The sequence below is a fragment of the Nocardia callitridis genome, assembly GCF_039543305.1.
Classification (GTDB): Bacteria; Actinomycetota; Actinomycetes; order Mycobacteriales; family Mycobacteriaceae; genus Nocardia; species Nocardia callitridis.
Window position 1 is genome coordinate 1 of the sequence record NZ_BAABJM010000006.1, and the last position, 56,000, is coordinate 56,000.

The window sequence follows — 56,000 nt, forward strand, 5'->3', positions numbered from 1 at the left end:
ACCCGGAAGCTAAGCCTGCCAGCGCCGATGGTACTGCACTCGACAGGGTGTGGGAGAGTAGGACACCGCCGGAACAATTTTCACGAATGCCCCCCGACTTCGGTCGGGGGGCATTCGTCGTTTCCCGGGTCCAATACTGCCGGTGCGTGGTTCGCAGGATTTTCTCAGGGAATCGACACCTGCCGTCCAGCCGCGATCCGGATAATGGAGCCAGACGGTCAGAACACTCGATGCCGGAAATCCGATCCGGTGTGTGCTGGAGTGTTCGACGACGGAGGTGTGCACGGCTGTGACGACGACGCGGGTCGAACCCGCAGCGCCCGCCGACCAGGGCGCGGCCCGCAGGCTGGGCCTGCGGCGGCTCCGAGTGCCCGCGACCGCGGGGTATCTGAGTGCTCTTGTCGTCGTGTCCACTGTGTTCTCCGTTCTGAGCGATTCCGCTCAGTCGAAGGTCGTGCTGCACGCAAGCACCAATCTGCACAATCTGCTCGACGGCCGGGTCTCGACCTTGCTCGCTAGTGCACTGGTGATCGGCGATGTCGCCGGTTCGTGGGTGCTCATTCCGTTGTTGGCCTGTCTGCTCGCGCTCGCCGAATTGCGGTTCGGCGCACTGCATCTGGTCCGCGTGTTCCTGGCAGGTCATATCGGCGCGACACTGGTGGTGGCCGGTGGGCTCTGGGTTTCGGTGGAGGCCGGGTGGCTGCCGACGAGCATTCGGTGGGCCGAGGATGTCGGGATCAGCTACGGCGCGATGGCGTTGGTCGGCGCCCTGGTGGCCACGGTGCCGCCGCGATGGCGGTGGGCGTGGTCGGGCTCGTGGCTTCTGGTCAGCGGTGGTGGCGTACTGCTGGGGCAGAGCTTCACCAACGTGGGGCACCTCGTCTCGTTCTGTATCGGATCGATCGTGGGGTACTGCATGATCCGCGCCGGTGCTGGCACACCGAGGCGACTGACGAAGGTCGAGTGGGGGTTGCTGGCCGTGAGCGTGCTGCTCGCGGTGATCTTGCTGATGGGCTGACGTCGGCGACGTGGGTGCCCTGCCCTACAGTGCTTGGGGTGCGCCTAGTGATTGCTCGCTGTCAGGTCGACTACGTGGGGCGACTCACGGCCCATCTCGCGATGGCTCGCCGCCTGCTATTGATGAAAGCGGATGGCTCGGTGCTCGTGCATTCCGACGGCGGCTCCTACAAGCCGCTGAACTGGATGAGCCCGCCGTGCTGGCTCGAGGAGCGCGATAGTGACCTCCCCGAAGGGGCGAAAGCCCTGTGGGTGGTGACCAACAAGGCCGGTGAGGAACTGCGCATCACCCTCGAGGAGATCGAGCACGACTCCTCGCACGAGCTCGGTGTTGACCCCGGGCTGGTGAAAGATGGTGTGGAAGCGCATCTCCAGGAGCTGTTGGCCGAGCATGTGCATACCCTCGGCGCGGGTTACTCGTTGATCCGACGGGAGTACATGACCGCCATCGGTCCCGTGGACCTGTTGTGCCGCGACGAGACGGGTGCCACCGTCGCGGTCGAGATCAAGCGCCGCGGCGGCGTCGACGGCGTCGAACAACTGACCCGCTACCTCGAATTGCTCAACCGCGACCCATTGCTCTCCCCGGTGGCAGGAGTGTTCGCCGCCCAACAGATCAAGCCGCAGGCCCGCACGCTCGCGGAAGACCGTGGAATCCGTTGCCTGGTCCTGGATTACGACGCCCTGCGCGGCACGGAGAGCAGCGAATTCCGGCTGTTCTGAGCAACACCATTGCTCGTAGTTGCGCGATCAGCGCCGGGTGCAGGTCTAGCGATTGTGCGGAGTCGTTGTCCTGCGCTACTCGGAGCGCTGCGCAGCCGACGGCCCCAGGCTGATCGACGGGCGCCGCCGTCGGTGATGGCGGGGCCGACCACGGCGGTTCATGGGGCTGCTGTGCGCAGTTCGGCACCCTCTCTCGGCGTTGGAGCGCGGCGTTCGGCGCCGATCGGCCCTTGTCTCGCAGCCAGTGCGGGCACGAGCGGCGCCGACCACGGCGATTTGTGCGGCTGCTGCGTGCACGTTGCGCCCTCGCACGTCGTTGGTGAGCGGGACGGTCGGGTGCTGATCGGCTCGTCACGAGGCGACCGCGGGTGTGCTCGACGTTCGCGTGACTCCTAAAGTGGGGGTATGCCTCGGCGGAAACCGCGTGCGGACCGTAGCAGGGCGGCGCGGTTCGGTGCCGCCCCGATCAGCGATGTCTTCGGGCGCACGGAGTCAGGACCCGGTGGTGACGAGATGTATACGGTCCGCACCATCCCCGGCAGCCGCGCGACCAAGACCTATCGTTGTCCGGGCTGCGACCACGAGATCGCTCCCGGAGTCGCCCACGTAGTCGCGTGGGAGACCTACGGCGGCGAGGACGACCGCCGACACTGGCACCGAGGCTGCTGGAACGGCCGACACACACGGGGCATCACACGCCGCTGGTCGTGAGGCGCGGTCCGAATGTGGCGCGGGTGCGAGTCGGCTATTCGATCGCCACAACGGTCTCGACCGCCAGCAGCCCGGTTCCGAGAGGCCCGCGGCCGCCAGTGCAGTGGTGTCGCGGAGTGGCCTGATCGCCGATCGATGCGCACGCTGGTGCTGGTCCGTGGATGTGTTGTCGGTTGCGCGGGCGGACCGTTTGCGTTGATCGTGAACCGCGGAGTCCTGCAAGGAGTTTGCCTGCGCCTGGCGGTCGGTTGAAAGTGATTGTGGCGAGCGGGTGACTAGGAGGGTCGTAGCGTCGGTCGGTGTGCCCGACTGGTGCCGACCCCGTGGGATGTGTTGTCCGGTTCTGCGGGCGGGTTGTTGGCGTTGATCGTGAACTGCGGAGTCCCGCAGTGAGTTTGTCGTGGGTGGCGGTCAGTTGAAGGTGGTTGCGGTTGCCGCTGGTTGTGCGAGTCGTGGCGATGGGCGGTGTCTGCTGGTGGCCGAGCACGCGGGGTCGGCTGTTCGGTTGTTTGGGTTGGACCGTTGGCGTTGATCGTGAACTGCGGAGTCCCGCAGTGAGTTTGTCGTGCGTGGCGGTCAGTTGAAGGCGATTGCGATTGCGATTGCCGGTGATTGTCGGGTTGTAGCGTCGGTCGGTGTGCCCTACTGGTGCCGACCCCGTGGGATGTGTTGTCCGGTCCGGCTCGCTGGGCCGTTGGCATTGAGTGTGAACGACGGAGTCTCGCAAGGAGATTGCCTGTGCCGGTCGAGTAGACGGGCGGGTATTGGAAGCCCTCGACGCGTTTCGTGCTGTGTGGGGGCCAGATTTTCGGCCTTCCACAGTTGCTGGATGCATTGGCGTAGTCGCTTGCGAGGGCGGCCGACGGGGCGGTGGTAGTCACACGCGCATCATCCGCTACGTCCTGCGGATCTATGTCGTCTCGCCGGTCGAGAGTCGTTGCGGGAGGTGACTGTCGGGGCGAGGGCTTTGGTCGGTTCCGTGTCCGGGACGAGCGGCTTGAAAAGCGCTGTGCTGTCCGGAGACTGCTGCGCTGCCCGGAAATTTAGGAAGGCCGCCCCATGTGGGGCGGCCTTCGGTCCGATATGTGATTGGGGGTACTACGGTGTCGCCGGGCGCCCGTCGTCAGCTGACGTCGGCGTTCTCACGCTCTTCGTCCACTGCTTCTTCTTCGTCGTCCGCCTGCGCGACCTCTTGCTGGATCGCCTTGGTCCGCGAACCGGAGACCTGCTTGGTCTCGTTGCCGCCGATCGACTTGCGCTGCTGCTCGGGAACGCCGTCCAGCAGTTCGCTTTCGCGGTTGACGGCGGCGAGCATGGCGGGAACGGAGTCGAGCTGTCCGCGAATTCCCAGCAACTGGGCTAGCACGCGGCCGCGCAGCACGCGCATCTCCTCGGCCAGTTCCTTCGCGTGCGCGATCTTGCGATCGGAGGTCTGGGTGGCGGAGGTGATGAGACGGTTGGACTCGTCGGTCGCGTCCTTGATCCGCTGTGCGGCCTCGGCGCGGCTGGTGGCCTCCAGTTCTTCCATCGCACGCGTGAGCTTGGTGCGACGGTCGGCCATGGTGGCCTCGAAGTCCTGCTGGGTAGCCTTGCGCTTGGCGTCGGCTTCCTTACCGAGACGGTCGGCCTCGGCCTGGGCGGCCTCGATGATCTTGGTGGACTCGGTACGCGCGTTAGCGAGAGTCTGCTCGAACTCGATCTCGAGCGCCTCGCGCTTCTCCTTCGTCTCCGCGAGCAGCGACTCGTACTTGCCACGCATCTCGGTGGCCTGCTGCTCCGCGATCGACACCATCTCCGCGGCCTCGGCCTGTGCGAGCGCGCGAACCTCGGAGGCTTCGTCGGAAGCGAGCCGCAGCATCCTGGAGATGCGGTCGGACATGCCTTCGGCGGTGGTCGGCGGCACCGAGAGACGGTCGACCTCCTTGCGGAGTTCATCGATCTCGTCGCGTGCGTCTTCCAGTTGACTCGCGAGGTTACGGGCTTGTGCCGCAGCAGCATCCCGGTCGGTAGCGGTGACCCTTAGTTCGGCATCGAAGCGGTCGAAGTAGTTGCGTACCTCGTCTTGCGCATAACCTTTGCGCACAACAGTGAAGGGCAGTGCAACGAAGCGATTGCGATCGGACTCAGGTGACGACATGGCCAACAAACTACAGCCTACGGCGAGCTGATGGAGACTCGACCGGGAATGTAATGGGAACGAGTTTTGTCGCTCCGATCTTGATACTAGTGCGTAACTTCGACACTCGGCTGGACCAACTCGATCAGCACACCGCCAGCATCCTTCGGATGGATGAAATTGATGCGGGAATCGGCGGTTCCGGGCCGAGGAGCCTCGTACAGCAAACGCACACCCTTGGCGCGAAGGTGGCCCGAGACCGCCTCCAGATCGGTGACGCGGTAGGCCAACTGCTGGAGGCCGGGGCCGTTGCGATCGATGAACTTGGCGATGGTCGAACTCTCGTCGATCGGCGCGAGCAATTGCAGTGCCGTCGCGCGATCGGGAGCGGCGGGCAGCGAGAGCATGGCCTCGTGCACGCCTTGCGCGTCGTTCACTTCACGATGGGTCTCGACCATGCCGAGATGCTCGCTGTACCAGGCGACCGCGGCGTCGAGATCGGGGACGGCGATCCCCACGTGGTCGACGGCGGTGACGTAGTCCGCGGGGATGAGTTCTGACGGTTCGGTGGGGGCGCTCACACCATCGACGGTAGCGCGCCTGACGAAACTCGGCGCGGGCGTACCCGTTACCCTCGGGTAGGAATTCCTGCGTTTTCAGATGCAGCAAGATGAATGCGAGGCTCGTTGTGACCACTTCCGTGATCGTCTCCGGTGCGCGTACCCCTGTCGGTCGGTTGCTCGGCGGACTGAAGGATTTCAGCGGGTCCGACCTCGGCGGCTTCGCTATCAAGGCCGCGCTCGAGCGTGGCGGTGTCGCACCAGAGAAGGTCGACTACGTGATCATGGGACAGGTGCTCACCGCCGGTGCCGGTCAGATCCCCGCGCGTCAGGCCGCGGTCGCCGGTGGCATCCCGATGGATGTGCCCGCGATCACAGTGAACAAGGTCTGCCTTTCGGGGATCAACGCGATCGCGTTGGCGGATCAGCTGATTCGGGCAGGCGAGTACGAGGTAGTTGTCGCCGGTGGCCAGGAGTCGATGACCAACGCGCCGCACCTGCTCGAAAAGAGCCGCAGCGGTTACAAATACGGCGATGTGGCGCTGCGTGACTCGATGGCCTTCGACGGGCTCTACGACATCTTCACCGATCAGCCGATGGGTGCGCTGACCGAACAGCGCAACGACAGCGAGCCGATCAGCAGGGCCGAGCAGGACGAGTTCGCCGCCGCCTCGCATCAGCGCGCGGAGCAGGCATGGAAGAACGGTTTGTTCGACGAGGAAGTGGTGCCGGTCGAGGTGCCGCAACGCAAGGGCGACCCGCAGTTGGTCGCGGTGGACGAGGGGATCCGTGGCGACACCACGGCCGAGTCGCTGAGCAAACTGCGTCCCGCGTTCCGCAAGGACGGCACCATCACCGCGGGCACCGCGTCGCAGATTTCCGATGGCGCGGCGGCGGTCGTGGTGATGAGCAAGACCAAGGCCGAGGAGCTCGGCTCGAGCTGGATCGCCGAGATCGGCGCGGCGGGTGTGGTGTCGGGTCCCGACTCGTCGTTGCAGGATCAGCCAGCCAATGCGATCGCGAAAGCCTGTGCGCGTGAGGGTATCTCGCCGTCGGACCTGGATCTTGTCGAGATCAACGAGGCGTTCGCCGCGGTGGGCATCGCCTCGACCAAGAAGCTGGGGATCGATCCCGCGAAGGTGAACGTCAACGGTGGCGCGATCGCGATCGGGCATCCGCTCGGCATGTCCGGGGCGCGCATCCTGCTGCACCTGGCATTCGAGCTCAAGCGGCGCGGCGGCGGGATCGGTGCCGCGGCGCTGTGCGGTGGCGGTGGTCAAGGCGACGCGCTGATCGTTCGCGTCTAGCGGCGCTCCCTGGTCGGTGTCGGTGATCGTTACCGGCGGCGGTGTCGCTGGTTGGGGGCGTGGCGGTCGTAGTTCGGGCGGGCTGGGCGTCGTCGAGTGGTGTGCCCTGGTCGGTGTCGATGGTCGTCACCTGACCGCGGTGTCTCCGGTCGTTAGCGTGCCGGTCGTGATTCGGGCGGGCTGGACGCGTCTAGTGGTGTGCGCCCTGGGAGTGTTGATGGCCGTTACTCGACCGCGGTGTCGCCGGTCGTGAGCGTGGCGGTCGTGGTTCGGGCGGGCCGGACGCCGTCTAGCGGCGCCCCGGTCGGTGTCGATGATCGGTACCGACCGCGGTATCGCTGGTTGGGGGCTTGGCGATCATGATTTGGACGAACCGGACAGTGGTGTGACCCGTCCGACTACGACAGCGCGTAGTGAATCCGGCACAATGGGGCGCATGGGCAATGTCTTCGACCTGAGCACCGTGGCCAAGCGGTTTCGCTTCATCGCGGTGCTCGAGGCGATCTCCTGGTTTCTGCTGATCGTCGGCATGGTGTTCAAGCGCCTCCCCGAGCCGGTGCTGTGGCCGGTCAAGGTGTTCGGGATGACGCACGGCATCATCTTCGTGCTGTTCGTCATCGGCGCGCTGCTCGCCGCGCGCGAGCTGCGGTGGAACGCCAAGACGACGGCGTTGGCGTTGGTGTCGAGCATTCCGCCGTTCTGCACGGTGGTGTTCGAGATCTGGGCGCTGCGCACCGGCAAGCTCGGTGAGCTGAGCGAGGCCACCGGGGCGGATTCTTCGGACTCCGGAGCCCCGGCGCCCGCGACGCCGTGACAAACTGGAAGACGTGACTCGACCAGCCGCTCGCCGTCCTTCGCCCGCTGCCGCCGCCGCTATGTCAGGGGCGGTCGATTTGTCCAGCCTCAAGCAGCCGCCCGCGGGTGCGGGCGCCGCGTCTGCGGGCGGGGCCTACGAGGTCGGCGAAGCCGATTTCGAAACGAAGGTCCTGCGCCGCTCCGCGCAGGTGCCGGTGGTCGTCGCGCTGTATTCGCAGCGCAGCCCCGGCAGCGTCGAACTGGTTCGACTGCTGGAGCGCTTGGTCGGCGAGAGCGGCGGCGCGTGGGATCTGGCCACCGTCGAGGCCGAGCCGAATATGCGGATCGCGCAGGCGTTCGGAGTGCAGGGCATCCCGACCGTCGTCGCGGTCGCGGGCGGTCAGCCGTTGGCGGATTTCCAAGGCGCACAACCGGAAGCGCAGGTGACGCAGTGGTTGAGCGCCGTCGTCGACGCGGTGGCCGGGAAACTTCCCGGCGCCGAAGGGGCGGAGGAGGGCGAACAACCCGAACCCGAGGACCCGAGATTCACGGCCGCCGAGAACGCGCTCGACCAGGGCGATTTGCCCGGTGCCGAAGCAGCGTACGCGGCGATCATCGAGGCCGAGCCCGGCAACGAGGAAGCCAAGTCGGCATTGCGGCAGGTGCGTTTCATGGGTAGGGCGCAGACGATCCCGGAATCGGCGGTGCAGACCGCCGACGCCGAGCCCGACAATGTGGACGCCGCCTTCGACGCCGCGGACCTGGAATTGCTGCAACAGCGTCCCGAGGCCGCCTTCGACCGGCTGATCGGCTTGATCAAGCGCACCTCGGGCGAGGAACGCACCAGGGCGCGCACCCGGCTGCTGGAACTGTTCGAGTTGTTCGACAAGACCGAGGCTTTCGTGGTGGCGGCACGACGCAAGCTCGCCGCGGCGCTGTACTGAGCTGACGGACGCTGGCGCACCGCTCGATCGGAGTTCCAGCGCACCGTCGGAGCGAGTGGCAAGCATTCGCGAACTGCCTCCATCAACAAAGCCGCCGCCCGATCCTCGTAGGCGACGTGCTCACGACCCAGGCCATGCACCACATCACCGCTGTGAACGGCGGTCGCCAGATTGCCGAGGGTGAAGGCCGCCATCGGCACTATCAGCAGCAGCTTGCGCGCCGACCCGCGCACTCGAGGCGGCGATCACGGGCGCACCGATCGCATACGTCGACACCGCGCACCCTGCGCTGGGTTCGGAGACCGACCAACATCGGCCTGGTTGACGGCGTTGAATATCGGTTTCGCCGGGTCGGCGAGACATTCCGCTGGAAGGGTGCGAGCCCGGCGACGACCGAGGTCGCGGGTTCGGTGGGCACGGCCGACGAGCAGCCGCGTCCCTCGGTCATTCTTCCGGCGTCAACCAGACCGCGCTGTTGGGTGCCAGCGCGACCGTGGCCGACGCGGCGCGTTCGTGCCACGGCAGCGCCTCGGCCTCGACCGCACCCATGTTCCCGACGCCGGAGCCGCCGTATTCGGCGGCATCGGTATTGAGGATCTCGCGCCAGCGACCGGTCGTCGGCAGGCCGACCCGATAATCGCCCAGCAGTGTGCCGGAGAAGTTGAACAGGCACGCCACCACCGAGCCGTCGGAACCGTAGCGCAGGAACGACAGCACATTATTCGCGCTGTCGTTCGCCTCGATCCAGGAGTACCCGCCCGGGGCGGTGTCCTGGCTCCACAACGCGGGATGCGCGCGGTAGACCGTGTTGAGATCGCGGATCTCGGTGCTGATGCCGCGGTGCAGCGGATTGTCCAGTTCACGCCAGTCCAGGCCGCGTTCGTGCGACCACTCCCTGGACTGGCCGAAATCCTGGCCCATGAACAACAGTTGCTTGCCGGGATGCGCCCACATGTAGGCCAGCAGTGCGCGTACCCCACCGGCTTTCGCGAAATCGTCGCCGGGCATTCGTGACCACAGCGTGCCCTTGCCGTGCACCACTTCGTCGTGGCTGATCGGCAGCAGATAGTTCTCGCTCCACGCGTACATCAGCGAGAAGGTGATCTCGTTGTGGTGCCAGCGGCGGTGGATCGGGTCGCGTGCGAGGAAGTCGAGGGTGTCGTGCATCCACCCCATGTTCCATTTCATGGTGAAGCCGAGGCCGCCGACATCGGTGCCTCGGGTGACGCCCGGCCAAGTGGTCGACTCCTCGGCGATCGTCACCACGCCGGGGTGCTCGCGGTGCACGGTGGCGTTGAGTTCCCGCAAAAAGGCGACGGCTTCGAGGTTTTCGCGACCGCCGTGCACATTGGGTTCCCACTCGCCTTCCCGGCGTGAGTAATCCAGGTACAGCATCGAGGCGACCGCGTCGACGCGCAGGCCGTCGATGTGGAACTCCTCGACCCAATAGCGCGCGTTGGCGACCAGGAAGTTGCGCACCTCGTTCCTGCCGAAGTCGAAAACGAAGGTGCCCCAGTCGAGTTGCTCGCCGCGGCGCGGGTCGGGGTGCTCGTAGAGCGGGGTGCCGTCGAAGCGGGCCAGCGCCCATTCGTCGCGCGGGAAGTGCGCGGGCACCCAGTCCAACAGCACGCCGATGCCCGCGGCGTGCATGCGGTCGACGAAGGCGCGGAAGTCGTCGGGGGAGCCGAAGCGCGCGGTGGGGGCGTAATACGAGGTGACCTGGTAACCCCACGATCCGCCGAAGGGATGTTCGGCGACCGGTAGGAGTTCGATGTGGGTGAATCCGGCCGCACGCACGTATTCGGCGAGCTGGTCGGCGATTTCGCGGTACGCGAGGCCCGACCGCCACGAATCGAGATGCACCTCGTAGACGCTCATCGGTGCCTGCGTGGGATCGGTGTTCGCGCGACGTTCCAGCCATTGCCCGTCGCGCCAGTGGTGGGCGCTGTGGGCGACGATCGAGGCGGTGGCGGGTGGGACCTCCGTGGCGAAGGCCAACGGGTCGGCATGGTCGACGGTCCTGCCGTCGGCGCAGTGCACGCGGTACTTGTACTTGGTGCCGGGGGCAACGCCGGGGACGAAAACCTCCCATACCCCCGACGACCCGAGCGCACGCATCGGCGCGGCCGCGCCGCTCCAGTTGTCGAAGTCGCCGAAGACGGTGACTCCTCTGGCGCCAGGCGCCCACACCGCGAACGAGGTACCGAAGACGTCGCCGTCGAGGGTGGTGTAGTGGCGGGGGTGCGCGCCGAGCACTTCCCACAGTCGTTGGTGGGTGCCCTCGCCGATCAGGTGGAGGTCGAATTCGCCGACGGTGGGCAGGAAGTGGTAGCCGTCGGCGCCGATCACGGTCTGCCCGCCGGGATAGGTGGTGACGATCCGGTAGTCCATCACCTCGGGGTAGGGCAGTGTCGCGGCGAAGATGCCGTGCCCCAACGACTTCAACGGATGCTCGGTGTCGCCGACTTTGGCGAACACCGATTCCGCGTAGGGGCGTAGCACCCGCACGGTGGTGCCGTCGGATGCCGGATGCGCACCGAGGACGGTATGCGGGTCGGTATGTGTTCCCGCGGCGAGCAACAGTAGGTCTCGGCGATTCACCGCAGGGTCCTGCGGTAGGCGAGTTCGGTGCGTGTCGGTTGGGCGACGGGAGGCAGGGTGAGAACGTGTGCGACCGCGTGTGCGGGGTCGAGGCGAACGTAATTCGTTTGGCTCCAGTGGTATTGCTCGCCGGTGATCTCGTCACGCACCACCGGATGGTCGTGCCATTGCCTGCCGATGGCGGGCAGGTCGAGCGAGAGCATGCCCCATTCGGTGGCGAACGGGTTGAGGTTGACCACCATGAGTACCGCGTCGCCGCTGGCCGGATCGATCTTCGAATACGCGAGCATGGCGTCGTTGTCGATGTGGTGGAAGTGCAGGCAGCGCAGCTGACGGAGGGCGGGGTGCGCGCGCCGGATCTCGTTGAGCCGAGTGATCCACGGCGCCAACGATTCACCACGTGCCAGCGCTTCGTCGTAGCGGCGCGGCCGCAGCTCGTACTTCTCCGAGTGCAGGTATTCCTCGCTGCCCGCTCGCACGGCTTCGTGTTCGAACAATTCGAAGCCGGAGTACACCCCCCATGTCGGTGCCAGTGTGGCGGCGAGCACCGCGCGGATCGCGAACATGCCTGGCCCGCCGTGTTGCAAGCTCTCGTGCAGGATGTCCGGGGTGTTGACGAACAGGTTCGGCCGCGCCTCGTCGGCCTTGGCGGCGAGCTCGTTGCCGAAGTCGGTGAGTTCCCACTTCGTCACCCGCCAGGTGAAATACGTGTAGGACTGGCTGAATCCGCGGCGTGCGAGGCCGTAGAGGCGGGCGGGGACGGTGAAGGCCTCCGACAACATGATCACGTCCGGGTCGGTGTTGCGCACCGTGGTGATCAACCACTCCCAGAAGTCCGCGGGTTTGGTGTGTGGGTTGTCCACTCGGAAGATCTTGACACCCAAGCTGATCCAGTGCCGCACCACGCGCAGCACCTCCGCGTAGAGACCGTCGGGGTCGTTGTCGAAGTCGATCGGGTAGATGTCCTGATACTTCTTCGGCGGGTTCTCCGCGAAGGCGATGGTGCCGTCGGGCAGGGTGGTGAACCATTCGGGATGGTCGATGACCCACGGGTGGTCCGGCGCGCATTGCAGGGCCAGATCGATGGCGACTTCCAGTCCGTGTTCGGCTGCGGCGGAAACGAATTCGGCGAAATCAGCTTCGTTGCCGAGCTGTGGATGGATCGCGTCGTGGCCGCCATCGGCGGAGCCGATCGCCCACGGCGAGCCGACATCGTCGCCGGTGGCGACGAGCGCGTTGTCACGGCCCTTGCGGTTGACCGTGCCGATCGGGTGGATCGGTGGCAGGTACACCACGTCGAACCCCATGTCGGCGATCCTCGGCAATTCCTTGGTCGCGGTGGCGAAGGTGCCGTGCGCCGGTTTGCCTTCGGCGTCCCATCCGCCGGTGGAGCGGGGAAAGAACTCGTACCAGGAGCCGTAGAGCGCGCGGGGGCGTTCCACGACCACGGTGTGCTGCCTGCCCCTGGTGAGCAGGTCGCGCAACGGTGCGGCGCGCAGGATCTCGGCGATCTCGTCGGTGAACGCGGGCGCCACGCGTGCGGGTAGTTGTCCGTCGGCCCGCAGGGCGGCCGCTGCGGCGCGCAGTCGCTCGAACTGCTTCTTCGGTACCGCCTGTGCGGCGCGTTCGAGCAGGCGCGCACCGTGTTCCAGGTCGTTGGCCAGGTCGGCGGCCGACTGTCCGACGGCGAGTTTGGCCTCGACCGCCGAGCGCCACGTCGCGACCGGGTCGCTCCATCCTTCGATGCGGAAGGTCCATGTGCCCGGCGTGTGCGGGGTGAAGGTCGCGTTGAAGACGTCCGGCTCGTAATCCGGGGACATCCGGATCCGCGTCGGCCGCGCGGCACCGGGCGCGCGGACCGCCAGTGTCGCCGCGACCGCGTCGTGGCCTTCCCGCCAGACCACGGCACGCACCGGGAACACCTCACCGACGACGGCCTTGGCGGGTCGACCGCCTGCGAGGCACGGTGCGGTGTCATCGATAGCGATGCGGCCGGTCACGCGACCAACCTACCGGGCGGGACGGGTGTTCATGAGATCAGCGCGTGCGCCGCTCAGGTTTCGCTGGTCAGGTTTGACCCGGACGTGCGCGGGCATGTCCACCGCGAGTTGTCCTGCCGGATCGCACAGGAAGGAATGCGCCGATGGATGAGTGGAACAGCGATGATCGGACCAGCATCGCGACGGAGGACGAGTTGAACATCGCCACCGCGCGCGCCGACGGCACGATGCGCCCACCCGTCGTCGTCTGGGGTGTTGTCGACGGCGGCGACGTGTACATTCGGTCGGTCAACGGCGTCGACGGACGGTGGTACCGGGGGACCGGCGACCGGATGCAGGGACACCTGAGCACCGACGACGTCGACCGCGACGTGGAATTCGTGACCGTCGATGCCACCGGCTCACCCCAACTGACCCGCCGCATCGACGCCGCCTACCGCGAGAAGTACCACCGCTACGCGGGATCGATCGTCGACAGCATCACCAGCCCTACCGCCTCGGCGGCAACCCTGCGCGTGCTGCCCGCTTCCTGAACGAATTCATAAACGTGCGGCGAAGTCTTCCTGGTCGATGCCCGCTTGCCGCAAAACAGCCGCCAAGGTGCCACGTTTCAGCGGTTTGTGCAGCGGAATGGTGACACCGAGTCCGGTGTCACCATTGCGCAGAATGGCGTGGCTTCCCTTCGTTCGGACGTGCGCGAATCCGATCTGTTCGAGGACTTTGATTGCCTGCGCTCCGGTGACGACCGGAAGGCGGGTCATGCAACGTTCACTTGCACCGGCGCCGTCACGGGGTGCGCCGATAGTGCGGCGAACTCTTCTTCTGTCGCGTCCTCGAGGTAGAGCTCGGCGGCTTCGCGGACATTGGCCAGCGCCTCTTCCACCGTTTCGCCCTGGCTGATAGCGCCGGGAAGTTCGGCGATTTGCGCTACGAATCCACCATCCGGGTCTGGCGTAAGCACAGCCGTGAGGTAGTGAGTGTCTGCCACGCAACAAGATTACCTTCTCCTCGCGCGTCTCCTGGGCGGATGCGGTTGCCCTACTCGATCTACGAAATCGAGCGAAGGCTGCCGAAACATCCTCGTAACGCCAGGTCAGGGTAGGAAAGCGTGGGTGAGGGTGAGCGCGGCGGGTTGGGTGTGGCCCGTGTAGTTTCTTAGCGATGAAGGCTCTGCGTCGATTTACCGTTCGCGCCCACCTGCCGCAGCGGTTGACGGCGCTGGCGGAGTTGGCGACCAATCTGCGGTGGTCGTGGCATCCGCCGACGCAGGATCTGTTCGCGGAGTTGGATCCCGCGTTGTGGGCGTCGGTGGGCAACGACCCGGTGCGGATGTTGGGGGAGGTGTCCGCGCGGCGGTTGGACGAGGCGGCGGCGGACTCGGGCTATGCCGGTCGAGTGGATGCGGGCGCGGCGAACCTGCGGGACTATCTCGCGGCGCCGGGGTGGTTTCAGCGCGCGCAGGAGGGCGTGCGGGCGATCGCGTACTTCTCCATGGAATTCGGAGTCACCGAGGTGCTGCCGAACTATTCGGGTGGGCTCGGCATCCTCGCCGGTGATCACCTCAAGGCGGCATCGGATCTCGGCCTGCCGCTGATCGGGGTGGGCTTGTTGTATCGCTCCGGCTATTTCCGGCAGTCGTTGACGGCCGACGGGTGGCAGGCCGAGCACTATCCGGCCTTGGACCCGCAGGGTCTTCCGCTGCGCCTGCTCACCGCCGACGGGTCGCCGGTGCTCATCCATGTGGCCATGCCCGATCGCAGAGTGCTGCGGGCACGCGTGTGGATCGCGCAGGTGGGGCGGGTGCCCTTGCTGCTGTTGGACTCCGATATCGCGGAGAACGACCCCGAGTTGCGAGCGATCACCGACCGGCTCTATGGCGGCGATCAGGAGCATCGGATTCGGCAGGAAATCTTGGCTGGCATCGGCGGTGTGCGCGCGGTGCGGGCCTATACGCACGCGGCCCGACTGCCCGATCCCGATGTTTTCCACATGAACGAGGGACACGCCGGGTTCCTCGGTGTCGAGCGGATTCGCGAATTCGTCGCGACGGGAGTGGATTTCGATACCGCGCTGGCGGCGGTGCGCGCGGGCACGGTGTTCACCACGCACACGCCGGTGCCAGCGGGTATCGACCGATTCCCCATGCCGATGGTGCGTCGGTACTTCGGCGGATCGGCAGGTGAGTCCGAATCTTCGTTGTTACCGGGGCTTTCCGTCGACCGAATCGCCGCGTTGGGCCGTGAGTCCGACCCCGAGGTGTTCAACATGGCGCATATGGGTCTGCGCTTGGCGCAGCGGGCCAACGGGGTGTCGAAGCTGCACGGTGAGGTCAGCCGCTCGATGTTCGCCGCACTGTGGCCGGGCTTCGATTCCACCGAGGTGCCGATCGGTTCGGTCACCAACGGCGTGCACGCGCCGACCTGGGCCGCGCGCGAATGGTTCGACAAGGCACGCGAATTGGTCGGCCCCGAACTCGTGGAGGAGGCGCGGGGCTGGGAACGGCTGCGCGAGGTGGACCTCGGTGAACTGTGGTCGGTACGCAATACCCTGCGCGCCACGCTTGTCGCGGAGATCCGGCGGCGACTGCGAGTGTCCTGGTTACAGCGCGGCGCCGCCGAAGCCGAACTCGGTTGGATCGACGACGTTTTCGATCCGAACGTATTGACCATCGGGTTCGCCCGACGCGTCCCCACCTACAAGCGACTTACCCTGATGTTGCGCGACCCGCAACGCCTGCGTGCCGCACTGCTGGACCCGAGGCAGCCGATCCAGTTGGTCGTCGCGGGCAAGAGCCATCCCGCCGACGAGGACGGGAAGGCACTCATTCAGCAGGTCGTGCGTTTCGCCGACGACCCCGAGGTTCGTCACCGCATCGTCTTCCTTCCCGACTACGACATGTCGATGGCCCGCTACCTGTACTGGGGTTGCGATGTGTGGCTGAACAACCCGCTGCGTCCACTGGAAGCCTGCGGCACCTCCGGCATGAAGTCCGCGCTCAACGGCGGACTCAATCTCTCGATCCGGGACGGGTGGTGGGACGAGATGTTCGACGGCGAAAACGGCTGGGCCATCCCGACCGCCGACGGCGTGCGCGAAGAGCACCGGCGCGACGACCTGGAGGCCAACGCGCTCTACGAACTCGTCGAACGGACCGTGGCACCGCGCTTCTACGACCGCGACGCGAACGGGATGCCGGTGCGTTGGGTGGAAATGGTTCGGCACACCTTGCAGACCCTCGGCCCGAAGGTGTTGGCCTCGCGGATGGTTCGCGATTACGCGGTCGAGTACTACGCACCCGCCGCGCGTGCGTTGCACCGTGCGCTCGACGACGAGTTCGGCGGCGCCGAGGAAGTCGCCGCGTTCCGGCGCAAGGTGGAAGCGGCGTGGCCGTCGGTCCGGGTGGTGCAGGTCGACAGCGCCGGGTTGCCCGATACCCCGGTGATCGGCGCGAAGCTGGCGCTGACCGCGTGGGTCGAACTCGGCGGCCTTGCCGCGACCGACGTTGTCGTGCAGGCGGTCCTCGGACGGGTGTCACCCGAGGACGATCTGTCCGATGTCGTCATCTTCGCGATGACGCCCGGTGGTCGCGAAGGCTCGGACGCGGGAACGCAGGCGTTCACCGTCGAGACCCCGGTTCCGTTGTCGGGCGCCGTCGGATACACCGTGCGCGTGCTCCCGCACCACGCCCTGCTCGCGGGCGACGGCGAATTCGGCCTGGTGGCCGCACCGAGCGCCTGATCCCAGTGCGCGCCCAGTTCCCTCTCACGACTGGAGATCAAATCAATGGCCGTTCTCACCAGCGCTCGTCGCCGCCTCGACGGGTATTTCGGTATCGGGTCGAACGGTTCGACCACCAAACGTGAGTTGATGGCGGGCACGATCACCTTCCTCGCGATGTCGTATGTCTTGGCGGTGAACCCTTCGGTCCTCGGTGACGAAGGCGCGTTGGGCGACAAGGGCATCCCGATGCAGGCGGTGTTCACCGCGACGGCGGTGGCCGCGGTGTTCGGCACCTTGGTGATGGGGTTGTGGGCGAAGTATCCGATCGCGCTGGCGCCGGGCATGGGGTTGAACGCGTTCTTCGCGTACTCGGTGGTGCTCGGCATGGGGATTCCGTGGCAGACGGCGCTGTCGGGAACGTTGCTGTCCGGGGTGATCTTCCTGATTTTGGCGGTCACCAAGATTCGCGAACGCATCCTCAACGCGATCCCGATGCAGATGAAGCTCGCGGTGGGGGCCGGAATCGGCCTGTTCGTGGCGTTTCTCGGCTTGAAGAACGCGGGCATCGTTGTCAACAGCGACGCCACACTGGTGACACTCGGCGACTTCACCGAGGGGACAACGTTGCTCGCGCTGTTCGGGCTGTTGGTCACCGTGGTGTTCGTGGTGCTCGGCTGGCACGGCGCGGTGCTCTACGGCATCGTGCTCACCGCGTTGGTGGGGATTGTCAGCGGGCTTGTCGACCTGCCCAGCGGGATCTTCTCGGCGCCGAGGGGGCTGGAGCACACCTTCGGTCAGGCGATCATTCATCTGCCGGACGCGTTCACCGGGCAGATGGCGATCGTGATTCTGACGATGCTGTTCGTCGACTTCTTCGATGCGTCCGGCACCCTGATCGGCGTCGCGAACCAGGCGGGTTTGCTGGACAAGGACGGCAAGTTGCCGCGTGCGGCGAGTGCGCTGGCGGCGGACTCGGTGGGCACGATGGCAGGCGCGGTGATCGGCACGTCCACCACCACGGCGTATGTGGAATCGACGACCGGTGTTTCGGCGGGCGGGCGGACCGGGCTCACCGCCGTCACGACGGCGGGCTGGTTTCTGGTGGCGATGTTCTGTTATCCGATCTTCGCGGTGGTCGCGGGTTCCGGTGAGGTGACCGCGCCCGCGCTGATCGTGGTCGGTGTGCTGATGGCGCGCTCGCTCGGTGATATCGAGTGGCAGCGGATGGAATTCGCGGTACCCGCGTTCATCACCGTGGTGATGATGCCGTTGACCTACTCGATCGCGAACGGTCTCGCCATGGGCATGCTGTTCTATCCCGTGGTGATGGTGGCCCGGGGTCGGATCAAGGAGGTGCATCCGGTGATGTGGGTGCTGCTCGTGGCGTTCCTCGGGTACTTCTTCTTCCTCGCGGAATGAGGGATCTTTACGCAACATCAGTGTGACGAAATTCCTATCGTTCGGGCATGCGAAATGCGCTCACGGCAGTAATAGTTGATGAGTTAACGAAATTGCTGTCCGAGAACGCAGGAAACGAGGACCCGGATGACCACCAAGACTGTGGCGGAGCAGGCCGCACCAGCGCGCGATATCAGCGAGTTCGCGCTCGTGTCGACCGCGCCGAGCATCGGCCTGCTGTTGGTACGGGTCGTCGCGGGCCTGCTATTCGCTTCGCACGGCACGCAAAAGCTGTTCGGTTGGTTCGGCGGCGTGGGCTGGCACACCACGGCGGACAACTTCAGCGCGACGGGCTACAACCCCGGCGTGGTCTTCGGCACGCTGGCCGGAGTGAGCGAACTGGTCGGCGGTGTACTGCTCGCGTTGGGGCTGTTCACACCGCTGGCCGCCGCCATCATCGTCGGCACCATGCTCAACGCGATCAACACCACGTGGGCAAAGGGTCTGCTCGGCGGATATGAGCTGGCGTTGGTCTATGCGGTGCTCGCCGCGGGCTTCGGCTTCGTCGGTGCTGGCAGGTTCTCGCTGGACGCGGGACGGCCGTGGCAGCGCCACGGCACGGTGTGGGGTATCGGTGCGGTGGTGCTCGGTGTCGTGGCGGCCGTACTCACGTTGATTTTCAAATGGGCACTGTGACAAGGGGTCTGCGCAGCGCCGCGGCGGTGGTGGTGGTCGAGGCGACTCCTGGGGCGGTCGGCCGAGGCGACATGGATTAGCCTGGCCGGATGTTCCTGGTACAGACGGTTGTCGCGCGAGTGCCGAGCCGAATGCTCTCGGTGTTCGTGCGCAATGCGGAGTTGCTGAAGTTCCTTACCGTCGGGGCTTTCGCGTTCGTCACCACTTCGGTGCTGTTCTTCGGATTGAAATGGACCGTGCTGGACGGCAAACCGGTCACGGCCAATGTGGTCGCCGTGCTCGTCGCCACCGTGGTTTCCTACGTACTCAATCGCGAGTGGGCGTTCACCGCGCGCGGTGGGCGTGAGCGCAGGCACGAGGCGGCACTGTTCTTCCTGGTCGCGGGCATCGGCATGGGGATCAACCAGCTGCCGTTGGCGGTGTCGAGCTACATCTTCCAGTTGCGTACCCCGCACGTGTCGGTGTTGGTGGAGAACATCGCCGACTTCCTCAGCGCGTCCATCATCGGCACCCTGCTAGCCACGGCTTTCCGCTGGTGGGCCATGCGCAAATTCGTGTTCCCCGAGGTTGTGGTGCCGGAGTTGGAACACAGCGAGGGCGTGCGCGAGGAGCAGGCGTAGGGCCGACCAACCGGTCGGTACTCAACTCGCCGTCAGGTGAATGTTCGGTTCGCGCCCGAGCCGGACGCGGCGCCCGCACCAGGACTGTCCGGTGTGAGCCTGGGTGGCGCTGCGCAAATCGGCGCACGCCACGCAGGCGGCGCTCACCTCGCCGACCACCCACCTTTCTTCGGTGCGGAAACGGCGGATGAGATCTGCGCCGCCACCGGTGTGCAGCGCAGACCGCTGCCTCGCCTCGCTCTGCGCCGGGTGCGCTGCTGTGCCGGTGTTGTTCAGCCGGCCCAGGAAAGACCCAGCTACCTCCACCTCGCCGCTGCGGGCATGCCCGCCCGTGCCCGCCGAACTTTTCGCGGCGGGATGCGTCCGGCCCGGCCGCCGCTCACACTGTCGCGGTGGTGAGCCTGCGTAGTGCCTTGACCACGACCTCAGGGTCGGAGGTCTCCCAGTACGGCGGCAGGGACGCGCGCAGGTAGCCGCCGTAGCGTGCCGTCGCGAGGCGTGAATCGAGAATCGCGACCACGCCGCGGTCGTCCACGCTGCGCAGCAGGCGTCCCGTGCCCTGTGCGAGCAACAGCGCCGCGTGGTTGGCGGCGACCGCGAGAAAACCGTTGCCGCCGTGCGATTCCACCGCGCGTTGCCTGGCCGTCAACAGTGGATCGTCGGGGCGTGGGAACGGGATCCGGTCCAGGATCACCAGGCTCAGCGACGGGCCGGGCACGTCTACTCCCTGCCACAGCGACAGCGTGCCGAACAGGGAGGTCTCCGGGTCGTCGGCGAATTTGCGCACCAACGCGCCGGTCGAATCGTCGCCCTGGCACAGCACAGGGGTGTCGAGGCGTCCGCGCAGCGCCTCGGTGGCGGCCTTCGCCGCGCGCATCGAGGAGAACAACCCGAGGGTGCGCCCGCCCGCCGCGGTGATCAGGCGTTCGATCTCGTCGAGGTAGACCGGCGCGAGACCGTCGCGGCCCGGCGGGGGCAGGTGCTTGGCGACGTAGAGGATGCCGGACCTGGCATGGTCGAACGGCGAGCCGACGTCGAGCGAATTCCAGCGCACGGTCTCCGCATCCGACGGTGCTTCGCCGCCGTTGGCCGTGGCTGTGTTGCCGCGTGCGGAGGACTGCGCTGGTAGACCCCAGGTGATCGCGAGACCGTCGAACGAGCCGCCTATTTGCAGGGTGGCCGAGGTCAACACCACCGTCGCGGTGCCGAAGAGCCTGCTGCGCAATAGTCCACCCACCGAAAGCGGCGCCATACGCAAGGTGCGCCGGGTGACGCCCCTGGCGTCTTCGGCGGCCAGCCAGATGACATCGCGGCGCTTGGCCGGGTCCGGCTCGTCGAAGGCGGTGAGCGCGCGGACTGCGCTGTCGTGCACTTCCTCGATGGCCGTGAGTGCCTGGTTGCGGACCGCCGCGTCCTCCGGTTCACCCGAGGCGGTAGTCGCGCCGGGCGGAGCGAGCGCGATTCGGACCGCCCACGCGGCGTCGCGGACCAGCGCGAGTACCGCGGCGACGCCGTCGGGCATCCGGTCCCAGCAGGCCGCGGGCAGTTCGTCCAGCGCCGTGTGCCAGGCCTCGGCGGCTTCCTCCAGTCGGTCGAGTTCGCGTTCGTCGATCAGCTTGGCGCAGCGGCGGGCGGCGGCACTGATCGCGGTGGGCGCGAGTTCCGCGGTCGCGACGCCGGTGACCCTGTCGACCAGTTCGTGCGCTTCATCGATGACCACCACGTCGTGTTCGGGCAGGATCTGGATGCCACTGATGGCGTCGATGGCCAGCAGTGCGTGGTTGGTCACCACCACGTCGGCCTGCGCCGATTGCGCCCGTGCCTTCTCGGCGTAACAGTCCTGGCCGAACGGGCAGCGCGATTTGCCGAGGCATTCGCGCGAGGACACGCTCACCTGCCGCCACGCGCGGTCGGTGACGCCGGGCGCGAGCTCGTCGCGATCGCCGGTTTCGGTATCGGAGGCCCACTCGTTGAGCCGTTGGACCTCGCGGCCGAGGCGGGAGACGGCGAACGCGTCGAACAGTTCGGCTTCCTCCGGCTCGTCCGGAATCACGCTGTTGATCTTGTTCAGGCATAGATAGTTGTTGCGGCCCTTGAGGATCGCGAACTCGGTACTTCGCCCGAGCGGCTCGCGCAGCGCGTCCGACAGTCGGGGCAGGTCCCGATCGACGAGTTGGCGCTGCAACGCGATCGTCGCCGTCGACACCACCACCGTGCGCCCGGTGCGCACCGCGTGGCGCACGCTCGGAATCAGGTACGCCAGCGATTTCCCGGTGCCCGTCCCGGCCTGGACCGCGAGGTGCTCCTTGGTGTCGATCGCGTGATCGACGGCCGAAGCCATCGTCACCTGGCCGTCGCGTTCCTTACCGCCGAGCGCGGAAACGGCGGTCGCCAACAATGCTGATACGGGCGGGAGCTCGGGCACCAACGCAGCGTACTGCGCCCCGCCGACAACCAATTCGCGCCACCGCCCACCGCACAGCTGGTGTATAGTCACACCACATGGCCAGTAGGGGGCGCCATCCTGAAAAACCGATCAACGAGGCGCTTGGAGAGCTCGATCTCGCGCAGTTCGAGATCGAGGAGGTTCATCGAGGACACCGTTGGGGCGTTGTTCGACATAAGGAGGGTGGAATGACCATCGCGATCTGGAGGACCCCACGGGTGCCAGAGGACAACGCCGACGCGATCAGACGGTTCGTTCGCCGATGCGCAGCGAAGGAGCGGCAGCTATGAGTCGGAGCGAGTTCACGTTGATACTCGACCGCACACCGACCGATGACGACCTCGACGCGCTGTATTCGGCCGGGCTGGATGACACGACGCCCGAGTACGGTCCGCGTTCGGTGCCCTTGATCCATGTGCACCGTGACGCCGAGTCGCTGGCGACGGCAATCATCGGTGCGGTGCGCGAGGTGGAGTCGGTGGGTCTGTCGGTCGTCGGGGTGCGCAGCGAAGACTTGGTCACGCTGAAAACGATCGCCGCGCGCACCGACCGCACCTATGAAGGTGTGCGGCGCTTGGCTGGCGGCGACCGGGGGCCGGGCGGTTTTCCCGCGCCGACCAGTGGTGACGGCTACGCCCTTTTCTCGTGGACCGAGGTTGCCCGGTGGTTCGCCCAGCACTACGGAATGCCGGACCCCACCACTGAATACGACAGGATGATCGCCGCCGCTGACCATTTGGTGCGCGCGAAACGGCTACTCGGTTCGCGCGCAGGTGAATTCGCCGCGCTGGCCGCCTGAGCGCTACCTGCTCACGTTGCCTCGGAGTTCGACGCCCGCTGTGCGCATGCGGTCGAGGGCGGCGTCGGTGCTGGGTTGGGCGATGGCCGCGGTGAGGTCGAGCAGGACGCGGGTGCCGAAGCCTTCGATGCGGGCGTCGAGTGCGGTGGCGCGGACGCAGTAGTCGGTGGCGATGCCGACGATGTCGACCGCTTCGATGTGGCGCTCGCGCAACCAGTCGGCGAGGGGAGTGCCCTCGGAGTTCGCGGATTCGAAGCCGGAGTACGCGGCAGAATAGGCACCCTTGGAAAAGGTTTCGGTGATCGGCTCGACGGTGAGGTCGGGATGGAAGTCCGCGCCTGGCGTGCCGACCCGGCAGTGTGGCGGCCAGCTGTCGACGTAGTCGGGTTCGTCGGAGAAGTGATCGCCGGGGTCGATGTGATAGTCGCGCGTCGCGACCACGATGGAATAGGGCGTCGCGGCGAGGAAGTCGCTGATCCGCGCGGCCACCGCGGCACCGCCCGCCACGGCCAATGCACCGCCTTCGCAGAAATCGTTCTGTACGTCGACGATGATCAAGGCTCGGCTCACGGCAACCTCCCGTGGTGTAGACAGTGCGCCTACCTCGCATTCTGCCTCAGTGCAGGATTTCCGCCCACCCGTGATCGGGGGGTCCGATTCTCGATACTTCAGTCGGTCGCTCGACCGCGCTCGACTGCCCCAGAAATATTCCTTGACAAGAATATTCTCTAGTGTGAATATATAGAACATGCACACGACAGCCGCAGCACTCGGCGACGCCGCCCGCTGGCGCATCATCGAGTTACTGGCCACCAGGCCGAGGTCGGTCGGCGAACTCGCCGAGCTCACCGGGTTGCGGCAACCGCAGGCCACCAAGCATCTGCAAACCTTGGCTCGGGAGGGTCTTGTCACGGTGTCGCCGCTCGGGCAACGGCGCATCGCCGCGCTCGAGGCGGCGCCACTGCGCGCATTCGACCATCGGCTGCGAGCACTGTTGGCGACCGCGGAGGCGAACGAGGGCGAGCGTGACACCATCTCCCGCTACCGCGCCGCCCTCGCGGCGGAATCTGCTGCGGCGCAACAGGACAGCTGGGCAGATGGCCGGACCTTCTCGTTCGACCGCGAGTTCAGCTCTACTCCCGACACAGTATGGCGGTACTGGACCGAGCCCGATCTACTCGCCGCGTGGTGGGCGCCGTCATCGATGACGGTGACCGAGTGTCTGCTGGAGCCGACGCCGGGCGGTCGCGCGATTCTGGAATACCGCGACGCGGAGGGTCGGTATCGCTCCGAGGGCGCGGTGCGCGTCGCGACGCGACCCGAGCGCCTCGTTTTCGAATTGACGGTGTTGGACGCGGCGGGAGCGGCGTTCTTCACCGGCCACTACGACCTCATTCTGCGGGAAGACGGCGCGGGTACCAGCTTGCGACTCGACCTGCGTATCACCGAAACCACCGTCGCCGCGGTGCCTTACATCGCCGGAATCGCCACCGGCTGGGGGCAGGTACTCGACAATCTCGCCGCCGCCCTGGCCGAACCCGCACCTGAATGCCAAAACGCTACGAATCCCACCCAGAACAAAGGAGCCAAGTCATGACAACACGCACGGTTTCGGCGAATATCAGCCTGACCTTGGACGGCCGATACAACGGTCCGGCAGGCCCCGGTGACCTGTCCGCGATCGTCCCGTACATGTCCACCGAGGTCGCCCGCAATCAGCTCGCCAGAATCTGGCAGGGTGCGACGACAGCGCTGCTCGGTCGCGGTAGCGCGCAGGGGTTCATGGGGTACTGGCCGTCGGTGGCCGACGACGACAACGCCGACCCACGCGAGCGCGGTTACGCGAAATGGCTGACCGACGTCGAAAAAGTAGTCCTGTCGAGGACTTTGACCGAGCCGCCGTGGGAGCGCAGCAGGGTGATCGACGCTCCCGTCGTCGACGCCGTCGCCGAACTCGCGGCCACCGGCACCGGCGACATCCTCGTCAATACCAGCCCCAGTGTCAGCAAACCCCTGCTCGCCGCCGACCTCGTCGACCGGCTGTACTTGATCGTGTGTCCCGAGATCGCGGGGGCGGGCGACCGATTCTTCGATGACGGCCTGCCGACCTCGAAGTGGACGCTCACCGACAAAGAGGTCGGCGACCTCGGCGAGGTCGCCCTGGTCTACGACCGCGTCCGGTGACCGCGACGGCCGTTCGCACGAACCGCTCTCACGGGAATGTGGTGGGAACGGCCGGTTCGCCGGAGGACAGTTTCAACCCTTCCCACGGCAGGCTGATCAATTGACGCGCGACCAGGTCTCGACTGTCGGACAGGCTGGGCAGTGAGTCCAGGATCTTGCCGCCGCGTACCAGGGGTGTCAGCAGTTCGCGGGAATGGAAACCGTTGGTGGCGGGCGCGGGTCCTTCGGCGGGGTACACGACTTCCTCGACGATGGTGCCGGTGGCGCGGGACAACCGCACCGCCTTCTTGGTACCGCCACGTGACTGTTTGTGGCTGCTGCGCTTGGCCACCGGGACGCCCTCTACCTCGACGATCTTGTAGACCATTCCCGCTGTTGGAGCGCCCGATCCGGTGACGAGGGACGTGCCGACGCCGTACACGTCGACGGGTTCGGCGCGCAGTGCGGCGATGGCGTATTCGTCGAGGTCGCCGGAGACCACGATGCGGGTTTTGGTGGCGCCGAGCCTGTCGAGTTGATCGCGGACCTGACGGGCGAGCACACCGAGGTCGCCGGAGTCGATCCGCACACCGCCGAGTTCGGGGCCCGCGACCTCGATCGCGGTGGCGACGCCCTGGGTGATGTCGAAGGTGTCGACCAGCAGTGTGGTCCCGGTGCCGAGCGCCTCGACCTGGCTGCGGAACGCGGCTGCCTCGTGTTCGCCGTCGGAACCGCTGTGCAACAACGTGAACGCGTGCGCGCTGGTGCCCGCGCCGGGAACGCCGTAGCGGCGTACGGCCTCCAGGTTGGAGGTGGCGTCGAATCCGGCCAGGTAGGCGGCGCGTGAGCTGGCGGGCGCCGCGAGTTCGTGGGTGCGGCGCGAACCCATCTCGATCATTCTGCGTCCGCTCGCGGCGCTGACCATGCGTGCCGCCGCCGACGCGATCGCACTGTCGTGGTTGAAGATCGAGAGGATCAGCGTTTCCAGTACCACGCATTCGGCGAAGGTTCCGCGCACCGAGAGGATGGGGGAGTCGGGGAAATACAGATCCCCTTCGGCGTAGCCGTCGATGTCACCGGTGAATCGGTAGTCGCGTAGCCATGCGAGGGTGCGTGCGTCGGAGAAGCCTTCGATGACCGCTAGTTCGGGCGCACCGAATTGAAAGTCGGCCAGCGCGTCCATCAGTCGACCGGTCCCCGCGACGACGCCGTAGCGACGGCCGTTGGGTAGTCGTCGCGCGAAGACCTCGAAGGTGCACCGCCGGTGTGCGGAGCCGTCGGCCAGTGCCGCGGCGAGCATGGTGAGCTCGTACTGGTCGGTCAGCAGCGCGGTGCTGGCGCCATTGTCGATATCCACTCCGCAACTCTAGACACGACAAGCAATCACCCCCGGTGCTGAGCGGGGTGCTGTCGGGCCGGCGGCGGCGCCATAACACGACTCGCCGGACATAGCGGGCGTTATGTCCGGTATTTCGGGTCGCCGGGTGTTGTGTATCCATGGGCGCGTCGTATCGTGGACGACATGGCCTTGTGCAACACAGTCCGAGGCGGCGACGTCGTGAACGCCGCGAACGCGACACTGTCGGCACCACAGGCGACACCCGAAGCAGTCGAATTCACCGAGGTCCTCGAGGCGGAAGACCGCCCGTGGGTGACGGTGGTCTGGGACGACCCGGTGAACCTCATGCACTACGTCGCCTACATCTTCCAGAAGCTGTTCGGCTACAGCAAAGCCAAAGCGACCGAGTTGATGCTCAAGGTGCACAACGAGGGCAAGGCGGTGGTCTCCTCGGGTTCGCGCGACAAGATGGAGCACGACGTGCAGCGGTTACACGCCGCGGGTCTTTGGGCGACCATGCAACGGGATAATTGATCTGGGCGACTACCCTGGCGCCGTGCGCAAGTGGAGCAGGAAGAACTCGCTGAGCGGTCTCAAACTGCGTTCCGAGATGGACGCACGCGAGGCCAACGTGCTGCGTTCGCTGGTCGGCGCCGTTTCCGGGCTGCTCACCGAACGCGCCGATTCCGCACCGGACGACGACTTGGCGGCGCTGACCGGTCTGCGTACCGGGAATACGAATCCGCCGGACGACCCCCGGCTGCACCGGCTGCTGCCGGATTTCCACCGCAGCGAGCCCGGCTCGCCGGACGCTGATCGCGCCGACCTCAACAGCGCGCTGCGCGGCCTGCACGAGCAGGAGATCATCGACGCCAAGCTGGCGGCGGGTGCGGTCGTCCTGGAGACCGTTCCTGCCTCCGGCGGCAAGGTTCAGCTGACCCCCGAGCAGGCGGACGCCTGGTTGCACGCCCTCACCGATGTGCGCCTCACCCTGGGGACGGTGCTGGAGATCGACGCCGACACGCCTGATCATCTCGATCCCGACGATCCGCGTGCCGCAAGCCTCGATGTCTATCACTGGCTCACCTGGATGCAGGATTCGTTGTTGCAAGCACTCGCGCCGTAGTGATCGCGACGGTCGTCGATCGGTTTCCCGGCAGTCAGGAGTCCAGTCTATGAATGCCAATGCCGGACAACGCAATTCGCTTACCGATGTCGGTGGCTTGCTGGTGGGCCATCATCATGGGCTCGATCAGGACGCGACACTGGGCTCCGGCGCGGCGACCGGCTGCACGGTCGTCTTCGCGCCGGGTGGGGCCACCGCGTCGGTCGATGTGCGCGGCGGCGGGCCCGGCACCCGCGAAACCGACTTGCTCGACCCCGCCAATACCGTGCGCGCGGCCAACGCCATCCTGCTCACCGGAGGCAGTGCCTACGGCCTCGCCGCGGCCGACGGGGTGATGCGATGGCTCGAAGAGCACCGTGAAGGTCTCCCGATGGACCCGACCGATCCGAGCCAGGTGGTTCCGATCGTGCCCGGCGCGGTGATCTTCGACCTTCCGGTGGGCGCGTGGGGGTTTCGGCCCACCGCCGACTTCGGTTATCGCGCCGCCGCCGACGCGGCCGTGGCGTTCGAGCGCGGCTCGGTGGGTGCCGGGGTCGGTGCGCGGGCAGGTTCTCTCAAAGGCGGTGTGGGTACCGCGAGCATCGTGCTGGGGGCGGGCGCTGCGGAAGGGGTCACCGTGGCTGCGCTGATCGTCGCGAATCCGGTCGGTTCGGTGTTCGATCCACGCACCGGGCTGCCGTGGGGTGTCGGCACGGACGGCCCCGAACACTTCGGGCTCCGGCCCGCCACCGAACAGCGGTTGACGGCGGCGAACGCATTGCCGGTGAAGGGCACGGTGCTCAACACCACCATCGGCGTCGTCGCGACCGACGCGCCGCTGGACCCCGGCGCGTGTCACCGGATGGCCACCACCGCGCACGACGGCCTGGCCCGCGCGATTCGTCCCGCACACAGTCCGCTCGACGGCGACACCATCTTCGCGTTGGCAACGGGTACCGGGCCCGATCACGCCGGGGACACGGCCCTGCCCTCGGCCTTTCCCTCGGATCTGCTGGCCCTCGACGAGATCTGCACCGCCGCCGCGGTCTGCGTGGAACGCGCCGTCGTGGACGCGATCCTGTCCGCTCGCTCGGTCGCGGGCATCCCCGCCTACGCGGATCTGTTCCTGAGCTGACGCCGCGCACCGGAGTGAACACCGGGCGGTGTCGGCGGGTCCGTGCCACGTGACGCGGCCGCGGCGTGGATGTGTGATTGCCGCGAGCCCGGAACTCTTGCGGTGGACCCCCTTCGTGGGTGGGGAGTTTTCTCCCCTCGGGTCTCTTGCCTGAGATCCCTTGTGTAACAACAAGATCAACGGCATTCGTGGCCGCATGATGGGATACTGGGGAGATGCCTGCTGTCCGTGCTCACCTCAGAAATGGGCGGCCCGTGCGAGCGTATTACCGCGCACCGTCCGGCCGCAGCCTGCGAAGACCGCACTATCAGAACTACGCCAACAGTGTGCTGGTACATAGGTACGGGAGGTCTCGGTATCGAGCTGCCTCGACCAGTCGGGGCGGCGGCATTCACATCGACCACATCTTGGCGTTCGTCGGCGCGGCCATCGTCGTGGCCGTATGCGCGCTGCTCGTCGCGGCCATCTTCGCCGCCCCGGGCGGTGCGGGCGAGGATCCCGATCGCCCGGCGCCGATCGTGCACACCCGTCCCCAGCGTCCCGCGCTGCCGCCCCCGCCGCCGTGTTTCCCGTTCCAGGGGAATTGCTGAAGCTCGCCATCGATACCCTGCCGAGCGCGCGAAGGCAGGCGCGCGCTCGGTGGCGAGGTCTGCTGTGCTCCCACGCGCCGTCGACCAGGGACGTCGCCGTGTCGCGGGGCCGGGATGCCTGTGCTCGGGAATAGCCGCATAGTGTGGCTGGTTGTGTCGACTGCTGAGGGTCGACGTGCGTGGAAGGGTTGACAGTGCTGGTGATCAGGGCTGATCTCGTGGAGGCCATGGTGGCGCACGCGCGCGCCGACCACCCCGACGAGGCCTGCGGCGTCCTCGCGGGACCGGAGGATTCCGATCGTCCCGAACGATTCATCGCGATGATCAATGCCGAGCGCTCACCCACCTTCTACCGCTTCGATTCCGGGGAGCAATTGCGCGTGTGGCGCGCCATGGACGACGCCGACGAGGCGCCGGTGGTGATCTACCACTCGCATACCGGGACCGAGGCTTATCCGAGCCGCACCGATGTGTCGTATGCGTCCGAGCCGTTCGCGCACTACGTGCTGATTTCCACCCGCGACCCCGAGCAGCACGAGCTGCGCAGCTACCGCATCGTCGACGGTGTGGTCACCGAGGAGCAGGTGCGGATCGTCGAACACTACGAATGAGCCTGTCGCGTACGGGTTCGTGTGCGCCCAGTCGTCTTTCGTGCAGTCGTCTTTCGTGAAAGAGGAGTAATCATGGCGGTAACCGTCTCCATCCCGACCATCATGCGCGGCCTCACCGGAGGTGAGAAGCGGGTGCAGGCCGACGGGTCGACGCTCTCGGCGTTGATCGACGACCTGGAGGCCAATCACCCCGGCCTCGCCGAGCGCCTGCTGAAGGACGGCAAACTCAACCGGTACGTCAATATCTATGTCGACGACGAGGATGTGCGGTTCTCCGGCGGCCTGGAGTCGGAGGTGCCCTCCGACGCCAGTGTCACGATTCTGCCTGCCGTCGCCGGCGGCTGAGGTATCCGGCGTGGCGCGTTATGAATCGCTGATCGCGACCCTCGGCGACACCCCTTTGGTCGGCCTGCGCAATCTCTCACCGCGGTGGGAGGGCGAGACGCCGGTGCGACTGTGGGCGAAGTTGGAGGACCGCAACCCCACCGGGTCCATCAAGGATCGTCCCGCGCTGCGGATGATCGAGCAGGCCGAGGCCGACGGTGTGTTGCGGCCCGGCTGCACGATTCTGGAACCGACCAGCGGTAATACCGGGATCTCCCTGGCCATGGCTGCCAAGCTCAAGGGTTATCGGTTGGTGTGTGTGATGCCGGAGAACACCTCGGTGGAGCGGCGTCAGCTGCTCACCATGTATGGCGCGCAGATCATCACCTCGCCCGCGGCGGGCGGCTCGAATCAGGCTGTGGCGCAGGCCAAACAGATCGCCGAGCAGAACCCGGACTGGGTGATGCTCTATCAGTACGGCAATCCGGCCAACGCGCTCGCGCACTACACCGGCACGGGGCCCGAATTGTTGGCCGACCTGCCGGAGATCACGCATTTCGTCGCAGGTCTCGGCACCACGGGAACCCTGATGGGTACCGGCCGCTTCCTGCGGGAGCACGTGCCGAATATCGAGATCGTCGCCGCCGAGCCGCGCTACGGCGAACTCGTCTACGGGCTGCGCAATATCGACGAGGGTTTTATCCCTGAGCTGTACGACGAATCCGTACTCACCAGCCGTTTCTCCGTCGGCCCCTATGACGCGGTGCGCCGCACCCGTGAGTTGGTCGCCGAGGAAGGCATTTTCGCGGGCATCTCCACCGGCGCGATCCTGCACGCGGCGCTCGGCGTCGCCCGCAAGGTCGTCAAGGCGGGTAAGCGCGCCGATATCGCGTTCGTCGTCGCCGACGGCGGATGGAAATACCTGTCCACGGGTGCTTACGACGGCACCCTCGAAGAAGCCGAGGAACGGCTCGACGGACAACTCTGGGCCTGATCGCCCCGGTACTCTCGAAGCAGCGAGGCACCGGCAGACTCGGTGCCCCGCGTGACGAGGAGGTGGCGATGACCGACGGTGCTGGACTCGGTGCGTCGTTCGACCCGGACCGGATCGCCGCGTTACGTGGTGCGACGAAGGGGAAGGCGCCGGGCTCGCTCGGTTCGGGCTCGCACCCCGATCGTTTCGGTGCGCTGCGGCGACTGTGGTTGCAAGCCGGGGTATTGATCGCCGGCTTCGTCGCCCTGCTCTACGGCATCGAGGGCGTCGACACCCTCGATGATCATCGCCTCGATCAGGCGGGTATTCATCCGAGGCAGGCCGACGGCGGACTGTGGGGAATCCTGTTCGCCCCGGTACTGCACGGTGGGTGGGACCACCTGATCGGCAATACGCTGCCCGTGCTCGTGCTCGGATTCCTCGCGCTGCTCGCGGGGATCGGTCGTGGGTTGGCGGCCACCGCGATCATCTGGATCGTCGCGGGCGCGGGTACCTGGCTCACCGGCGGTTCGGGCACCGTGCATCTCGGTGCGTCGGCGCTGGTGTTCGGCTGGTTGACCTTCCTCATTTCGCGTGGCTGGTTCGGCCGCCATGTCGGCCAGATCGTGGTGGGCCTGGTGGTGCTGGTGGTCTACGGCTCACTGCTGTGGGGAGTGCTGCCTGGCCAGAACGGAATCTCTTGGCAGGGACATCTTTTCGGCGCGATGGGTGGACTGCTCGCCGGATGGGTACTCTCTGGAGATGAACGTCGACAGCGCCGAGCGGATCGAGCCGGAGTCGTCGCGTCACCACGGTGAGCGTGCGACCTGTCCGGAAAGTTGGGGGATCGGTTCTTGAGCGAGAAATCATCGTGGCAGCATGGGGGAATGCGCCTTACCGTCCTCGGGTGCTCGGGCAGCGTGTCCGGCCCGGACTCGCCCGCATCGGGCTATTTGCTCACCGGCCAGGACATGACCCCCGTGGTGATCGATTTCGGGCCGGGTGTGCTGGGGGCGCTGCAGCGTTATGCCGATCCAGGGGAAGTCGACATCTTCCTCACTCACCTGCATGCCGATCACTGCCTCGATCTACCCGGTCTGCTCGTGTGGCGGCGCTATCACCCCACACCGCCGGTGGGTAAGGCGATCGTGCGCGGTCCCTCCGACGCCGGATTGCGGATCGGTAATGCCTCCGCCGAGATCGGCGGCGAATGCGACGACTGGTCGGACGTGATCGATCATCGGCCGTGGGCGGCGGGCGAGACGGTCGAATTCGGCCCCGGCCATACGGTTACGGCCCGTCGCATGTATCACCCTCCCGAGTCCTACGGCCTGCGCATCGTCACCGCGGCGGGCCGTACTTTTGTCTATACCGGTGATACCGCGATGTGCGAGGAGGTCAACAAGCTCGCCGAGGGCGCGGATGTGTTGATGTCCGAAGCGTCGTGGACCCACGACCCGGCGAATCGTCCTGCCGGTATCCACCTTTCGGGTGCCGAGGCGGGCAGGATCGCCGCCGAGGCGGGGGTGAAGGAACTGTTGCTCACCCACATCCCGCCGTGGACCTCCCGTGAGGACGTGATCGCCGAGGCCAAGGCGGAGTTCTCCGGCCCGGTACACGCCGTGGCTCCGGGCGAGACCTTCGACATCTGAGCTCTCCACTAGGCTGTCGCGCGTGGCGAGACGAGCTGATGGCAGGGCGGACGACGAGCTCCGCGAAGTACGGATCACCCGTGGGTTCACCACGCACCCAGCGGGTTCGGTGCTGGTGGAGTTCGGGCAGACCAGGGTGATGTGCACGGCGAGCGTCACCGAGGGGGTGCCGCCGTGGCGTCGTGATTCCGGACTGGGTTGGCTCACCGCCGAATACGCGATGTTGCCCGCCGCGACGCATACCCGCAGCGGGCGTGAGTCGGTGAAGGGCAAAGTCGGCGGGCGCACACAGGAGATCAGCCGGCTGGTGGGCCGCTCGCTGCGCGCGTGCATCGACCTCGCCGCGATCGGCGAGAACACGATTGCCCTCGACTGCGACGTGCTGCAAGCCGACGGCGGGACCAGGACCGCGGCCATCACCGGCGCCTATGTGGCGCTCTCCGACGCCGTCACCTATCTCGGCGCGGCGGGCGGTTTGGCCGACCCGCAACCGATTTCGTGCGGTATCGCCGCGGTCAGCGTCGGCGTCGTCGACGGGAGGGTGCGCCTGGATCTGCCCTACGAGGAGGATTCGCGCGCCGAGGTCGACATGAACGTGGTCGCCACCGACACCGGGACGCTGGTCGAGATCCAGGGCACCGGCGAGGGCGCCACCTTCCCGCGTTCCACCCTCGACAAGCTGCTGGATTCGGCGCTGGCCGGGTGCGAGCAACTGTTCACGGTGCAGAAAGAGGCCCTGGCGCTGCCGTATCCCGGTGTCCTGCCGGAGCCGTCCGAGTCGAAGAAGAAGTAATGACCCGTCGTGTTCTGGTGGCAAGTCGCAATGCCAAGAAGCTGAACGAGTTGCGCCGTATCCTCGACGGCGCCGGAATCGTCGGACTGGAGATCGTCGGCTTGGACGACGTGCCCGCCTACGACGAGGCACCGGAGACGGCGCCGACCTTCGAGGGCAATGCCGTCGCGAAGGCCCATGACGGCGCGGCGGCCACCGGAATGGCTTGTGTCGCCGATGATTCCGGCCTCGAGGTGGATGCGCTCAACGGTATGCCCGGTGTGTTGTCGGCACGGTGGTCGGGCGAGCACGGGCGCGACGACGCGAACAACAGCTTGTTGCTCGCCCAGCTCAACGATGTTCCCGACGAGCGTCGTGGGGCGCGCTTCGTTTCGGCGTGTGCGCTGGTGGTTCCCGGCGGCGAGGAGGCGGTGGTTCGCGGGGAATGGCCCGGAGCGATCGCACGGAAACCGCTGGGTGATGGTGGTTTCGGTTATGACCCGCTGTTCGTTCCCGATGGGGGTGCGGTGTCGGCTGCTCAGCTCACGCCCGCCGAGAAAGACGCGGCTTCGCACCGGGGTCGCGCGCTGAGGCTGCTGTTGCCGGCGCTGGCTGTTCTTGCGGAAGGGTGACACCGCACAAAGGTTTGTGGGGTAGCGGGGTGTGTTGTGTGGTGGTTGCCGACCACTTGTGAAACGCGGGCTGCCAGTGCGGCGGCTCTGGCGGAAGGGTGACACCGCACATAGGTTTGTGTGTAAGCGGGGTGTGCTTGTGGTGGTTCCGGTGTGACGGGGTGGTACGCGGGGGCGAGGGTCTCCTCGCTGTGTTTTTTGGCGGCTGGCGCCGCGTGGTTCGCGGCCCTGAGTCTCGCGTTCGAGTACCCGTTTCTTGCTCCTTCGTCGCCTACGAAACGGGCACTCGAACGCGAGACGGCCGCGAACTTACCGTGCCGGTCTCGCTGCGCTCGGAACACGTGTTCGGGCGGCTCGTAGGGAGGGGTGAGTTGAGTACGGGAGGTGGCGGTTTCACCGGGTGTCGGGGTGCGCGCGTACGAAGCCGGGCGCTCGGGCGGTGAGACGGCTGTGAACTTGCCGTGCAGGGCTCGCTGCGCTCGGAACAGGTGTTTGGGTGGTTCGTGGGGTGGGGTGAGTTGGGTATGGGCGGTGGTGGTTTCGCCGGGTGTCGGGGTGCGCGCCTATGAAGCCGGGCGCTCGGGCGGTGAGACGGCTGTGAACTTGCCGTGCAGGGCTCGCTGCGCTCGGAACAGGTGTTTGGGTGGTTCGTGGGGTGGGTTGAGTTGGGTATGGGCGGTGGTGGTTTCGCCGGGTGTCGGGGTGCGCGCCTATGAAGCCGGGCGCTCGGGCGGTGAGACGGCTGTGAACTTGCCGTGTCGGTCTCGCTGATGCTCGGAACAGGTGTTTGGGCGGCTCGTTGAGTGGTTGGGTTTTGTTGGGGTGGTGGGGGTTTCACCGGGTGCAGGGTGTGTGCACGGCGAGAGAACCATTGAATGCCGAGATTGTCCTCGGCACTGGAGTTGGGTGAAGAGCCCGGCTTCGGGGGTACTCAACCGCGGCGCCGGTCGCCGAGGACGCCGAGGACGCCACGGACTCAGAGGCTGAAGTCTGCTTTGACCTTTTTCGCGTTCGTGTGCTCGACGAAGAACGACAGCAGCGGGATGGTTCCGGCGATGAGGGTGCCGACGGTGCGCTTGACCGGCCAGCGGACCTTGACCGCGAGGTCGGCGGTGACCAGCAGGTAGACGAAGTACACCCAGCCGTGCACGACGGCGATCCAGCTCGGGGTGCTCGCGTCGAAGCCGTACTTGGCGATGACTTCCACGGTCAGCACCAGCAGCCAGAGGCCGGTGAACCAGGCGAGTGCGCGGTAGCGCAGCAGTGCGGAGTTCACCTTGGCGACGGGGGTGGCGCTGGGTGGGGTGTTCGTCGCGGCCGTGGTGTCGGCGGCCTCGGTGGAATTCTCGCTGGTGGTCAACCCGCGCTCCTTTCGGTGGGTGCCGTGCGCGCGTCGGCGGGTTGGATCAGGGCGTCGAGATGTTCGTCGACGTCGGCGGCGTGCAGCGCGGCAAGATATCGGTTGTACTCGGCGAGCGCGGGGTCTTCGTCCTGTGTCGCTTGCGGGCGCTGTGGCAGCAGACCTTCCGGAAGTTCGCGCGGCGCGACGGCCTCGGCGGCGCGCTTGGCGCGGCGGCGGTCGCTGCCGGTCGGCGCGGACGGGTGTGCCTCGGGTTCGCCGACGTCCCCGGTTTCGCCCGCCTCGCGCTCGAGGCGGACGAACCGGAAGTACGCGAACACCGCGAACCCGGCGAACAACGGCCACTGCAGGGCGTAACCCAGGTTCTGGCCGGTGCCGTTGGCCGACTCGAATCGTTCCCACTGCCACCATGCCAAGGCGAGGCAGCCGAGAGTCGCGACAATCACCAGCGCGATGAGCGCGGGTCGATTGTGTTCCGAGCGGCGGGGTGGTGCGGACACGGCTACCACGGTACCCGTCTACTACACGGTACGTAGGGGCAGGTGGGGCGGCTCAGAACCGGTAGGTGATGCCGGTGAGCCGTTCGGATTCGCTCCACAGTCGCTGCCACAGGTCCTTGTCGTTCGACAACGTGGTCGACGGCGCCGGTTCCACGGGTCCTTGGGTTTGAAAGAACCTGGTCGGACCCCAGTAGATCTCGGGGTCGGCATCCGGGACGGTGGCCGCGAACAGCGAGGAATGCGCCGCCTTCGCCGGCGGATGACCGATGAGTCGGATGAACGGCTTGGCGATCCGGTCGATGGGGGTTTCGGTGCGTGCGAACAGGTCGGTGGCCGAGACGCCGGGGTGCACGCCGTAGGAGCGCTTGTTCGAGCCCGCTTCGGTGAGACGGCGTTGGAGTTCCCGCGCGAACATCAGGTTCGCCAGCTTGGACTGGGCGTAGGCGAGGTTGCGCTGGTAGCGGCGGTTCTGGTAGTCGAGGTCGTCGATCCACAGTTTCGGGGTCTGCTTGTGCGCGACGCTCGACAGCGTCACCACGCGGTCGGTGATCCGGTCGAGCAGCAGGCCGGTGAGCGCGAAATGGCCGAGGTGGTTGACGCCCCACTGGGTTTCGAAGCCGTCGACGGTGCGGGAGAAGGGCAGGTTCATCAGGCCCGCGTTATTGATCAGCACATCGAGTTCGGTGGTCTTCTCCGCGAATTCGCGGACCGAGGCCAGGTCGGCGAGGTCGAGCGCGGCGACTCGCACGTCGCCGGTGATGCCGTCGGCGATCTGCTGGGCCTTGTCGGTATTTCGACAGGCCATGAGGACGGTCGCGCCTTTGGCCGCGAGCACCTCGGTGGTGACGGTGCCGATTCCGCCGTTTGCGCCGGTGATCACGAAGGTTCGCCCGGTCTGGTCCGCGATTTTGCTGGGGTTCCACGCCATGCCGCAGACCTTACTCTGGGGTAAGTTCTGGCGGAAGGTGTTGCCAGATTTCCGGTAGACGGCGTATGGCCGGGTTCGCTGCCGTGTCGCTGGCCGGGAGCGCGCACCGCATCCAGCCATACTGACCCGATGACCGGTGCAGTAGCTGTTACCGAGATCGCGCCCGAGCCCATGAGCAGGGCCAAGACCAACATCGTCTTCGCCACCATCGTGCTCGGCATGCTGATGGCGGCGTTGGACCAGACCATCGTCGCCACCGCGTTACCGACGATCGTCGCCGATCTCGGCGGCGCCGGTCACATGGCCTGGGTGGTCACGGCGTATCTGCTCGCCGAGGCGGTGTCGACCGCGCTGGTCGGCAAGCTCGGCGACCTGTTCGGCCGCAAGCTGGTGTTCCAGATCAGCGGCGTCGTGTTCATCCTCGGCTCGATGCTCGCCGGTTTGGCCAACGGGATGTTGCTGCTGATCGTGGCGCGTGCCGTGCAAGGCGTCGGCGCGGGCGGACTGATGGTCACCGCGATGGCGCTGATCGCCGACACCATTCCGCTGCGTCAGCGCGGCAAGTATCAGGGCGCGCTCGGTGCGGTCTTCGGTGTCACTACGGTGCTCGGACCCACGCTCGGTGGTCTGTTCACCGACCATGCGACCTGGCGGTGGTGTTTCTACATCAACGTGCCCATCGCCGTGATCATGGTCTTGCTCGCGGCCCGCACATTGCCTCGGGTGCGTGCGGCAGCCAAGCCGATCATCGACTACGCGGGCATCGGCCTGGTCGCGCTCGGTGTCTCGGCGCTGATCCTCGGACTGGAATGGGGCGGGCAGGAGTACCCGTGGGGGTCGCCGACGGTGATCGGTCTGTTCGTCGCCGCCGCGGTGCTGCTCGTCGCCTTCGTGGCGGTCGAACTGCGGGCCGAGGAACCCATGCTGCCGATGGCCCTGTTCAGTAGTCGCGTCTTCACGGTGTGTTCGATCCTCAGCTTCATCGTCGGCTTCGCCATGCTCGGTTCGATGACCTACCTGCCCGCGTATCTGCAATACGTGGACGGTGTTTCGGCGACGGCCTCGGGTCTGCGCACCCTGCCATTGGTCGCGGGACTGTTCGTCACCTCGATCCTGTCCGGTCAGGTCGTCGCGCGAACCGGCCACTATCGCTATTTCCCGATCGTCGGCACCTTGGTGATGGCGGTGGGCCTCGCGCTGATGTCGACGATGGGGCGAACGACGAGCGCGTGGTTGGAATCGTTGTACATGTTGCTGCTGGGGTTGGGCATCGGGCTCACCATGCAGGTGCTGACGATCGTTGTGCAGAACACCGTGCCTTACGCCCAACTGGGTACTGCCACCTCCGGCGTCACGTTTTTCCGCACACTCGGAAGTGCTTTCGGCACAGCCATTTTCGGAACCATTTACGACAATCAACTCGGCCCGAACCTGGCCGGTGCGTTGACCGAGGCGAGGGTGCCCCCGTCGGCGGCCGCGGACCCGCAATCGCTACGGGCGTTGCCCACCGAGCAGGCGACTCCGATCATCGACGCGTACGCGAAGTCGCTCGACCAGGTCTTCCTGTGGGTGGTGCCGATCGCCCTGGTCGGGTTCCTGATCGCCTGGTTCCTGAAGGAGGTCCCCCTGCGTGACAGTGCGCGTGCCGGTGCGGGCGATGTGGGCGAAGGGTTCTCGATGCCCGAATCCTCGGATCGGGTGGTGCTGTTGGAACGGGCGATCATTGGAACAATGCGTACGGCGCGGGCCGAAGGCCCGATCGGGCCGATGATCCTCGCCGACGCGCGCAGCCCGCTCAGCCGGGGTGAGGCGTGGGCGATCGGTCAGGTGCATGTGCGGGAGCGGGTCAAGGGGGAGGCCACGCTCGCGGCGATCGCGCGGGCACACAAGCTGCCCGAAGAGGTGTTGGAACCGATCTATCAGCGGGTGGTCGGTCAGGGGTATCTGCGCGCCGACGGGGCGGTGCTCTGGCTGACCGACGCTGGCGCCGAGCAGGTCGAGCGCGTCAAGGCCGCGTGGCGGCGCTGGCTGGATCAGCGATTGGTCGACTGGGACAACGACGACCCCGTCGACCGCGCGCTGCTGGACGCCGCCCTCGGCAACATCGCCGCCAAGCTGCTCGAAGAGGAACCGCGCGAGCCGGAGTTGGTGCCCGCCTGACCTTGTGGCGTTGTCCTCGTCGACGTGTATTCGCAGACCCCGCGCGAGATCTGCGGCGCGGATACTCCCGGCGACGAACACGCGCCGCACCACCGAGTGCCGGCTGGAGGCTCCGGCACACTGCCGGTCATACCGTTGACTCTGCCTTGGCGTCGCGGCCGGATCGCGCTGGTCGGCGACTCGGTACCTGCCCCGCCCAACAGTTCGAGTCACGAGGGTCGGGTAGTCGCTCACGCCTCGAACGGCAGGGTATTGCCCGCGGCGTCGCGCTCGCCGACATTCGCTTCGATGGCGGCGACGAGGTCGGTCAACTTTTCCCAGGTGCGGGGTGGTTCGGCGTCGATGTTGCCTATGGTGTTCCATGACTCGGTGCCTCGGTAGCGAACCATGCCCTTGCCGGAATCGTCGACGGTGACGTCGAGTTCGCCGGACATCGTTCCCTCTTCCTCGGTCATGATCGAGGCCTGCACGGATAGCTCGCTGATGTCGCTGATGGGACTCTCCTCGAAGGACGCGTTCGCCGGTGACAGGTTGTCACCGGCGGGCACGGTCATCGATGGACGTTATGCGTGAGCACAACCATCGATGGCGGTGCGCAGAGCGGCTTGTTCGTCGGGGTCGACAGTCAGGTTGTACTTTACCTTGATCCGCACGTACCGATCGATGTACGCGCAGCGGAATCCACCGGGAGGAAGATAGTCCGCCGGGTCCTGATCACCCTTGGACCGGTTCGCCGACGGGTCGGAGACCACCAGGTTGACCGCGTCGTTGGCGATATCGCGGCGGGTGTCCTGCGACAGTTTCGCGGCGCCCGAACGCCACACCTCGGCCAGCGGCACGATGTGATCGATATCCAGCGAGGTGGGATTGGTGACCCACTTGTAGGGCTTCAGCTCGCCGGACTTGCGGTCGAGCACGCCGTACTGGTCGCGCCAGCCGCCGTCGGTGCCGAGGGTGAACTTGCACGACTTGGGGTCGAGGGTCACCGGGCCGGTGGCGTCGCGAAGCAGCACCACTTCGCGGGTGGTGCACTTGCTGTACTGCGCGAACTTGTCGCCGAAGCCGTGCCCCGGCTTGTTGGTGTCCCAGTGCGGGAACTTGTCCCGGTCGTAGCCCGTCATCGGGCTTTCCTTGCCGACCTTCAGCTGTCCGAACAGCTCGTTGATGTCGCCGGAAACCGTTGACGCGGCGACCGAATCGGGTCCCTTGTCCTTGGCCAGTTCGTCGACGACGAGGAAGGCGACCGCAACGATCACGGCGACGAGTACGGCTCCACCTACCGCCAGTGCGCGACGCACAAGGCGAGATGTGTTGGACAACAACGACCTCACGGCAAACACCTCAACCACGCGCGCCGAGTCGGGCGAAGCGTGTGCCTCGCGGAAGAACAGATCGGCGGGCGCGTGACGCAGACCTGCATAGATCTCTGCTGAACTATATTCGGCGACAACCTATCCGGCGGGGCGTCCGGCGGAACCGATTGTCGCGTATGAAATTCGGCACAGCCCGTGGGGCAGCATGTGAACACCTATGATGCCGTTTCGCTATGAATGTTTCGGCGTGTCACTCGCTGTCGGCGGGTTGGGCGGTCGGGGGAACGCCGGTGTCCAGGAAGCGAATCAGTCGGTCGATGCGCGCGGTGTGCTGAACGCAGCGTTCCAGGTGATCGCCGACGAGCACCACGTCGATCGCGGACTCGGTGGGCTGTGTCGCGGCGGGGTCGGTGAGGGCCGCGCGCAGCCGCAGCCGCAGTGCCGCTATTTCCTGTGCGCCCGTGTCCAATTCGGTGACCGGCGGCAGATGACCGGTGGCGACGGCGTCGCCGACGTCTGCCGCCCGCGCCACCGCCAGTGCGCCGAGTTCCGCGAGAATGTTCAGGATCGGCTCGGGCGCAATGTGTCCGGGATGGGCGCGGTAGACATGGTTGGCGACGCGGTTGGTGAGCGTGCCGATGTCGGAGAGTTCGGTGGCGATCTGGATAGCTGTCACCACGTGTCGCAGGTCGCGGGCGACCGGCGCTTGTAAGGCCAGCAGGAGTACGGTGCGCGCCTCGCACGCGCCGTACATTTTCTGGAGTTGCTCATCGAGGGCGAACACCTCGTAGGTCGCGGTGAGATCGGCGTCGACGAGGGCATCGGTGAGGCGAGCGGTCGCATCGTGCACATGTCGGCACATCAGCGTCAAATCATCGGTCAGCGCATTGAGTTCGCGCGTGAACTGGGTTCGCACTAGTCAGATTCTCGCCTATGGCGCGATGCGGGCGGACAGGAATCCCCCTCATGGACGAAACCCGATCCTCGCACCGAGTGGCTCGGTAGCGAACCGGCAGGTCCAGAGGTTGTGCGGGAGCGGGGTCTTGGCGCGTACCGAGGAGCGGAGCTCTACTGCGGTGGGTCCCGTGGCGCGGGGCGGGTGAGTAAGCGGTAATGCATGATCTGGAGGATCGCCAGAAAGGTCAGAGAGAGCGCGGCTGTGGCGTATTCGCCGAGTAGTAGGGCGAGGATCGCGAACCCGCCGAAGACGGGCAGCTGGATCACCGCGCACCAGCGCAGGAGGCGTAGTCGTTTGGCGTCGTCGCTGAGGCGTCGCACGCCGTCATCGATGATGTCGTGCGCGATTTCTTGGTGGACCAACCCGTCGCCGAACTGAACGAAGAGGTGTACCGCCTGGTCGTGGCTCAATTCGCCGAGCCACGCCCGATCGATCAGGCGTTTGCCCTCCTCGGCGACTTCCTTGATGACCGCGTCCATGCGACCGCCTTCCGAGTCGATACCGCAGAGGAGTCTATGCGCAGGACTCTCCGGTGCACAGCCGATGCTGGAACCGATGCGAAGGCCACGGTCAGCCCCATGATCCGGACACGGTGTGGACTCGATCCGGCAACGATGCGCCGGTGCGTGGGGCCGACCGTGGGCACGGCGCGCGGCGTAGTCGCCGGATGGGTCGAACGGTGGGTGCCTCGCGGCGGAGACCGCAGCTGAATCGCACGGGCGGGGCGCGCCCCTTGCCTATCCGTGTCGGTGGATGCTGTCTCGGCGCAGCGCGGTCGGTGTTGTGCCCCACCACCTTCGGGCGCTGCGAGTGAAGGTGGCCTGATCGCCGAGTCCGATCAGCGAGGCGATCTGGTTCATCGGCATCTCGGTGGTGGTCAGGTAGCGGCGGGCGGCGTCGCGACGTACCTGCTCGAGAATGGTCGCGAAGCTGGTGTCCTCGGCGGCGAGCCGACGTTGCAGCGTGCGCGGGTGTACGGTCAAAAGCCTTGCGACGGCGCCGATTTCCGGGGGAGTGGTGCCGAGTAGCTGTCCCACCGCCGCGCGTACCTTCGGCGCGATCGCCGCGTCCGCACCACCGGACTGCTCGGCGAGAAACGCCATCGCCAGGCGGTGCAGGTTCTCGTCCGCGCCGCTGAGTGGGCGGGTGGCAAGGCTGCGCGGCACCCGTAAAGCCGCCGAAGGGCGCCCGACGCGGACCGGGGCGCCGAACATCGTCTCGTAGGTCTCGATCGGCGCGGCGGGGTGGTAGGGCAGCTCGACCGAACGCAGTCCGTAGCGCTCGAGCACCAGGCGCTGGATCGCGCGGTGCACGAAGGCCAGTCCGAGGTCGGTGCCTTGGATGGGCGTGGGTAGCCCCGGCGCTACGCCGTAGCGCAACGCGATCACCCGCCGGTCACCGTACGGGTCGGGCTCCATGGTGACGCTCAGCGCGCGGGCATGCAGGAACAGGTAGCGCGACAGGCACTCCAGCACATGGGCCAACGACGGTGAATTGCGGATGGCGAGCGCGAGCGGGCCGAGCATGTCCAGGTCCTGTCGTCGCGAGACGCGCAGGCCGAGGTCGGGGCAGTCGAGCTGATGGGAGGCCAGCTCGAGCACGGCCGCAACGGCGCTGTCGGGAATGAGCAGGTCGTCGGTGTCCAGCGCCGCGGGCGGCAGGCCACAGGCGACGGCGAGCTGTTCGGCATCGCCGCCCAGTTCGGCCACGGTGGCGCGAAAGCCACGCAGCCCGGCGGAACGAATCACCGACATGTCGCTCAGAATCAAATACTTGTCGTACAAAGTCAACACCGAGGATCGATCCTGTCGCACACTGGAGGCATGACCGACGCGAAACCCGCAGCGACCGCAACCGAACATCTCGACGTGGTGATCGTCGGCGCGGGGTTATCCGGCGTCGGCGCCGCCTATCGACTGCAAACCGAGTGCGCGGGCAAGAGCTACGCGATCCTCGAATCCCGTGCGGCGATGGGCGGCACCTGGGATCTGTTCCGCTATCCCGGAATCCGTTCGGACTCCGACATGTTCACCCTCGGCTACCCCTTCAAGCCGTGGCGCGACGCCAAATCTATCGCCGACGGGCCCTCGATCCTGCGTTACATCGAGGAGACCGCGCGTGAGTTCGGAATCGACCGCCGAATTCGCTACGGCACCAAGGTGGTCTCCGCCGACTGGTCGAGCGCGGACGCGCACTGGCGGCTGACCCTCGAGCACCGCGACGCCGAGGGCAACACCGAGCATCGTGAACTCACCTGCGGGTTCCTCTACGCCTGCGCCGGTTACTACAACTACGACCACGGCCACGCACCCGAATTCCCCGGTGCCGCCGAATTTTCCGGCCAGATGGTGTATCCGCAGTTCTGGCCCAAAGACATCGACTACACGGGTAAGCGGGTCGTGGTCATCGGCAGTGGTGCCACGGCGGTGACGCTGGTTCCCGCCATGGCCGAGCAGGCCGAGCACGTCACCATGTTGCAGCGCTCGCCGACCTGGATCAGTGCCGTGCCCGGCCGCGACAAGCACGCCGACAAGATTCGCGAACTGCTCCCGCCGAACCTGGCGCACCGGGTGATCCGCACCAAGAACATCCTGTTCAGCATCGGTTTCTATCAGTACTGCCGGCGCCGTCCCGAGTCGGCGCGCAACCTGCTCACCGGTTTCGCCACTCGCATCCTCAAAGACGAGAAGGTGGTCGCCGAACACTTCACCCCCAGCTATAACCCCTGGGATCAGCGGTTGTGCGCGGTGCCCGACGCCGACTTCTTCAAGGCGATGAAGAAGGGTAAGGCCGAGGTAGTTACCGACCACATCGAAACTTTTGTGCCGGAGGGCATTCGGCTGAAGTCGGGCAAGGTGCTCGAGGCCGACGTGGTGGTCTCGGCCACCGGACTGCAACTGCTCGCGTTCGGCGGCATCACCCCGTACGTCGACGGGCAGCCGGTGGATCTGGCCGAACAATTCGTCTGGCAGGGTGCGATGCTCACCGGCCTGCCCAATTTCGCGGTCTGCATCGGATACACCAACGCTTCGTGGACCCTGCGCGCCGACCTCACCTCCCGACTGGTCTGCAAGGTCATCAACCACCTCGACCGCAAGGGTTACCCCGCCGTGGTACCCGAGCCCAAGGGCACCCTCGACGAGCGCCCCCTGCTCGACCTGGCCTCCGGCTACATCCAACGCTCGATCGGCGATTTCCCCCGCCAGGGCGATCGTCACCCGTGGAAGGTCCGCCAGAACTACCTGCTCGACTCCGCTACCACCCTGCGCACCGACTTGAACAAGACGCTCGCGCCGGTGCGCAAGGCGCGGACTGAACCGGAGTTGTCCTCGGCCCGCTGAGACTCGGCGTGGATGTGCGGTTCAGGCTGTTATTCCGTGCAGGATCATCTCGACCAAGCCCGCCGTGGTGACGCTGGCGGCGCCGGTGTCCCAACCGCCGCCTCGGCCGAGTGACAACACGATCGCGAGGATCAGGGTCGCCGCTTCCTCCGCGGAGGTGCGCAGGGCGGTGTCGTCGGACTCGAGAATGCCGACCACCGTGTCGCGAAGGCGAGTGTAGGACTCGGTACGACTCTCGGGCAGCCGGTTTCGCTCCTCGTCGGACATCGACTCGCGCTGCCGGAGACGGGCCTGTCCCGCCAGACTCACCGCATTGATCACCGCCGCGGTGCGTTGACTCTGCGCGCGGATCACCTCGATGACGGCGGTGAGGCGATCATGTAGGGAGACGTCGCGCTCGATCGCCGCCAACTCATCGGCCACGTGGCGCCCATCGGTGACCTCCGCCATGCACGCGGCCAGTACTTCGTTCTTGTCGGTGAACGCGCGAAAGATGGTGGGCTCGCTGATCCCCGCCGCTCGGGCGATCTGCGCGGTCGTCACGGAAGGGCCGAGTTCGACCAAGAGGGGGATGGCCGCCGCGACCACCATGGCCCTGCGTTCGTCGATGCTTTTCCTCGGTGCGCGTTGCCGCTGCTGTTGTTGGTCAGGCATGCCACCGACTGTACGTAGTGAATACTCACTACGCAATATTTCCGCCGTCGCGGTCGTAGCGCGGTGCGGATCAGGGACATCGAGGCCAGGAGTGATCGTGGTGGCGAACGGGTGCTGATCATCCTGGGGGACATAGGCATTCGCCGATGCGGCCAGCGCGATGGGGTACTCGCCGAGTCTCTCGATCCGGGGGCGTATCTCGTCCTGTGTCGCGCCGAGATGGTCGGCGGGCGAGCCGGTCCGGGACTGCGTCGGGTCGGCGTGTTCGGCGGGGGGTGTCTACTTGTAGACTCGTGCGGTCATCGCCGCATCCCCCTGCCTATCTGAAACGATAACGACCCGACGCCGCACAGATCAAGGTTCGATATTCGATGGATTGGCGAGCTACCGCCTCCCAGCAGGTGCAGGACGACCTCGACGGGCTGCTGCGCGACAGTGTGAACGCCGTGGCCAGGATGCTCGGCACCGCGAACTCCTTCAACCCGTTCATGTTGGTGATCGAGAATTCCGGCGGGAAGTCGATGCGCTTGGCGCCCAACGGTTTCGGTGGTGGTCAGGAGTCGATCATCGCCGCGCTGGCCGCGGCCGACGACAGCGCGCTGCTGCGTGCTCGGGTGTCGGTGTTCGATGTCACGGCCGCGGCGCCGGTCGGTGGCGACGCGATCAAGGTGGTGCTGGAACATCGCGACGGTGTCGCGCTGGACGTGCTCGTGCCGTACTCGGTCACCGCGGAAAGCATTGACATCGACCTCAATTCGGCGAACGGCGCGCGCGGTGCGGCGCGGCTGTGGCCCTGATCGGCACCGTTCGACTCGACCCTCGCCCGATGGGACGGCCAGGAAATCCTGGCCGACTCAACCGGCGAGGGGCGTGCGCACCCCGAACTCTCTTGTAGTGCACGGGAACTCGGGGTGCACGTGGTGGTGCGGGGCTGAGTGTCGGCGCATGGCATCTACCTCCGTTCTTCGCCGCGGCGATCGCGGCGCGGGATCAGTTGTCTCGGATCAGCGGTACAGCTTGGCCAGGAACGCGTTCAGGTTCTCGCGGACCCGTTCGGCTTTCTGCTCATCGGAAAGGTCTTCGCGGTACCTGCTGCCCGCGGCCGGTCGGCGCTTGTTGCGCGCGTACAGCGAGCAGGCCAGATCGGTGCACATGTAGGTGCCGATCGTGTTGCCTTTGCGTCCGGATTCGCCCGCCTTGTTCGCGGTCATCAGGGAGACTCCGCTGCCGGTATGGGTGGTCTTGCAGATCGCGCACATCTGCGCGTTGCCGGTACCTCCGGTTTCATAGCGCAGCGCGACCCCGACGAGGCCATCTTCCTGTGGCGCGACGAGATAACACCGGCCAGGCAGGGTCGGTGCGCTCCACCCCAGGAAGTCCAGGTCCTCCCATGGCCGATTGTCGAGATCGCGGGGGACGGGCAGGCGCTTGGCATCGCCTTTGGAACAGTTGACGAACGACGACCTGATGTCGCGTTCGGTGAGGGGATCCATGAGATTCCTTCCGAATAACGCGTGGACAAAACCTTTCCGACGCTACGAGCGGACTCCATCGTGGGCAAGGAATTTTCCGGTGCGCACCCCGTGATGCAGCGCCGGTGCGCACCCGTTTTTCCAGGTGACGGCGGTACAGCCGCGTCCGGCGGTAAGCTCGCACGCGGCTGTCTGTGCAATTGGCCACATCCGGCGTGACCGCGATACCCCGAAGGGTGGAAGACATGGCTGATTTCAATACCCAGATCATCGAGGAATTCCGAGCCAACGCGGGCAAGGTCGGCGGCCCGTTCGACGGCCACGAGTTGCTCCTGCTGACCACGGTCGGTGCGAAGAGCGGGCAACCGCGTACCAGTCCCGTCGCGTTCGTCCGCGACAGCGGCGACCTGGTGGTCATCGCGTCGAAAGCGGGCGCCGACAGCAATCCCGCCTGGTACACGAATTTGCGCGTGAACCCGGATGTCACCCTCGAGGTGGGCACCGAGACGCTGCACGCGACCGCGACCCCGGTCACCGAAGGCCCCGAGCGCGATCGCCTCTACGCCGCCATGGTCGAGGAGATGCCAGGCTTCGCCGACTACGAGAAGAAGACCGATCGGGTGATTCCCGCGGTGCGCCTCACCCCGGCCTGAGCCGAGATGCGGCGCACCTGGCTCATGCGCCGGTAATCGCCGTGATCAGTGTGCGGTCGGCGGTGGTGCGGGTGGTGACGATCTGGGTGAAGGTTTCCGGTTCATCGCCGGGCAGCTGCTGGGTGAGTTGTACTTCCCAGTCGTCTTGGCTTACCCCCGCGCGGGTGATGCGGACGCAATACCTGGTGTCGATCGGGAGTTGGTTGATGCCACGTTGGATCTGTTCGGCGGGGGAGACCGAGGCGTCCTCGGCGACGACATCACGTGCTCGGTAGCCGGATCGCTGCACGTAGTAGGCGTATTCGAAGGCGAGGATGGCGTCGGCGCCGTTGGCGGTGCCGCCGGGGTCGGTGCCGGAGACCACCTGTGCGGTGCGCTGCTGTCGGCAGTCCGCCGTCGCGATGTTCGTCGCCTGTGGGGCGGGCTTGCCGCTGGGCGAGGCGAGGCCCGCGGTGTCGGGCAGGCGCGCGTTGGTGGGCGCCGGCGTTGCGGCGGTGCCGGTGTCGCCGTTGATCACATTGGCCAGTGCCAGGGTGATCGCGGCGGCGGCGACCACGATGCCGACGCCGATGAGGATGCCGAGCGGCCGATTGCTGCGCCGTTGATCGGTGTTGCGACGCGGATGGCGCAGCGGGGTTCCCGGCTGTAGCCCGGAACGATTGACGATCGTGGGGGCATGCTCCTGGTAATCCTCGTACCCTTGCGCTTCCTCGTGTGCCGGGCGATCGGAAAGCCCTGCGGCATAACCGGTTTCATCGGTCAGGTAGTCCGTCGTATCGCTGGTTGCCGCGGACTGTTCCTGGTCGAGCCATTGTTCCCAGCTGCCCGACCGTTGTTCATCGACGTCGAAAGCCTTGTCCGTCAACCCGTCCTGCGGTGGTGTCGGTCCGGTCGGCTCCGCGTGATAGGCCACCGGTTCGTTCTCGGGTTGCCGAACCTCGGGCTCGCGCCGCACGGGTTTGCGGCGGCCCCCCGGCCGTCGCCGTCGCTTCGACGTCTTACCCGACGGGGTGCGCAGCATGGGCAGCCCGGTGTCGAACGGATTGTCCTGTGCTGGTTCCTGATTCGGCTTGTCGCGATCAGAGTTCGTCATCGTCGAGGTCGAATTCGCCCACAACGGGTGCCACCGAGGTGGCTGCGCTCGGCACGGTGACGCCTAGCTGGCCCTCGCGGGGTTTGTGTTCCTGATCGCCACCCGAAGGCGGCGTCGGCGGCACGACCATGCCGCCGTGCGGTGCGGGCGCGGCGGGCTCCTGCGGCTTCGGTGCGGGCGGCGTCGCGGGTTCCTCGGCGTGGAAGGGTAGCGAGGGGGCCGGTGCGGGGCGGAACTGCGGCTTCGGCGGAACCAACGCGGGTTCCCTGTCCTGCGTGCTGTTCGAGTCGCCGGAGTCGGTGCCGGGCGCGGGCTTGTCCGAGTTGGTCGAACCACCCGCGTCACCGCCGAAGTCGAACAGCGCGTTCTCGCTCTTCGGGTCTTTGCCGTTCTCACCGTTTTTGGTGCTGCCGGGGTTGATCAACTCGGGGATGGCCTTGTCCGCGGCGGCGGCGACCTTGTCGATGGTGTGCGTACCGACTTCGGCGATCTTGTCGATGATGTGCGTGCCGATGTCGACACCCGCGCTGATGGCGGTCGAGCCGAGCTTGACTCCTGCCGCGACCATTTGTTGTTGCAGCTGCATCTGGGCCATCAGGGCGGGGTCCATCGGCTGCCCGGTACCCGCGGGCAGGCCGCCCGGCGCGAATTGGGTTGGCGCACCGGGCTGGGCGAAGGTGCGGGGCGCGCCGAAGGAGCTGGTGGTGGTGTCGGAACCGCCGAAACTGGACGAGTCGCCGGAGCTGTCGGAGTCGCCGAAGTCGAAGGTGTCCGAGTCGTCGGAGAGCGCGACGGGCTTGGTGACGGTGAGCGGGCCCATCTCGTCGAGCCGTCGCGTGTGGTCGCTCATCTCGGTGCGCGCGGAGTTCACGGCGGTGAGCGCGTCGCGTAGGGCCTGGGCGCCGCGCTCGATCACCGCGTCGGTGTCGGGTGCGGAGGAGGCGTTGCCGATGATCTCGCGTGCGTCGCTGCGGAAGTCGGCGATGATCTTGTCGACATTGCGTGCGGCGCGCGCACTGGTGGCGTGTGCGTCGCCGAGCACGGCGAGGTATTGCGGTCCTCGGTCGGAGATCTCGCCGATCTCGGTGTGCGTGTTGCGCAGCGCGGGGACCGCGGCACCGGCGCCCCGCGAGGTCCAGGTGGATTCCAGCGCGTGCAGGCCGTCGCGGTGCGGCGCCTCGGTATCGGCGGTTTGCGCGGTCGCCGACGACAATGCGGTGGTCGCGGCCTGATTCGGCACGCCGACCCCGCTGCCGAGTGCCGCGCGAAGTTCGAGCAGCGGCCGCACGAGCGCGGCGACGATGGGTGGGTCCACGCTCGGATCGCTGACCGAGGCGGGGCCCGCGGTGTTCGTCGGTGCGGGGGTTTGCTGTTGCGGGCGTCGCCGCAGCCCGGCAAGTCGCCTCATGTGAGACCTTCCTGCGTGCGGGTGATCGCCTGCGCGGTGGTGGCATCGTCATCCTGCGCCGCGGTGGTGTAGCCCTGCAACACCTGGCCGTAGGCGCCGACCAGTTGGCCCGCGGTCGACAGTGCCTGCGCGTGTTCGTTCACCGCGGTGGAGAACCGCGCGGTGAATTCGGCGCCGAGTATGCCGAGATCGGTCGTCAGTTGCCCAGGGTCGATCGCGCGTGAGGCGACCGCCGAGGCCGATGCCAGTTGTTGCGATACCGCCTCGGCTATCGCGGTGTATGCGGCCATTGCCGCCGGATCGAGTTCGAGCGTGTCCACGTTGCCCCTCCCGCGTCCCAGTCTTGAGCCATCCCGGCATGATTCACGTCCAAGACTACTGTGCGCGACCGGCGACACGCGCGCGATGGAGCGGTCGTTTTTTCAACTTTTTCCACCATCGGAGTGTCGTCGCGGGGTGTTGGCGTTTCCCCCCGTGTCGTGAGCAGATGCTCACGTAGCTGGATTGTTATGTGCGGCAACAAATCCGTTCCTGGAATCTATTGTGCGACAGGTCACACCGCGCATATGTTGCAGCGAACAACATTCGATAGACCAGGCCGGACGACGCAGCTCGCGCCGGCGGTTTCACGAAAGGCCCATCATGCGCAAGGGCATGCTCAGCATCGCGACGGTCGCTGTCGCACTCCTCGCCTCGCTCACCGCCTGCGGGGACGACACCACCGAATCCGGAAGCGGGGCAGCCCAGGTCGGCGTCATCCTGCCCGACAGCAAGACCTCGGCACGGTGGGAAACCGCGGACCGCAAGTACCTCCAGCAAGCCTTCGACGCGGCGGGAGTGCGCGCCGACATCCAGAACGCCCAGGGCGACAAGAACGCCTTCCAAACCATCGCCGACCAGATGATGACCAACGGCGTCTCCGTGTTGCTCATGACCAACCTCGACAGCGGCACCGGCAAAGCGGTGATCCAGAAGGCGAAATCCCAGGGCGTCACCGTGATCGACTACGACAGACTCACCCTCGGCGGCGGCGCGCAGTACTACGTCTCCTTCGACAATGTGAAGGTCGGCACCCTGCTCGGCGAGGGTGTGGCCACCTGCCTCACCGCCAACAACGCGGTCGATCCTGTCGTCGCCTATCTCAACGGCGGGCCCACCGACAACAACGCGACCCTGCTGCACAGCGGCTACGACGCCGCGCTGAAGCCGAAATTCGATGCGGGCCGATTCCACAAGGGTCCCGAACAGGCGGTCCCGGAGTGGGACAACACCGTGGCGGGCACCATCTTCGAGCAGATGCTGACCGGCACACCGAACATCGGTGGTGTCGTCGCCGCCAACGACGGCCTCGCCAACGCCGCCATCGCCGTGCTGAAGAAGCAGAAACTCAACGGCCAGGTGCCGGTGAGCGGCCAGGACGCGACCGTGCAGGGCCTCCAGAACGTGCTCAGCGGCGACCAGTGCATGACCGTGTACAAGGCGATCGAGAAGGAAGCCGCCGCCGCGGCGCAGCTCGCGGTCGGGCTCGCCAAGGGGGAACAGGGCGAGGCGAACGGTTCCGTGCACGACCCGGAGTCCGGTACCGACGTGCCCTCGGTGCTGTTGGAGCCCAAGCCCATCTATGTCGCCGACGTCAAAGACGTGGTCGCCGACGGATATGTCAGCAAGGACGAACTGTGCACGGGTGAATTCGTGCGGCTGTGCGCCGAAAACGGGATTTGACGCACCGGCCCCTTCCTCCGTTCGATGAGGGAACGGAGGAAGGGGTACAACCCTTTCTGAGGAGACGCACCCATGCCGGATACCCCGGTTATCGAATTACGCGGGCTGGAAAAGAGTTTCGGCGCGGTGCAGGTATTGCACGACGTCGCGTTCAGCGCGTACGCGGGCGAGGTGACCGCATTGGTCGGTGACAACGGCGCCGGCAAATCGACGTTGGTGAAGTGCATCGGCGGAACACACCCGATCGACGCGGGGGAATTCCTGTTCGACGGGCAACCGGTCCAGGTGCACAGTCCGCGTGACGCCGCCGCCCTCGGCATCGAGATCGTCTACCAGGACCTCGCGCTCTGCGACAACCTCGACGTCGTGCAGAACATGTTCCTCGGACGCGAGAAGCACAGCGGCCTCGTCCTCGACGAGTACGCGATGGAGGAGTTGGCGGGCAAGACGCTGGCCGGGCTTTCGGTGCGCACGCTCGAATCGGTGCGCCAACAGGTGTCGAGCCTCTCCGGTGGGCAACGCCAAACCGTCGCCATCGCCAAGGCCGTGCTGTGGAACAGCAAAGTCGTGATTCTCGACGAGCCGACCGCGGCACTCGGGGTCGCGCAGACCCAGCAGGTGCTCGAGCTGGTGCGCCGCCTGGCCGACAAGGGCCTTGCGGTGGTGCTGATCTCGCACAACATGAACGACGTATTCGCGGTGTCCGACCGGATCGCCGCGTTGTATCTCGGCAGGATGGCGGCGCAGGTGCGCACCTGCGAGGTGACCCACGCCCAGGTGGTCGAACTGATCACCGCGGGTCGTAGCGGTGGGCCCGGTGTGGACGGAGCAGTCAAGTGAGCGCGGTACTGATCGAAAAACCCACGGCGGCACCGGTCTCGGAGCTGGTGGGAACCTACGTCGGGCGGTTGCGTTCCGGAAACATGGGCGCGCTGCCCTCGGTGCTGGCGCTGATCCTGTTGTCGGTGGTCTTCTGGATCGCCCGCCCGGTGTTCATCTCCGAAGCCAATTTCGCGAACCTGTTCACCCAGGGCGCGGCGATCGCGGTGATCGCGATGGGGCTGATCTTCGTTCTCTTGCTCGGCGAGATCGACCTCTCGGCGGGGTTCACCAGCGGTGTGTGCGCCGCGGTGCTCGCGGTACTGCTCACCGATCGTGGCTGGCCCTGGTACACGGCGGTCTTGGCCTCGCTGCTCACCGGTGTCGTCATCGGGCTGGCGATCGGCACCATCGTGGTGAAGGTCGGCGTCCCCTCGTTCGTGGTCACCCTGGCGGCGTTCCTCGCTTTGCAAGGTGTCGCGCTGAAGATCATGGACAACGGGCGCAACATCTCCATCCACGACGACACCGTGCTCGCGATCGCGAACAAGAACGTGCCGCCCGCGGTGGGTTGGGTGCTGTACGGGGTGCTCGTCGCCGGATACGCGCTCATGCAGTACCGAAAGTTGCGTGCGCGCACCGCACTCGGGCTCACGGGTGATCGTGCGCCGGTCATCGCGGTACGGGTGGTTTCCGTCGCGGTGGTGCTCGGCCTCGCCGTGCTCGTGCTCAACGGTGAGCGCAGCCGCAACCCGGAACTGAACTCGTTGCGCGGCATGCCGATCGTGGTGGTGCTGATCGTGGTGTTGTTGCTGCTGTGGACATTCCTGCTGGACCGGACCTCGTTCGGTCGCCACATCTACGCCGTCGGTGGGAACCAGGAGGCCGCGCGCAGGGCGGGGATCGCGGTGGACCGCGTGAAGATCACCGCGTTCGTGCTGTGTTCGACGATGGCGGCGGTCGGTGGTCTGATCGCGGCCTCGCGCGCCAATTCGGTGGACCCGAACACCGGTGGCAGCGATGTGTTGCTTACCGCGGTCGGTGCCGCGGTGATCGGTGGCACCAGCCTGTTCGGTGGCCGTGGCCGGATGCTGGACGCGATACTCGGTGCGGCGGTGGTCGCGGTGATCAACAACGGGATGGGTCTGATGGGCTACAGCGCGGGCACGAAATTCGTTGTGACAGGATTCGTGCTGCTTCTGGCCGCCGGCGTGGACGCGCTCTCGCGCAAACGCACCCAACGGCGTGGTTAGCGTCGCGGTGCGTATTCGGCGGGGATCGGTGAACTGGAGAGACGGGCGGGTCGAGCATGCGAGCAGCGCCATCGCCCGAGGAGATTCGACGACGCAACCTCGCGGTGCTGCTGCGCCATGTGCACCGAGACGGTCCGGTCTCGCGCACCGTGCTCGCCGAGCGAATGGGGGTCAACCGGAGCACGATCCTGGCGCTGACCGCCGATCTCGCCGCGGCGGGCCTGGTCAGTGAGGAACTGCCAGGCCAGACCGGGAAGGCCGGGCGCCCTTCGCTGGTGGTACGCCCGGAATCCGACCGGGTGTACGTCATCGCACTCGATGTCGGCGCCGACCGATTGGCCGCGGCCACGGTCGGGCTCGGCGGCGCCATCCTCGCGCGCACCGAGAAGGCCAGGACGACAGGTGCTTTCGATCCGGACGAGGTGCGGGCGACGCTCGCCGCGATGACTCGCGCGCTGATCGCCCGCGCCGCACCCGGTTCGGTGTGTGTCGGTGCCGGCGTCGCCTTCTGCGGCATGGTCAGGCAAGAGGACGGTGTGGTGCGCTACGGGCCGAATATCGGCTGGGCCGAGGTGCCTTTCGGTGCCGATATGACGCGCGAACTCGATCTCGGGGTGCCGGTGCTGGTGGGTAACAACGCCAATCTCGGTGCGCTCGCCGAGCGCGAGCGCGGTGTCGGCGCCGGGCTGGCTGATCTGATCTATCTGCACGGCGACGTCGGCATCGGTGGCGGCATCATCATGGGCGGTGAACTGATCGGCGGCGAGGGCGGTTACGGCGGCGAGGTCGGGCACATGGTGGTGAGCCCAGGGGGTCGGGCCTGCGCCTGCGGTTCGCGCGGCTGCTTGGAGGCCGAGGCGGGGGAGCTGGCGTTGATCGAGGCCGCCGAGCGCACGGACCCGCCGGGGCGTGCCGCGGTGGAGGCGATCGTGGACGCGGCGGCACGCGGCGATGTCACCGCGCGGGACGCCCTGCATCACGTGGGCGATCAGCTCGGTAGTGGAGTGGCGAACCTGGTGAATATCTTCAACCCCTCGATGGTGGTTTTCGGCGGCGTGCTGCGCGAGATCTATCTCGCCTCGGCGGCGCAGGTGCGCAGCAGGGTGGCCCTCGACGGATTGCGCGCGGTCCGCGAGCGCGTGCGGCTGCGCACCAGTGCGCTGGGTGGCGATTCGACCTTGATCGGCGCGGCGGAACTGGCCTTCGCCGCGGTATTGACCGACCCGTTGCAGACGCTGGCGAGAAACGTCCACGCCGATTCGTGACCGGCCATATTTCGACGTCGAGTGAGATGTGGGTGTTTCCAAGATATTTGGCGACCTCGCGGCGGGTGCGGGCGCGACGTCGATAATTCGATGATCGGTAACGCTGATTCGGTGGTCGTCGCCGGTGAGCGATCCCGGCTATTATTCGCTCTGCGCCGCTCGGGTGGTCCATGGTTGTGAATTGCCTGGAGTGGCATGCGGTTCGATCGCGAGTGCAAGGGGTTTCGATGAACAGGCCGTCATGGGTGCCTGACGGGGCACGCGCCGGACGTAAGGTCTGAACCCGCCAGCGGGATCGGGCAGGGAGTTGTCGAGTGGGATCGCGTGAGCTTGCGGTGCGGTGGGCCGACGCACTGGACGGCGCGGTGGCACCCACCCTGACCCGAACCCAGGTCGAGAACATCCTCGCCGATCTCTGCGGTGCCTTGTCCGCGGTGGTGCAGGAGCGCGCGGATCTTTCGTTGGCCCGCGATGTCGCGACCGTGCTTGTCGCGGCGAATTATCGCGATGCGGTGGCGGTGAGTCGTTCGGTGTCGGTGATCTGTCGCGATCTGGTGCGCGACCTGTGTCCCGACGAGCAGAGTCCGGAATTCGGGCGCATCCGCGATCGCGCGGTGGTCGTCGCCGCCGAGTTCGCCGCGGGTTTCACCGGCGCACTGCGTGCCGCGGCGCTGTCGGAGCAGCAAGCGACCCTCGCGGCGACGGTCGTGGCGGCGCAGGAGGCGGAATCGCGGCGGCAGTTGTGGGAGGCGAGGTTCGAGGCCGTCTTCGCGGGCGCGTCGGTCGGCATCGGCACCGTCGACATCACCGGCCGGGTGCTCGATGTGAACGCGGCATTGGCCGAAATGCTAGGCATGCCCGCCGAACTCATGCCGGGACGTTCGGTGGGCGACCTCATCGGGCCCGCGGGCAACACCCGTGACGCCTACCGCAAAATGCGCAGTCTGCTCACCGGGGAGATCGATCGCTTTCGATTCGAAACCGACCACACGCATCCCGACGGGACCATGACCAGCATCGACCTCTCGCTGTCTTCGGTGCGCGACAGTACGGGTCGGGTGCGATTCCTGATCGGCGTCGCCGTCGACGTCACCGAACGCAAGCAACTCGCCGACCGGTTGTGGCACGACGCCAATCACGACAGCCTCACCGGCCTACCCAACCGCGGACTGTTTTTCGACCGGCTCGCCAAAGCCATGCCACCGGTCGGCGCGTGCTACCTCGACCTCGACGGCTTCAAGGCGATCAACGACCACTGGGGCCACAGCATCGGTGACGGGGTGCTGCGGCTGGTGGGTCGCAGGCTACAAGCGGTGGTCGAGCCGATCGGTGGCCTCGTCGCGCGGCTGGGC

At 66.6% G+C, this 56,000-nt stretch carries 56 protein-coding genes and 1 rRNA gene (1 of these 57 running past the window's edge); 35 read left to right on the forward strand and 22 right to left on the reverse strand.

The annotated features are described in order from the left end of the window. From rrf to ABEA50_RS24430, 4 genes are all read left to right on the forward strand, one after another. A 5S ribosomal RNA gene (gene rrf, locus ABEA50_RS31040) occupies positions 1–74 on the forward strand; the annotation flags it as partial. 215 nt (positions 75–289) lie between these two features. Next, positions 290–1,018, forward strand: a complete 729-nt coding sequence (locus ABEA50_RS24420; RefSeq protein ID WP_345498228.1) for a rhomboid-like protein — start codon at positions 290–292, stop codon at positions 1,016–1,018. Between the two features lie 38 nt (positions 1,019–1,056). After that, positions 1,057–1,740 carry an endonuclease NucS gene (nucS, locus tag ABEA50_RS24425; RefSeq protein WP_345498229.1) on the forward strand — a complete coding sequence of 228 codons (684 nt, stop codon included), beginning with the start codon at positions 1,057–1,059 and terminating at the stop codon, positions 1,738–1,740. Positions 1,741–2,145: 405 nt separating this feature from the next. Further along, complete coding sequence (locus tag ABEA50_RS24430; protein WP_345498230.1) at positions 2,146–2,451, forward strand: ATP/GTP-binding protein; 306 nt, start codon at positions 2,146–2,148, stop codon at positions 2,449–2,451. A 1,123-nt stretch (positions 2,452–3,574) separates the two neighbouring features. On the opposite strand, the gene ABEA50_RS24435 is transcribed toward ABEA50_RS24430, so the two are convergent. After that, a complete protein-coding gene (locus ABEA50_RS24435; RefSeq protein ID WP_345498231.1) occupies positions 3,575–4,588 on the reverse strand; it encodes a coiled-coil domain-containing protein in 1,014 nt (337 codons plus the stop codon). A gap of 86 nt (positions 4,589–4,674) precedes the next feature. Continuing rightward, positions 4,675–5,148: a methylmalonyl-CoA epimerase gene (mce, locus tag ABEA50_RS24440; RefSeq protein ID WP_345498232.1), complete on the reverse strand. Its 474-nt coding sequence runs from the start codon at positions 5,146–5,148 to the stop codon at positions 4,675–4,677. A gap of 107 nt (positions 5,149–5,255) precedes the next feature. Here mce and ABEA50_RS24445 point away from each other — a divergent pair, with 107 nt between their 5' ends. From ABEA50_RS24445 to ABEA50_RS24455, 3 genes are all read left to right on the forward strand, one after another. After that, complete coding sequence (locus ABEA50_RS24445) at positions 5,256–6,434, forward strand: acetyl-CoA C-acetyltransferase (protein ID WP_345498234.1); 1,179 nt, start codon at positions 5,256–5,258, stop codon at positions 6,432–6,434. A gap of 436 nt (positions 6,435–6,870) precedes the next feature. Further along, entirely contained in the window at positions 6,871–7,248 is a 378-nt protein-coding gene (locus tag ABEA50_RS24450) for a DUF3817 domain-containing protein (protein WP_425577706.1), read from the forward strand. Positions 7,249–7,309: 61 nt separating this feature from the next. Continuing rightward, positions 7,310–8,173, forward strand: coding sequence for a tetratricopeptide repeat protein (locus tag ABEA50_RS24455; protein WP_345498773.1), 864 nt, complete (start codon positions 7,310–7,312; stop codon positions 8,171–8,173). Positions 8,174–8,617: 444 nt separating this feature from the next. Here ABEA50_RS24455 and glgB read toward each other — a convergent pair whose 3' ends face one another. Both glgB and ABEA50_RS24465 read right to left on the reverse strand, forming a co-directional pair. Continuing rightward, complete coding sequence (glgB, locus tag ABEA50_RS24460; protein WP_345498236.1) at positions 8,618–10,774, reverse strand: 1,4-alpha-glucan branching protein GlgB; 2,157 nt, start codon at positions 10,772–10,774, stop codon at positions 8,618–8,620. Beyond that, on the reverse strand, positions 10,771–12,774 hold the full coding sequence (locus ABEA50_RS24465; RefSeq protein WP_345498238.1) for an alpha-1,4-glucan--maltose-1-phosphate maltosyltransferase: 2,004 nt from the start codon (positions 12,772–12,774) through the stop codon (positions 10,771–10,773). The genes glgB and ABEA50_RS24465 overlap by 4 nt, the downstream gene beginning before the upstream one ends. A gap of 143 nt (positions 12,775–12,917) precedes the next feature. Between ABEA50_RS24465 and ABEA50_RS24470 the strand changes: the two genes are divergently transcribed. Further along, positions 12,918–13,307 (forward strand): DUF2255 family protein, encoded by a 390-nt coding sequence (locus ABEA50_RS24470; RefSeq protein ID WP_345498239.1) that lies wholly within the window; start codon positions 12,918–12,920, stop codon positions 13,305–13,307. A gap of 6 nt (positions 13,308–13,313) precedes the next feature. Here ABEA50_RS24470 and ABEA50_RS24475 read toward each other — a convergent pair whose 3' ends face one another. Together ABEA50_RS24475 and ABEA50_RS24480 are read right to left on the reverse strand one after the other, a co-directional pair. After that, positions 13,314–13,535: a type II toxin-antitoxin system HicA family toxin gene (locus ABEA50_RS24475; RefSeq protein WP_345498240.1), complete on the reverse strand. Its 222-nt coding sequence runs from the start codon at positions 13,533–13,535 to the stop codon at positions 13,314–13,316. Next, positions 13,532–13,762, reverse strand: a complete 231-nt coding sequence (locus ABEA50_RS24480; protein WP_345498241.1) for a type II toxin-antitoxin system HicB family antitoxin — start codon at positions 13,760–13,762, stop codon at positions 13,532–13,534. The genes ABEA50_RS24475 and ABEA50_RS24480 overlap by 4 nt, the downstream gene beginning before the upstream one ends. Positions 13,763–13,935: 173 nt before the next feature. Between ABEA50_RS24480 and glgP the strand changes: the two genes are divergently transcribed. The 4 genes from glgP to ABEA50_RS24500 all read left to right on the forward strand — a co-directional run bounded on the left by glgP (position 13,936) and on the right by ABEA50_RS24500 (position 19,208). After that, positions 13,936–16,512, forward strand: coding sequence for an alpha-glucan family phosphorylase (gene glgP / locus ABEA50_RS24485; protein ID WP_345498242.1), 2,577 nt, complete (start codon positions 13,936–13,938; stop codon positions 16,510–16,512). Between the two features lie 45 nt (positions 16,513–16,557). Continuing rightward, positions 16,558–17,913 carry an NCS2 family permease gene (locus ABEA50_RS24490; protein WP_345498244.1) on the forward strand — a complete coding sequence of 452 codons (1,356 nt, stop codon included), beginning with the start codon at positions 16,558–16,560 and terminating at the stop codon, positions 17,911–17,913. 126 nt (positions 17,914–18,039) lie between these two features. Continuing rightward, the gene (locus tag ABEA50_RS24495; protein WP_345498246.1) at positions 18,040–18,588 is read left to right on the forward strand and encodes a DoxX family protein; all 549 of its coding nucleotides are present in this window, start codon (positions 18,040–18,042) and stop codon (positions 18,586–18,588) included. 89 nt (positions 18,589–18,677) lie between these two features. Next, positions 18,678–19,208 carry a GtrA family protein gene (locus ABEA50_RS24500; protein ID WP_345498248.1) on the forward strand — a complete coding sequence of 177 codons (531 nt, stop codon included), beginning with the start codon at positions 18,678–18,680 and terminating at the stop codon, positions 19,206–19,208. 379 nt (positions 19,209–19,587) lie between these two features. Here ABEA50_RS24500 and ABEA50_RS24505 read toward each other — a convergent pair whose 3' ends face one another. Next, on the reverse strand, positions 19,588–21,633 hold the full coding sequence (locus ABEA50_RS24505) for an ATP-dependent DNA helicase (protein ID WP_345498250.1): 2,046 nt from the start codon (positions 21,631–21,633) through the stop codon (positions 19,588–19,590). A 307-nt stretch (positions 21,634–21,940) separates the two neighbouring features. Here ABEA50_RS24505 and ABEA50_RS24510 point away from each other — a divergent pair, with 307 nt between their 5' ends. After that, positions 21,941–22,453, forward strand: a complete 513-nt coding sequence (locus ABEA50_RS24510; protein ID WP_345498252.1) for a hypothetical protein — start codon at positions 21,941–21,943, stop codon at positions 22,451–22,453. Between the two features lie 3 nt (positions 22,454–22,456). On the opposite strand, the gene ABEA50_RS24515 is transcribed toward ABEA50_RS24510, so the two are convergent. Then, positions 22,457–23,023, reverse strand: coding sequence for an isochorismatase family protein (locus ABEA50_RS24515; RefSeq protein ID WP_345498253.1), 567 nt, complete (start codon positions 23,021–23,023; stop codon positions 22,457–22,459). Positions 23,024–23,201: 178 nt separating this feature from the next. Here ABEA50_RS24515 and ABEA50_RS24520 point away from each other — a divergent pair, with 178 nt between their 5' ends. Then, on the forward strand, positions 23,202–24,050 hold the full coding sequence (locus ABEA50_RS24520; protein ID WP_345498255.1) for an SRPBCC domain-containing protein: 849 nt from the start codon (positions 23,202–23,204) through the stop codon (positions 24,048–24,050). Further along, positions 24,047–24,637 (forward strand): dihydrofolate reductase family protein, encoded by a 591-nt coding sequence (locus tag ABEA50_RS24525; protein ID WP_345498257.1) that lies wholly within the window; start codon positions 24,047–24,049, stop codon positions 24,635–24,637. The genes ABEA50_RS24520 and ABEA50_RS24525 overlap by 4 nt, the downstream gene beginning before the upstream one ends. Positions 24,638–24,665: 28 nt before the next feature. Here the strand turns inward: ABEA50_RS24525 and ABEA50_RS24530 are convergent, their stop codons facing one another. Further along, entirely contained in the window at positions 24,666–25,973 is a 1,308-nt protein-coding gene (locus tag ABEA50_RS24530; RefSeq protein WP_345498259.1) for a nicotinate phosphoribosyltransferase, read from the reverse strand. 165 nt (positions 25,974–26,138) lie between these two features. Here ABEA50_RS24530 and clpS point away from each other — a divergent pair, with 165 nt between their 5' ends. From clpS to ABEA50_RS24585, 11 genes are all read left to right on the forward strand, one after another. Beyond that, the gene (gene clpS / locus ABEA50_RS24535; RefSeq protein WP_345498260.1) at positions 26,139–26,489 is read left to right on the forward strand and encodes an ATP-dependent Clp protease adapter ClpS; all 351 of its coding nucleotides are present in this window, start codon (positions 26,139–26,141) and stop codon (positions 26,487–26,489) included. Between the two features lie 22 nt (positions 26,490–26,511). Then, positions 26,512–27,081 carry an oxidative stress transcriptional regulator AosR gene (gene aosR / locus ABEA50_RS24540; protein WP_345498262.1) on the forward strand — a complete coding sequence of 190 codons (570 nt, stop codon included), beginning with the start codon at positions 26,512–26,514 and terminating at the stop codon, positions 27,079–27,081. Positions 27,082–27,130: 49 nt separating this feature from the next. After that, positions 27,131–28,195, forward strand: a complete 1,065-nt coding sequence (locus tag ABEA50_RS24545) for a P1 family peptidase (protein ID WP_345498264.1) — start codon at positions 27,131–27,133, stop codon at positions 28,193–28,195. Positions 28,196–28,449: 254 nt separating this feature from the next. Then, a complete protein-coding gene (locus tag ABEA50_RS24550) occupies positions 28,450–28,785 on the forward strand; it encodes a hypothetical protein (protein ID WP_345498265.1) in 336 nt (111 codons plus the stop codon). Positions 28,786–28,979: 194 nt separating this feature from the next. Further along, positions 28,980–29,396 (forward strand): M67 family metallopeptidase, encoded by a 417-nt coding sequence (locus ABEA50_RS24555; protein WP_345498775.1) that lies wholly within the window; start codon positions 28,980–28,982, stop codon positions 29,394–29,396. A gap of 72 nt (positions 29,397–29,468) precedes the next feature. Then, on the forward strand, positions 29,469–29,741 hold the full coding sequence (locus tag ABEA50_RS24560) for a MoaD/ThiS family protein (RefSeq protein ID WP_345498267.1): 273 nt from the start codon (positions 29,469–29,471) through the stop codon (positions 29,739–29,741). A 10-nt stretch (positions 29,742–29,751) separates the two neighbouring features. After that, complete coding sequence (locus ABEA50_RS24565; protein ID WP_345498269.1) at positions 29,752–30,714, forward strand: PLP-dependent cysteine synthase family protein; 963 nt, start codon at positions 29,752–29,754, stop codon at positions 30,712–30,714. Positions 30,715–30,782: 68 nt separating this feature from the next. Beyond that, complete coding sequence (locus ABEA50_RS24570; RefSeq protein WP_345498270.1) at positions 30,783–31,511, forward strand: rhomboid family intramembrane serine protease; 729 nt, start codon at positions 30,783–30,785, stop codon at positions 31,509–31,511. 69 nt (positions 31,512–31,580) lie between these two features. Beyond that, on the forward strand, positions 31,581–32,345 hold the full coding sequence (locus ABEA50_RS24575; RefSeq protein ID WP_345498271.1) for a cyclic nucleotide-degrading phosphodiesterase: 765 nt from the start codon (positions 31,581–31,583) through the stop codon (positions 32,343–32,345). A 22-nt stretch (positions 32,346–32,367) separates the two neighbouring features. Next, a complete protein-coding gene (gene rph / locus ABEA50_RS24580; RefSeq protein ID WP_345498272.1) occupies positions 32,368–33,138 on the forward strand; it encodes a ribonuclease PH in 771 nt (256 codons plus the stop codon). Continuing rightward, positions 33,138–33,749 (forward strand): non-canonical purine NTP pyrophosphatase, encoded by a 612-nt coding sequence (locus ABEA50_RS24585; RefSeq protein ID WP_345498274.1) that lies wholly within the window; start codon positions 33,138–33,140, stop codon positions 33,747–33,749. The genes rph and ABEA50_RS24585 overlap by 1 nt, the downstream gene beginning before the upstream one ends. Before the next feature lie 976 nt (positions 33,750–34,725). Here the strand turns inward: ABEA50_RS24585 and ABEA50_RS24590 are convergent. The 3 genes from ABEA50_RS24590 to ABEA50_RS24600 are packed head-to-tail and all read right to left on the reverse strand — an operon-like array spanning position 34,726 to position 36,537. Beyond that, positions 34,726–35,109, reverse strand: coding sequence for a DUF3817 domain-containing protein (locus ABEA50_RS24590; protein WP_425577707.1), 384 nt, complete (start codon positions 35,107–35,109; stop codon positions 34,726–34,728). After that, positions 35,106–35,609 (reverse strand): transcriptional regulator, encoded by a 504-nt coding sequence (locus ABEA50_RS24595; RefSeq protein WP_425577708.1) that lies wholly within the window; start codon positions 35,607–35,609, stop codon positions 35,106–35,108. The genes ABEA50_RS24590 and ABEA50_RS24595 overlap by 4 nt, the downstream gene beginning before the upstream one ends. Before the next feature lie 52 nt (positions 35,610–35,661). Continuing rightward, positions 35,662–36,537: an oxidoreductase gene (locus ABEA50_RS24600; RefSeq protein ID WP_345498278.1), complete on the reverse strand. Its 876-nt coding sequence runs from the start codon at positions 36,535–36,537 to the stop codon at positions 35,662–35,664. A gap of 129 nt (positions 36,538–36,666) precedes the next feature. On the opposite strand from ABEA50_RS24600, the gene ABEA50_RS24605 reads away from it, so the two are divergent. Continuing rightward, positions 36,667–38,697: an MDR family MFS transporter gene (locus tag ABEA50_RS24605; protein WP_345498279.1), complete on the forward strand. Its 2,031-nt coding sequence runs from the start codon at positions 36,667–36,669 to the stop codon at positions 38,695–38,697. Between the two features lie 230 nt (positions 38,698–38,927). Here ABEA50_RS24605 and ABEA50_RS24610 read toward each other — a convergent pair whose 3' ends face one another. From ABEA50_RS24610 to ABEA50_RS24630, 5 genes are all read right to left on the reverse strand, one after another. Beyond that, entirely contained in the window at positions 38,928–39,251 is a 324-nt protein-coding gene (locus tag ABEA50_RS24610; RefSeq protein ID WP_345498281.1) for a hypothetical protein, read from the reverse strand. A gap of 9 nt (positions 39,252–39,260) precedes the next feature. Further along, a complete protein-coding gene (locus tag ABEA50_RS24615; RefSeq protein ID WP_345498282.1) occupies positions 39,261–40,028 on the reverse strand; it encodes an HNH endonuclease family protein in 768 nt (255 codons plus the stop codon). Positions 40,029–40,260: 232 nt separating this feature from the next. Then, complete coding sequence (locus ABEA50_RS24620; protein WP_345498284.1) at positions 40,261–40,926, reverse strand: PhoU domain-containing protein; 666 nt, start codon at positions 40,924–40,926, stop codon at positions 40,261–40,263. A 152-nt stretch (positions 40,927–41,078) separates the two neighbouring features. Continuing rightward, positions 41,079–41,447 (reverse strand): hypothetical protein, encoded by a 369-nt coding sequence (locus ABEA50_RS24625; protein ID WP_345498286.1) that lies wholly within the window; start codon positions 41,445–41,447, stop codon positions 41,079–41,081. A gap of 258 nt (positions 41,448–41,705) precedes the next feature. Next, entirely contained in the window at positions 41,706–42,761 is a 1,056-nt protein-coding gene (locus tag ABEA50_RS24630) for an AraC family transcriptional regulator (RefSeq protein ID WP_345498288.1), read from the reverse strand. A 30-nt stretch (positions 42,762–42,791) separates the two neighbouring features. On the opposite strand from ABEA50_RS24630, the gene ABEA50_RS24635 reads away from it, so the two are divergent. Then, positions 42,792–44,309, forward strand: coding sequence for a flavin-containing monooxygenase (locus ABEA50_RS24635; RefSeq protein WP_345498289.1), 1,518 nt, complete (start codon positions 42,792–42,794; stop codon positions 44,307–44,309). Between the two features lie 21 nt (positions 44,310–44,330). On the opposite strand, the gene ABEA50_RS24640 is transcribed toward ABEA50_RS24635, so the two are convergent. Further along, complete coding sequence (locus ABEA50_RS24640; protein ID WP_345498290.1) at positions 44,331–44,963, reverse strand: TetR/AcrR family transcriptional regulator; 633 nt, start codon at positions 44,961–44,963, stop codon at positions 44,331–44,333. Positions 44,964–45,334: 371 nt separating this feature from the next. Here ABEA50_RS24640 and ABEA50_RS24645 point away from each other — a divergent pair, with 371 nt between their 5' ends. After that, a complete protein-coding gene (locus tag ABEA50_RS24645; RefSeq protein ID WP_345498291.1) occupies positions 45,335–45,760 on the forward strand; it encodes a hypothetical protein in 426 nt (141 codons plus the stop codon). Between the two features lie 207 nt (positions 45,761–45,967). On the opposite strand, the gene ABEA50_RS24650 is transcribed toward ABEA50_RS24645, so the two are convergent. Then, the gene (locus ABEA50_RS24650; RefSeq protein WP_345498293.1) at positions 45,968–46,456 is read right to left on the reverse strand and encodes an FBP domain-containing protein; all 489 of its coding nucleotides are present in this window, start codon (positions 46,454–46,456) and stop codon (positions 45,968–45,970) included. Between the two features lie 224 nt (positions 46,457–46,680). On the opposite strand from ABEA50_RS24650, the gene ABEA50_RS24655 reads away from it, so the two are divergent. Beyond that, positions 46,681–47,088 (forward strand): nitroreductase family deazaflavin-dependent oxidoreductase, encoded by a 408-nt coding sequence (locus ABEA50_RS24655; RefSeq protein ID WP_345498294.1) that lies wholly within the window; start codon positions 46,681–46,683, stop codon positions 47,086–47,088. A 22-nt stretch (positions 47,089–47,110) separates the two neighbouring features. Here ABEA50_RS24655 and ABEA50_RS24660 read toward each other — a convergent pair whose 3' ends face one another. From ABEA50_RS24660 to ABEA50_RS24670, 3 genes are read right to left on the reverse strand one after another with little or no spacing between them, the layout of a single operon-like run. Further along, a complete protein-coding gene (locus tag ABEA50_RS24660) occupies positions 47,111–48,181 on the reverse strand; it encodes a hypothetical protein (RefSeq protein ID WP_345498295.1) in 1,071 nt (356 codons plus the stop codon). Then, a complete protein-coding gene (locus ABEA50_RS24665; RefSeq protein ID WP_345498296.1) occupies positions 48,168–49,589 on the reverse strand; it encodes a hypothetical protein in 1,422 nt (473 codons plus the stop codon). Before ABEA50_RS24665 ends, ABEA50_RS24660 begins: the two co-directional genes overlap by 14 nt. Then, positions 49,586–49,909: a hypothetical protein gene (locus tag ABEA50_RS24670; RefSeq protein ID WP_345498297.1), complete on the reverse strand. Its 324-nt coding sequence runs from the start codon at positions 49,907–49,909 to the stop codon at positions 49,586–49,588. Before ABEA50_RS24670 ends, ABEA50_RS24665 begins: the two co-directional genes overlap by 4 nt. Before the next feature lie 322 nt (positions 49,910–50,231). On the opposite strand from ABEA50_RS24670, the gene ABEA50_RS24675 reads away from it, so the two are divergent. The 5 genes from ABEA50_RS24675 to ABEA50_RS24695 form a co-directional block, all read left to right on the forward strand. Continuing rightward, positions 50,232–51,311: a sugar ABC transporter substrate-binding protein gene (locus tag ABEA50_RS24675; RefSeq protein WP_345498299.1), complete on the forward strand. Its 1,080-nt coding sequence runs from the start codon at positions 50,232–50,234 to the stop codon at positions 51,309–51,311. A 72-nt stretch (positions 51,312–51,383) separates the two neighbouring features. Further along, complete coding sequence (locus ABEA50_RS24680; RefSeq protein ID WP_345498302.1) at positions 51,384–52,151, forward strand: ATP-binding cassette domain-containing protein; 768 nt, start codon at positions 51,384–51,386, stop codon at positions 52,149–52,151. Then, the gene (locus ABEA50_RS24685; protein WP_345498303.1) at positions 52,148–53,383 is read left to right on the forward strand and encodes a sugar ABC transporter permease; all 1,236 of its coding nucleotides are present in this window, start codon (positions 52,148–52,150) and stop codon (positions 53,381–53,383) included. The genes ABEA50_RS24680 and ABEA50_RS24685 overlap by 4 nt, the downstream gene beginning before the upstream one ends. 56 nt (positions 53,384–53,439) lie before the next feature. Further along, positions 53,440–54,648, forward strand: a complete 1,209-nt coding sequence (locus tag ABEA50_RS24690; protein ID WP_345498304.1) for an ROK family protein — start codon at positions 53,440–53,442, stop codon at positions 54,646–54,648. A gap of 314 nt (positions 54,649–54,962) precedes the next feature. After that, positions 54,963–56,000, forward strand: the 5' portion of a protein-coding gene (locus tag ABEA50_RS24695; protein ID WP_345498305.1) for a sensor domain-containing diguanylate cyclase. The gene runs 258 nt beyond the window's last position; only the first 1,038 of its 1,296 coding nucleotides appear in the window; the start codon lies at positions 54,963–54,965; its stop codon lies off the right edge, out of view.

Excerpts from the sequence above, each read along its gene's own strand:
- ABEA50_RS24430 (WP_345498230.1), top strand. The coding sequence starts at position 2,146 with ATGCCTCGGCGGAAACCGCGTGCGGACCGTAGCAGGGCGGCGCGGTTC.
- ABEA50_RS24435 (WP_345498231.1), bottom strand. The coding sequence starts at position 4,588 with ATGTCGTCACCTGAGTCCGATCGCAATCGCTTCGTTGCACTGCCCTTC.
- ABEA50_RS24450 (WP_425577706.1), top strand. The coding sequence starts at position 6,871 with ATGGGCAATGTCTTCGACCTGAGCACCGTGGCCAAGCGGTTTCGCTTC.
- ABEA50_RS24455 (WP_345498773.1), top strand. The coding sequence starts at position 7,310 with ATGTCAGGGGCGGTCGATTTGTCCAGCCTCAAGCAGCCGCCCGCGGGT.
- ABEA50_RS24470 (WP_345498239.1), top strand. The coding sequence starts at position 12,918 with ATGGATGAGTGGAACAGCGATGATCGGACCAGCATCGCGACGGAGGAC.
- ABEA50_RS24475 (WP_345498240.1), bottom strand. The coding sequence starts at position 13,535 with ATGACCCGCCTTCCGGTCGTCACCGGAGCGCAGGCAATCAAAGTCCTC.
- glgP (WP_345498242.1), top strand. The coding sequence starts at position 13,936 with ATGAAGGCTCTGCGTCGATTTACCGTTCGCGCCCACCTGCCGCAGCGG.
- ABEA50_RS24490 (WP_345498244.1), top strand. The coding sequence starts at position 16,558 with ATGGCCGTTCTCACCAGCGCTCGTCGCCGCCTCGACGGGTATTTCGGT.
- ABEA50_RS24495 (WP_345498246.1), top strand. The coding sequence starts at position 18,040 with ATGACCACCAAGACTGTGGCGGAGCAGGCCGCACCAGCGCGCGATATC.
- ABEA50_RS24500 (WP_345498248.1), top strand. The coding sequence starts at position 18,678 with ATGTTCCTGGTACAGACGGTTGTCGCGCGAGTGCCGAGCCGAATGCTC.
- ABEA50_RS24510 (WP_345498252.1), top strand. The coding sequence starts at position 21,941 with ATGAGTCGGAGCGAGTTCACGTTGATACTCGACCGCACACCGACCGAT.
- ABEA50_RS24520 (WP_345498255.1), top strand. The coding sequence starts at position 23,202 with ATGCACACGACAGCCGCAGCACTCGGCGACGCCGCCCGCTGGCGCATC.
- ABEA50_RS24525 (WP_345498257.1), top strand. The coding sequence starts at position 24,047 with ATGACAACACGCACGGTTTCGGCGAATATCAGCCTGACCTTGGACGGC.
- clpS (WP_345498260.1), top strand. The coding sequence starts at position 26,139 with ATGGCCTTGTGCAACACAGTCCGAGGCGGCGACGTCGTGAACGCCGCG.
- ABEA50_RS24545 (WP_345498264.1), top strand. The coding sequence starts at position 27,131 with ATGAATGCCAATGCCGGACAACGCAATTCGCTTACCGATGTCGGTGGC.
- ABEA50_RS24560 (WP_345498267.1), top strand. The coding sequence starts at position 29,469 with ATGGCGGTAACCGTCTCCATCCCGACCATCATGCGCGGCCTCACCGGA.
- ABEA50_RS24570 (WP_345498270.1), top strand. The coding sequence starts at position 30,783 with ATGACCGACGGTGCTGGACTCGGTGCGTCGTTCGACCCGGACCGGATC.
- ABEA50_RS24575 (WP_345498271.1), top strand. The coding sequence starts at position 31,581 with ATGCGCCTTACCGTCCTCGGGTGCTCGGGCAGCGTGTCCGGCCCGGAC.
- ABEA50_RS24585 (WP_345498274.1), top strand. The coding sequence starts at position 33,138 with ATGACCCGTCGTGTTCTGGTGGCAAGTCGCAATGCCAAGAAGCTGAAC.
- ABEA50_RS24600 (WP_345498278.1), bottom strand. The coding sequence starts at position 36,537 with ATGGCGTGGAACCCCAGCAAAATCGCGGACCAGACCGGGCGAACCTTC.
- ABEA50_RS24605 (WP_345498279.1), top strand. The coding sequence starts at position 36,667 with ATGACCGGTGCAGTAGCTGTTACCGAGATCGCGCCCGAGCCCATGAGC.
- ABEA50_RS24610 (WP_345498281.1), bottom strand. The coding sequence starts at position 39,251 with ATGACCGTGCCCGCCGGTGACAACCTGTCACCGGCGAACGCGTCCTTC.
- ABEA50_RS24625 (WP_345498286.1), bottom strand. The coding sequence starts at position 41,447 with ATGGACGCGGTCATCAAGGAAGTCGCCGAGGAGGGCAAACGCCTGATC.
- ABEA50_RS24635 (WP_345498289.1), top strand. The coding sequence starts at position 42,792 with ATGACCGACGCGAAACCCGCAGCGACCGCAACCGAACATCTCGACGTG.
- ABEA50_RS24640 (WP_345498290.1), bottom strand. The coding sequence starts at position 44,963 with ATGCCTGACCAACAACAGCAGCGGCAACGCGCACCGAGGAAAAGCATC.
- ABEA50_RS24645 (WP_345498291.1), top strand. The coding sequence starts at position 45,335 with ATGGATTGGCGAGCTACCGCCTCCCAGCAGGTGCAGGACGACCTCGAC.
- ABEA50_RS24650 (WP_345498293.1), bottom strand. The coding sequence starts at position 46,456 with ATGGATCCCCTCACCGAACGCGACATCAGGTCGTCGTTCGTCAACTGT.
- ABEA50_RS24655 (WP_345498294.1), top strand. The coding sequence starts at position 46,681 with ATGGCTGATTTCAATACCCAGATCATCGAGGAATTCCGAGCCAACGCG.
- ABEA50_RS24660 (WP_345498295.1), bottom strand. The coding sequence starts at position 48,181 with ATGACGAACTCTGATCGCGACAAGCCGAATCAGGAACCAGCACAGGAC.
- ABEA50_RS24665 (WP_345498296.1), bottom strand. The coding sequence starts at position 49,589 with ATGAGGCGACTTGCCGGGCTGCGGCGACGCCCGCAACAGCAAACCCCC.
- ABEA50_RS24675 (WP_345498299.1), top strand. The coding sequence starts at position 50,232 with ATGCGCAAGGGCATGCTCAGCATCGCGACGGTCGCTGTCGCACTCCTC.
- ABEA50_RS24680 (WP_345498302.1), top strand. The coding sequence starts at position 51,384 with ATGCCGGATACCCCGGTTATCGAATTACGCGGGCTGGAAAAGAGTTTC.
- ABEA50_RS24690 (WP_345498304.1), top strand. The coding sequence starts at position 53,440 with ATGCGAGCAGCGCCATCGCCCGAGGAGATTCGACGACGCAACCTCGCG.